The organism is Gemmatimonadales bacterium (assembly GCA_036265815.1).
Lineage (GTDB): Bacteria > Gemmatimonadota > Gemmatimonadetes > Gemmatimonadales > GWC2-71-9 > CAVVWJ01.
Genome location: DATAOI010000027.1, coordinates 55257 through 112927, shown reverse-complemented (window position 1 = coordinate 112927; position 57671 = coordinate 55257). Strand labels below are relative to the sequence as shown.

Below are 57671 nucleotides of genomic sequence, written 5' to 3'. Positions count from 1 at the left end.
CGCGGAGGCGCCACCAGGTACGCATCGGTGATCCACAGCCGATTGATGCTGCCGGCGGCGAGCAGCTCGATCACCCGGTACGCCCGCTCCCGGCCCGGCTCGCCGCCGATGACCCGAACCTCCGCGTCGCCCTGCGGTGCCACCCGCCCGGCCACGTCCTCGTCGGGCAGGCGGCCGCCGGCCACCTGCCAGGTGACCGCGAACGCCTGATCCAACACCGCGGAGGCCGGCCCGGCGATCTCGACCGCCGTGTCCCGCCAGGGTTTCCCTCCAGCGACCTCCTCCCCGGTCCATTCGCACCCGATGCAGAGGCCGCCGATCACCGACCGGGCGCCATCGGCGACGACCAGCTTCCGATGGTTGCGCGAGAGGTTGGGGACCAGGTCGATGGCCTGCAGGGGCCGGAACGCCCGGACCTCGACGCCGGCCTGGCGCAGCGAGCGCCAATACTTGCGGGAGGTGCCGATCGATCCCAGCCCGTCATAGAGCACGCGCACGTGGATGCCTTCGCGGGCGCGTGTGGCGAGGAGCTCCGCGAAGCGCCAGCCGGCGGCGTCGCTCCGGATGATGTAGTTCTCGAAGTGGACCCAGCGAGTGGCCCCGCGGATGACGTCCAGCATGGCCTCGTAGGCATCGGGGCCATCGATCAGAAGCCGCACGTCGTTGCCGGGCACGGGACGGCCGCCGGCCGCCCGATTGATTGCGCACGCGACCGATTGCTCCGGGCTCCCGGCCGCGCCTCCGGTCATGCGCCTCCAAGTCCGAGCGAGCGCTCCTGCGGACGGAGCGCGGCGAGCACGAAGCCGATGTGCTCGTCCAGCGGCACCCCCAGCTCGGCGGCGCCCTGCAGCACGTCCTCCCGGCTCACGCCCCGGGCGAACGCCTTGTCCTTGAGCTTCTTCTTGACACTGGAGACCTCCAGGTCCTGCAGGCTGCGGGACGGGCGCACCAGCGCGCAGGCGACCAGGAAGCCGCACAGCTCGTCCACCGCGAAGAGCGCCCGCGCCAGGGGCGTATCGCGGGCGACACCGGTGTAGTTGGCGTGTCCCAAGATGGCGCGCTGCATCGGCTCCGGGAGCCCCATCGCGGCCAGCCGCCGCACCCCTTCTGCAGGGTGCTCCTCCGTGGCCGAGTGCGCCGCGTTGGGGAAGCGCTCGTAGTCGTAGTCGTGGAGCAGTCCAACGAGACCCCACGCCTCGGGGTCCTCTCCCGCGCGCTCCGCCATTGCCCGCATGGCGATCTCGACCGCGTACATGTGCTTCCGCAGCGCGTCGGAGGCGGTGTACTCGTACATGAGGGCGAGGGCGCGTTCACGATCGAGGGACATGAAGACTCCGAAGGCCGTCAGGACTGCTGAGCGTATCCGGCGGTGAGCGGAACCCGGCTGGCGATCTCGTCGTCGAGCGTGATCTCGAAGGCGTACGGTCCCGGCCGTGGCAGGGGCACGTCGAAGACCAGCACGGCTCCGGCCTCGACATCCACCACACCGGCCGGCGGCTCGCCGAACTGCACCGTGCCCTCGCCCCCCAGCAGCTCCGTCCCGGCCTCGTCCACGAAGCGGATCCGGATGGTGTGGATTCCGATCTCGGTCCGCCGCCCCCGCACCCGAAGGACCAGATGAGTGCGGGGGCAGACCGACGGGAAGTTGGTCAGCCAGACGTGCTGAAAGATGCCCAGGACGCTGAGCTTGCCCTGCTGATCGATGAGGGCATAGTCGGCGACGATGGCGAAGTCGAGGTGCAGGTCAGACGACCCGGATCGAGGTGATCACGTCGTTCTGCTTGATGCTGTTGACGACGTCCATGCCTTGGCGAACCTGGCCGAACACGGTGTGCACCCGATCCAGGTGGGGCTGCGGAGAATGGCAGATGAAGAACTGGCTGCCACCGGTATCCTTGCCGGCATGGGCCATGGCGAGCGTGCCGGCCACGTGCTTGTGGGTGTTCAGGTGCGTCTCACACTTGATCTTGTAGCCCGGACCGCCGGTGCCGACGCGAGGATTGTTGGGATCTTTGGAGTAGGGGTCACCACCCTGGATCATGAAGTTGGGGATCACCCGGTGAAACCGGGTGCCGTCGTAGAACTCGCTGTTGGCGAGCTTCTCGAAGTTGGCCACGGTGTCGGGTGTCTCGGCGTCGAAGAGATCGGCGACGATGGTGCCCTTGCTGGTCTCGATCGTTGCGGTCTTGGCCACGGAATCCTCGTATTCCTGAAGGTGTGCCGAAATCTAATACCCGGAGAGCTCAGTCCCGCGCCGCCGTCGGACGGAGCGCCCGGAGCACGGCTTGCCAGGCGTCGAGGTCTTCCGCCGGTGGGCCGCAGGTCATGCCCGTGCAGCCATAGGCCCGCGGGGACTTCGCCGAGCTCACCATTCCCGCGAGCGCCGCCGGAAGCGTCCGGCTCGTCGCGTCCGCCGGGATGATCCACTGGACGATTCGACGGGGGAGAAACCCCGCGAGTGCCTCGCGGTGCATCCGGGCGGCGGTGGGGTCGTCCCGCTCGCCGACGATCACCAGATGGGTCACCGGATGGAGCTGCCAGTCGACCGCCAGGAGGTAGGCCGCCGCATGCAGTCCCAGCTCCGCGGCGCGTCCGGCGAACGCCCGAACCAACGCCTCTCCCCGCTCGCGCCATCGTGGCGCGGTGGTAATCTCGAATAGCCGGGCGCATACGATGCCTGCCACGCCGTTGGGCGAAGGCGTCGGCGTGTCCTGGACCGGCTTCGCTCGAGCGGGCAAGAGGCCGGGCTCGGTTCCTCGGCCTCGCGCCGTGTCGAAGAAACCGCCGCCCTCCAGGTCCCAATAGTCGGTCCAGACCCGGTCCATGAGCCGCTCGGCCCAGTTGAGCCAGGGAGCGTCGCCGGTGATCTCGTAGGCATCGAGCGCCGCCGCCGCTGTCTGTACCTGATCATCAAGCAACCCACTGACACCCCCGGGCGTATGGGTCAGTGCATCGGGGCCCGCTCCGTCCTCGGGCATCACGACCGCGGCTTCCCGCCGGATGAGCTTGAGGGTAGCCAGGGCGTGACGCCGAGCCCACTCGTCACCCAGCACGGCGTTGGCCCGCAGCATCGCCGAGGCCATCATCGCGTTCCAGCTGGTATAACGGGTGTGATCGACGAACGGCGCGGGCCGGCGCTCCCGCGCCGCCCGAAGCTTGTCCCCGGCCGACCGGAGCAGTCCGCCGACTTCGGCTTCGCCTCGCCGTATCCGAACGGCGAGCGCGCCGACGGTGCTGGCTACGAAGAGGACGTTCTTCGCCGGATCGTGCTGCATCTCTCCGGCTGTGCCGATGTCGTAGTAGGCTGCCGCAACTTCCAGCTCGTCCGGCTCGAGCACGGCGGCCGCCTCGTCGCGGGTCCAGGTGAAGTAGTCGCCGTCGTCTTCCAGGCCGACGTCGGCGTCCTGGCTGGCAGCGTATCCGCCGGCGGGACTCGAGGCCACTTCACGGACCCAGCGTACGATGCCTCGCGCGGTTTCGGCGTACTCCTCGGTCCCGAAGAGCGCATACGCGTCGAGGTAGACCTTGAGCAGCTCGGAGTTGTCGTACGCCATCTTCTCGAAGTGGGGCACGATCCACTCGGCATCCACGCTGTAGCGGTGGAACCCTCCACCTAGCTGGTCGTACACCCCGCCTCGCGCCATTCCCCGGAGGGTGCGGTCGATCATGGTGCGCTCCGGCTCGGTCGGATGGTCGCTCCAGCGATGCAGCAGCAGCGTCACCGCTCCCGGATGGGGAAACTTGGGCTCGCGCCCGAATCCACCGTGCACCGGATCGAACACCTTCCCCATCTGCTCGACGGCCTGGTCGAGCACCTGGGATGAGGGGTCTCCCGGGGCTCCTTCGTCGAGGTCGGCATCGAGGGCCCGGCGGATCGCATCTGCCTGCGCCTGCACCTGGTGCCGGCGGTTCCGGTACGCCTCGAGCACGCTCTGGAGGACCGCGCGGAACCCGGGGCGGCCGTACTTCCCGTCTGGCGGAAAGTAGGTGCCTCCGTAAAACACCTCACCGGACGGCGTGAGGAAGGCCGTCAATGGCCAGCCGCCCTGCCGAGTGAGCGCCTGGACGGCGCGCTGATACCGCGCATCCACATCGGGCCGCTCGTCCCGATCGACCTTGACACAGACGAAGTTCTGGTTCAGGAACTCGGCCAGCGCGGGGTCCTCGTACGACTCGCCATCCATGACGTGACACCAGTGGCACCAGACCGCTCCGATGTCGAGCAGCACCGGCCGGTCCGCATTGGCTGCCGTGGAGAACGCCTCCTCTCCCCAGGGGTACCATTGAATCGGCTGATGGGCGGCGGACTTGAGATAGGCTGAGGCAGATTCAGCCAGACGGTTGCTGGTCATGCCGGAAAGCTATCCCGCTCGTCCGGGACACGTCGGTGACGCCCGGCCGGAAACGGCCGGCCGGAAAGGAAAAGGGCGCAGGTGAGTGCGCCCTTGACGTGCGGACCGCACCGTCGATGACGGTCAGGTTCCAGTCTTTTTGTGGCTCAACGAGTAGACATATGCCGCGACCGCCTTCACCTCGTCATCAGTGATGGTCGAGCCACCTCGCGGCGGCATCACGATGCCGCTCTTGGACTGCTCCTTGGGAACCCCGGTCGTGACCTGCTTCACGATTGCATCGTAGGAGCCGTCGCTGTGGAGCCACTCGGCATCGGTGAGGTTGGGCCCGACCGTGCCCTCCGCGTTCGCGCCGTGGCAGGCGTAACAGTTTCCCTTGCCGTGGAAGATGCTGTCGCCCTGCGTGATCATGGCGGGTGTCACGCCGGCCGGAGCCTGCGCGACAGCGGGAGGGGCGCTCAGCGCCACCAGAGACGCGAGCAGCAGACCGAGGCGAGTCCGAATGTCCATCTATGGCTCCTCTAGCAGGGGGCGACGGCGCCGATCGAAGGTTCTTCCTGGAGAATAAGGCCCGCGAGAGGCGGGTCAAGGCGGCGGCAGAGCAAACGGCGGACCGGACCTGATTAGGAGAGCGAAGGTGTTGGCTGGATTGCGCTTAGCGAGCAGTGTGCGACGGTCGAAAGGGACGGCCCGACCTCAGTTCGTCCCCTCCGCTGGAGGGATGGTGGCCTCTGCGCCGAGGCGCAACGGGGCCGATCGGAAGATCGCCGCATCATAAGCGCTGCGAGGATTCCACAGCACCCACGAGGAGATCCCCAGCTCCTCCGCCGCCCGGATCTGTTCCCGCACGTGGGCCGGCGTGTAGTGCGGCTGTCCTAGCGTGAAGGCCTGCAGGTACGGACGGATCTCCGCCGTCTTCCCCAGGGGCCGGGAGCGCTTGAGCGCGTCCTGCATGGCCCGGCGAATCACCAGGTACGGCTCGCTGTTCGGATGTTTGATGCTGTAGTAGCCCCCGAAGTAGTGGCTGGGGTAGACCATCGGAAGCACCACGTCGGCCGTGGTGACCAGGTCTTCCCACATCTGACCGATTCCCATGTCGGTCGGCGCGCTGGTGGTGAGGCCGAACACGTCGATGGTGAAGGGCACGCCGAGCGAGCGGGTGCGGTCGCGCAGCAGCCGGAGATTTCGAGTCACGCCCTCCCGCTTGGTCTCGCCCGGATGCCGGCCGGGAAAGAGGGCCTGCGCCAGCCGGCTCTCCGGCTCATCCGGGAAGCGGACGTAATCGTACTGGACCTCGGCAAAGCCAAGCCGGACCGCTTCCGCCGCCAGCTGGGATGCGTAGACCCAGACCGAGTCGTTGAAGGCATCGACCCAGGCAAAGTCGAGCCGGTCGCGCCAGAGCCCTCCGTTGACGTGCTTGACCGACCACTCCGGCTTCTTGGCCGCGAGGAGCGGGTCTTTGGCCACCACGATCCGGGCGATGGGATAGATCCCGTGCTCCTGCATGACCCGGAGGCGCTCCTGGATGTCCCGGGCGCGCCGCTGGGTATTGGCCCCGATCTCGATCGCGGTGGGAACCTCGGAGCGGTAGGTGAGGTACCCGGTGTCGTCCTTGACGTCCACCACGAAGGCGTTGACCTCGGTCCGGTCCGCCAGGCGCACCAGATCGTAGAAACGCTTCCCGCCGAACGCCCACGCATTCACGTAGACGGCGTGGATGGCCGTGGGCGGGCGGGTGAGTGGTGGCGCGGGCCAGTAGCTCGGAATCTCGACCGTCGGAACGGCAAACAGGGAGTCGGGTGCGGGCGGCGCCGGCGGGAGCTCGTCGCCCCAGCCAGGCTGCTGCGCGGAAAGCGATGCAATGTGCAGGGTGATCGCGAGAATGGCGCACGCGACTGGACGGATCATCGGACCCAAATCGTTGTGGGGAAACGGACTTAGGCGCCCACCTGGGCGCCTGTCCGCATCCGCCACGCAAATCAGGGGCCTGGAGGAACCTGCTTGATCTCCACTCGGCGGTTGGCCGCGAGGCCGCGCGGCGTGGTGTCCGGAGTCAGTGGTACGCTGGCACCGTATCCTCTCGCCAGCATCTGTTGATAGGGAACTCCCTTGACCACCAGGTAATCCCGCACCGCCTCGGCCTGGAGCGAGGTGAGCCGCAGGGCCTCGGCCGGCGACCCCGACCTGCTGTCGGTGTGGGCCCCGATCTCGATGCGGACCGACTTGTCGGCCAGAAGCAAGGTGGCCACCGAGTCGAGCGCCTGATACGAGCCCGGCTGCAACCGCGCGGTGCCCGGATCGAAGCCCACACCGGGCAACACGCCGGCGAGGATCGCGCCGCCGGCACCTCGGCTCGGCCCTGCCCTCGGCTGGGCCTGTCGTGGCGGCTGGGCCTGAGGTTGGCCCTGCGCCGGGGCAGCCGCACGGGCCGGTGGCGAAGGGGCCGGAGCGGGTGCGGCGGATGGGTTCGGCGGGGCCGCCTTGGCGGGCGCCTGGTTCGGGGCGCAACCGGCGGTATTCACCGCGGCTCCGGCCGGCGACCTGGGGCACTGATCGAGCCCGTCGAGGACGCCGTCGCCGTCCTCGTCCCCCGGGCAGCCCAGCGCATCTACTGTAGCCCCGCGGGGAGTATCGGAGCAGCGATCCAGCCCGTCGGGGATGGCATCTCCGTCACTGTCCTTGGGACAGCCGCGAGGATCGACCAGCACGCCGGCCGGCGTTGCCGGACAGCGGTCGAGGCCGTCGGGGATGTTGTCGCCGTCGGTATCGTGGGTGCAGCCGCTCGCGTCCACCGATGCGCCGGCCACGGTGTTGGCGCAGCGGTCGACCCCGTCGGGCACGCCGTCGCTATCGGAGTCGCTGGGGCAGCCGCGACCGTCCACCTGGGCCCCGGCGGGTGTATCCGGGCACCGATCCCGATTATTGAGAATCCCGTCTCCATCGCTGTCGGGCACCGGCTTGCTCCCCAGCATGTAGCTGAGCCCGAGATTGATGCCCACGTTGGAGAAGCTGATCGGCGGCAGATTGCCGATCGAGTCGCTCTTGTTACGGGTGAGGAGTCCCTCGGTGCGGATCAGGAGCGCCGGCGTCAGCGCGGCCCGGAAGCCCACACCGGCCGCCAGGGCTCCACTGCCGCCGCAGGGAGGCTCGAGGGGGCCACTCGACACTCCCGGGCAGTCGCTACCATACCTGGTGGTGCCGCCGCCCAGCTTGAGATAGACCGAGCTGGATGACCCGATGAGGACGTTGTAGAGCAGGGACGCGGTGAAGTTCTTGACGCTCACCCCCACATCGGCCGCCTTGGTGTGGGGCGACGCGAAGCCGCCTTCCACCTCCGCCGAAAAGTTGAGCGGCAGCCAGAGGCCGAGTCGTCCGACACCACCCGGGGCCCCTCCCAGATCGGTGGGATCGCCAAAGGACTGGTAGCCGCCGGCGGCGCCGAGCTCGACGAAATACTTTCGCTGCTGGGCGGCCGCGGGAGTGCCGCACGGGAAGAGCAAGGCCAGGCACAGGAGAATTCGGAGCCCGGTCGTCACGCTCCCCACGGGGAGTGGGTAGGTTCGCATGGATCATATAGATACGGTATCGAATCAGGCCTGACAAGGCGCCGCGTCACCGGCCCCCCCGTCCCCTTGGCAGCGGCCCACGGGACCGCTACGATTCGCGGCGGCTTCCGCTGCGCTCCCCTTGGAGGAACCGAGATGCAGGTCACGATCGAGTTCTGCGTCGTCTGAAACTATCAGCCGCGAGCCGTCGGTCTGATGGCTGAGCTGAAAGAGCGTTTTCCCGATGCCGACATCCGCCTGATCCAGTCCTCCGGCGGCGTGTTCGAGGTCACGGTGGACGACGATCTCATCTTTTCCAAGAAGGCACTCCGCCGCCATGCGGAACCGGGAGAGATCATGGCCCTGATCGGCCGCTCCCGCTGACATGCGCATTGCGATCTCCACCGGCGGCGGCGATGCCCCCGGACTCAATGCGGTCATTCGGGCGGTCGTACTGTCGGCGCACTACCGGGGATGGCAGTGCTACGGCATTCAGCGAGGCTACGAGGGCCTGCTTTCTTTCACCGGCGTGGTCCCGCTTGGCCCCGCCGAGGTGCGCGGGCTGACCCATCTCGGCGGCACCATTCTCGGCACCAGCAACCGAGGCAATCCATTCCGCTACATCACCCGGATCGACGACGGGCAGGAGCACGAGGTGGATCGCTCGGAGGATCTAGTAGGGGCCTTCCAGGCGAGCGGCTTCGACGCGCTGGTCTCGATCGGCGGGGATGGCAGCCTGCAGATCTCGCACGACCTCTGGCGCAAGGGGCTCCCGGTGGTCTGTGTCCCCAAGACGATCGACAACGACGTGAGCGGGACCCAGCGCACCTTCGGGTTCGATACCGCCGTCAGCACCGCCACCGAAGCCATCGACAAGCTGCACTCCACCGCGGAGAGCCACGATCGAGTGATGGTGGTCGAGCTGATGGGCCGCTATGCGGGCTGGATCGCGCTCTACAGCGGTCTGTCGGGCAGTGCGGACGTCATCCTGCTTCCCGAGATCCCCTTCGACATCGAGAAGGTCTGCGAAAAGATCCGCAGCCGCGAGGCAGCGGGCCGGCACTTCAGCATCGTGGTGGTCGCCGAGGGCGCGCGACCGAAGGACGGCACGGTGGAGCTGGTCGAGCGGCGGGGGGTGGGGACGGTGGACCGGCTCGGCGGGATCGCCGGCAAGGTTGCCCGCACCATCGAGCATCACACCGGGAAGGAAACCCGGACGCTGGTGCTGGGGCACCTGCAGCGAGGTGGCTCCCCCACCACGTACGATCGGCTGCTGGCGCTGCGGTTCGGCGCCGCCGCGGTCCGGGCGATCGCCGATGGGGCCTTCGGCATCATGGTCGGTCTCAACGGGCCGGACATCACCCGGATCGCGCTGGAGAATGTGGTAGGCCGCGCCAAGAACGTGCCGTTGGACAGCGACACGGTGCGGACCGCGCGGGAGATGGGGATCAGCCTGGGTGACTGAGCTCCGCTACCCCGAGACGCGCAGGCAGGACCAGACGGACGTGCTGCACGGTGAAGCGCTCGCGGACCCCTACCGCTGGCTGGAGGACAGCGAGGCGCCCGAGGTGGTGGCCTGGACCGAGCGGCAGAACGCGCTCACCGAGCGCTACCTCGCCGGCTTCCCCGGCCGGGTGCGGATCCGCGAACGGCTGGATGCCTTGCTCGCCATCGGGGCGATCAGCGTTCCTACCCCGGCCCGCGGGCGCTACTTCTATCAGCGGCGCGATGGCCGCCAGAACCAGCCGGTGCTCTACGTGCGTGACGGGGTGAACGGCGCCGATCGGGTGGCGGTCGACCCCAACGCGCATGATGCGGCCGGCACCACGGCCCTCGACTGGTACTATCCCAGCGACGACGGGCGCCTGCTGGCGTACGGACTCTCCCAGAACGGCAGCGAGCAGAGCGTCCTCCATCTGCTCGATGTGGACACCGGCGAGACCCTCCCCGAGCGGATCCCGCGCACCCGGGCCGCGGACCTCGCGTGGCTGCCGGACAGCAGCGGGTTCTACTATACCCGCTACCCCGCGCCGGGCGAGGTGCCGGAGGGTGAGGAGCCCTATCACCGCTCGGTGTTCTTTCATCGACTCGGATCCGATTTCGCCGCCGACCCTCTCGAGTTCCGTCCCGCGCAAAAGGAGTACTGGCCGGGAGTCAGCCTCTCGCCGGACGGCCGCTGGCTGGTGATCGGGGTGGCGCGGACGTTCGATCAGACGGACCTCTACCTCCGCGATCGGGTCAGCGGCGGACCCCTGCGACCGGTGGTCGAGGATCTTCCGGCCTCTTTCGAAGGCCAGGTGGCCCACGGGCGGCTGTTCCTGCGCACCAATCTCGACGCCCCGACCTACCGGCTCTATGTCGTGGACCCTGGGCGCGCCGAGCGGGCGCACTGGCGCGAGCTGGTGGCCCCGCGCGCGGACGCCGTGCTCGACGGGATGCGAGTGGCAGGTGACCGGCTGGCGTTGAGCTATCTGGAGCGGGCCTCCTCGCGACTCCGCCTGGCCGATCTCGAGGGTCGCATCGTGAGCGAGGTGGCGCTCCCTGCGCTCGGCAGCCTCTTCGGCATCGGCGCGGAGTGGGACGGCCGGGAGATCTTTTACGGCTACTCGTCCTACACCATACCGCCGAGCATCTACCGCATCGACCTCGACACCGGGGCACAGACGCTCTGGCGGCGAGTGGAGGCCGAGGTCGATCCCGAGCGGTTCGAGGTCCGCCAGGTGAGCGTCACCTCCAGGGACGGCACCCAGGTGACCATGTTCCTGGTGCACCGGACGGGCGTGGTGCGAGACGGGAACAACCCGGTGTACCTGAGCGGCTACGGCGGATTCAACATCAGCATGACACCGGCGTTCTCCCGCTCGCTGCTCCTCTGGCTCGAGCGCGGCGGGATCGTGGCCATTCCCAACATCCGCGGCGGAGGCGAGTATGGTGAGGCGTGGCATCAGGGGGGCATGCTCGGCAAGAAGCAGAACAGCTTCGACGACTTCATCGCGGCGGCGGAGTGGCTGATCGCGGAGCGCTACACCAGTCCGGCCCGGCTGGCCGCCGCGGGCGGGTCCAACGGCGGACTGCTGATGGGCGCGGTGCTCACCCAGCGTCCCGAGCTGTTCCGGGCGATCGTGGTGCAGGTCCCGCTGCTCGACATGCTCCGGTACCATCGGTTCCTGATCGCCCGGCTGTGGATTCCGGAATACGGCTCCGCGGATGATCCGGAGCAGTACGCCTGGCTGCGGGCCTACTCGCCATACCACCACGTCCAGGACGGGACCAACTACCCCGCCGTGCTGCTCGCCACCGCCGAAAGCGACAGCCGGGTGGACCCGATGCACGCCCGCAAGATGGCGGCCCGGCTGCAGGCGGCCACTGCCTCGCGACACCCCGTGCTCCTGCGACTGGAGTCCCGGGCCGGTCACGGGGCGGGCAAGCCTTTGTCCAAGGTGCTGGACGAGGTGACCGACACCTGGGCGTTTGTGTTTTCGGAGCTGGGGGTGGAGGTTTAAGGGGTCCACCAATCGAGGAGCATGCGCCGATGGCCTACGGTACCCGTCCTCCCGTCGACAGCTCCAATGCCGCGCGGTGGCTCGCGGTCCTCCGCATTGCCGTCGGACTCTACTTCGCCAAGGCGATGGTCACCAAGATGACCATCGTGCTCGCGGGCGGCTTTCTACCGGTTCCGGCGGTGCAGGACCGGTGGATCGGGGTGATGCCGAAGATCGTCAGCAAGCAGGCCTCGGAAAATCCGATCCTTTTCTACAAGCATTTTCTGGAAGGGACGGTCCTGACCCACAGCGACCTTTTCGCCCATCTCACGGCGTGGGGAGAGACGGTGGCCGGCATCGGCTTGACGCTCGGGCTCTGTACCGGCATCGCCTCGCTGGTGGGCCTGCTGCTGGTCGTCAACTACGGCCTGGCCACCCAGTGGATGTCGTCGGGACAGCAGGGATTCCATATGCTCCTGACGGCGTTGATGGTGGCGTTCTTCTTCTCCCGCGCCGGGCGCACCTGGGGGCTCGACGGCTGGATCGCCGCGAGTCATCCCAGGTCGATCTTCAGCCGGCGACCGCTGTCCTGAGCACACTTCAACGCTCGATCGTCGGCCGCGATCGCATGCCGCCCACCACCCCATCGGCCTCGCAGTGGGCGTCCCGGGCACTGTAGACCAGGCAGAAGACTCCGTTCGCGTGCCAGCGCTGGTACCATCGCCGCATCACCCCCCGGTCCTGAGCCGAGAAGAGCGTGGATGGCAGGCTGTCGCTGAAGAGGGCGATGTGGGTGTGAACCGTCCCGGACCACTCCGGCGGGCCGCAGCGCTCGACCGATTCCGAGGAACCGATGCCCATCGAGTCGGCCTCCTCCGCGGCCAGCGGAACGATCCGGCTGACGAACACGGTATCGTGGCGGATAGTGGAGGCCAGGCAGGCGACTCGCTCCTCCCGCGAGGCGAGGCTGGCTCGCCAGAGGGCGCCGAGGGCGCGTCCGGATTCCGGACTGAAGCGGAACGCCGGTGGCGGGGCAGGGTTGGTCTGGGGAAGGGCGATCGGGGCCAGGCAGCTCAGGAAGGATACAAGTGCCAGGGCGCCACGCATGCTGGTGTCAATACGAGGTACTGGGAAAGATGAGCCCACCGTCGGGTCCGTCGATCTCACAGTGCACCTTCTCGCTGGTATAGAGCAGACAGAAGGTCCCGGCGGCCCGCCAGCGTTGGCCCCACATCAGCATCACTCCCCGATCGGCCCCAGAGAAGCTCGAGTATGGCTGCTGATCTGCACGCATGGCGACGTGCGTGTGCACGGTGCCTTGCCAGGCCGGTGGTCCGCAGCCGGCCAGCGACGCCTCCGCCGACACGGCCAGCGAGTCGGCCAGCGCGCCATCCAGGGAGCTGACCGCGGTGATCCGCAGGGTGTCGCCGTCGATCTCACTCGCCAAGCAGGCCACCCGCTCGGCCTTGGCCGCGGCACTCTCGTCGTACAACCGATGGAGGGCGGTGCGGGCCTCCGGTGCGATCAGGAAGGCGTTCGGCGCGGGCCGTCCAGCGCCGAACGCGGCTCCGGCAATCAGAGACAGCGGCAGCCACCTCACCAGGCCGGGCTCATGAGGTCCGGCCGAGGGCCACGCCCCAGGGAACCTTGCCCACCGGAATCTTCTTGAGCACGGTCATCCGCTCGGTATCGACCACGCTCACGTCGTTGGAGGGGCCGTTGGCGGTATAGAGCTTCCGGCCATCCGGCGTGAGCGCGATGCCCCAGGGCCGCTGGCCGACCGGCAGCGAGGTGGTCATCGAATCCGCGGCCACGTCGATGACGGAGACGGTTCCTCCCCGTCCGTTGGAGACGTAGATCCGCTTTCCGTCTGGCGAGGCCACCGATCCCATGGGCTTGGACCCCTTGGGCATCGTGAGCACCTTGATCGGCTTCCGGGAGGAGACGTCCAGCACCCAGACGGTTCCGTCCACCTCGGAGGTCACGAAGGCCCTCGTCCCGTCGGGGGTGAACGCGAGCGACCTCGGTCGCTTGCCCACCTCGATGTGGCCCACCACCTTGCCGGTCCGGGTGTCGACGATGGTCACGTCATGGTCGGTCTCCCCGGTCACCCAGACGGTGCCCCCATCCGGATGGACCCGGACTCCTTCAGGCTCCCGTCCCACCTTCACCGTCGAGCGGATCTGACCGCTGGCGATATCGACGATCGAGGCAGTGCCCGCATCCTCGTTGGAGATGAAGAGGGTGCGCCCGTCCTGGCTGATGTCGAAATTCTCGGGGTCCGAGCCTCCCGGCAGGACCCGGCTGACCTTCCGGCTGGCCGCGTCCACCACTGCGATGCCGTCCTTCGACTTGTCGGCCTTGAGCTTCTCGCATTCTGCGTCGGGCATGGTAGGCGGGCACTTGGGCGAGCCGCTGAGCGCGACGAAGACCGTCCTGCCGTCCGGGCTCACCCGGACTCCACGGGGCCGGGTCCCCACGGCGATGCTGGCGACGACGCTGTCGCTGCGGGTATCGATGACGCTGAGCTCCTGGGAATCCTCGTTGGTGACGTAGGCGAGGAGGTCGCCGGTGGCTTCCGCGGGTGGCTTTGCCGCTGCCGAGTCGCCGGTGGCGGCTCGGGTGTCGCTGGTCTGCCCGCGTCCACAGGCAGAGACGAGAAGCAGGGAAAGGAGAAGGGGCCGGGTATCATTTCGCATCGAAGATCGCCTTGTCGCGGTTGCGGGCTTGGTCCAGGCCTTGGACCTTGTCCATGCCGATGGCGCCGGTGAAATCCGCCCCATAGAGATCGGCCTTGGCCAGTTTGGCGCCGGTAAGATCGGCCCGGGTGAGGTCGCTCTGGACCAGCTCGGCGTTGCGGAGATCCGCGTTCGGCAGCCGGGCATTGGCCAGGTTCGCGTGGGAGAAATCAGCCTTGAAGAGATTGGCGCCCGAGAGGTCCGCGCCGGACAGATCGGCGCTGACGAACGTCGCCCGCATGACACCCATCGACTGGTTACCCGGATCGGCCCCGGCATTGGCCTTCACCAGCTTGGCTCCCGCGAGCTTGGCGCCCCGGAGATAGCCGATGATTCTGCTGCCTGAGAGATTGGCACCGCTCAGATCGGCGGCCTCGATGATGGTGGCGAACAGGCTGGCACCTTCCAGGTTGGCCCGCTGAAAGCCGGCTCGCCGGAGTACAGTGCCGTCCAGGTTGGCATGGGAGAGGTCGGCCCCGGTGAGGACCGCATCGGTCAAATCGCAGCTGAAAAGGTTGGCGCGAATCAGCTTGCTGTTCACCAGCCGGGCACCTGTGAGGCTGGCGCGCTTGAAATCGATGCCGGTGAGATCGAGGCCGCTGAGGTCGGTATTGGCGAGGTCGGGGGCCGTGCCCTGGGCGGCACCGGACAGTCTGGCCTTGACCTGCTCCAGGGTGAGCCGCACCGCGGGGCTGTCGGCTGGCTCGCGCCGGGTGGCCGCTTCGGTCGTGCCCGGCAGGGCGAACCCAAGGAGGGCAGCCGTGGCCAATCTCCGGAAGCCTGCTCGGCCGGTCACGGCGTTGCCTACCCCTCGCGCTTCACGGCCGGGCGTCCCGGGGCCATCTTGGCGTCGCTTCGCGCCTTGACGTAGCCATAGATCTTCTCGATCGTCGGCAGCTCCATGCCCAGGGCGCACCACGAGGGCATCCCTTTCGCCGGCCGGCCGGCGCAGACCGTCTGGATGAATAGCTCTTTGGTGGGAATCGGGCCATCGGGCTTGAGCGATACGATCAGGTGCGGCGCGAAGGAGGTGCCCAGCGCGTCCTCTCCGTGACACCGGGCGCAATTGAGATTGAACTGTTTCCAGCCGTCGTAGATGTCCTGGGAAACGGTGTCTCGTGGGGCCTGGTGCCACTGGTCGCGCAGTTCCTGGGCGGCGGCCCGGCGGGGAAGGGCAAAGATGCCCAGCATGACGGCCGAACCCAGGAGCAGTTGGTGGAGCACTGTGGAGATGGACGTACGCATGCGCGGCCGGATCCTTTCGTGCGAACCAGGGTCGCAACGCATCGCCGGTCGCTGGGCAGCCGCGGCCGGCGGGTGAAGGGGAGCGAGGAGCTGTCGGATATCTCTCTTACTACCAAATATGCCCGAGCGCAACGGATGGGACCGAAACGCAACCGGCGTGCCGGGATCGTTCAGCGCCGACCAGCCACCCGGGTGGAATCGGCCGGTGCCGCGGGGGTGGAACCGGTGACCTTCTCGCCTTCCTTTTCTTCCGGAATGGGGAAGAGCGGGACGTTGTATTGCTTGAGCAGGGCCTGAATCTCGGGCGCCTTCCGATCGAGCAACGTTTGGAGACTGTCACGCAATTCCTTGTCGCGCCGGCGGACGGCGAGTCCGATACTGTACCGGAACGGGGTGTCGCTCAGCGAGTCGCGTTCGGGCAGCGGATTCAGCACCAGGGGCACCGGTGAGGACTTGGCGTAGTACCCGGCGAGCGGGCCCCAGGCGATAGCGATATCCACGGCCTTGCCGGCCACCGCCTTGACGATGTCCTCCGGCCGATTCTGGTCATCGAAGAAGGTGCTGAAGCCGGTGAGGTTACCGACCACCCCGTAGCGGGCCAGCGCCATGGCCGGCGGGGAGTTCTCGGCGTCCGAGGTGTAGATGTTGACCCCGATCTTGAGCTTCTTGAGACGGGGGTCGGCCAGCGATTTGACGTCCTCCAGGCCGCTCCCCTGCCGGGCCACGAAGACGTAGGCCGAACGGAAGTAGGGCTTGGTCGAACCCGCCACATCCATGCCGGCCGGGGCCTCCATCGCCACGTCACAGTACATCCCGTTGAGAATCCGGAAATATCCCCGCCGGGTGGGGTACCAGACGTATCGCAGCTCTGACTTCCATTCCTGGGCGATCATGCTGGCGAGCTTGTTCTCGAAGCCCTCGCCCTTGTCGTTGGAGGAGGGCATGTTGTCGGGATCGGCACAGACCCGGAGCAGGCCGGGCTGAAGCGGCGACGGGCGCTGCGCGCTCGCCGGCACGGCCAGCAGGAGCGCCGCGACACCCAGTGCGCCGCTCGAAAGGCTTCTCATGTATGGCTGCATCGCTTACCTGCCATCGATGGGGGCGGTCCGGCCGGGAGGGTTCTCCGACCGTTCTCACCCATGAACAACAACGGCGGCGAAGCCAGTAGCCCCCGACGCCGCGCTCATGCTTTAATCTACCCCCCTCCAGACGGGAGGGTATCCCCTCGGGACGAAAACGAGGGCGGGACCGCAGCCTGTGCCGCGATCCCGCCCTGTGTCCTATCCTCCGGGCCGCAGCGACCGGAGGGTTGCCCCTCCGGCCACTGTAGAACCGGTTCCTACTTGGGCATCGACGGGTTCTTCAGGCCGAAGACGGTCAGCACGCCGCCCTGGGTCGAGAAGTTGCCCGCGTCACCGAAGGCGCCGAGCGCGCCGAGACCGGCGGTCGGATCTTCGGCACCGATACCGGCGGCGACGCCGATGCCGGCCCAGCCGCCGATACCAGAGTACACGGCGACGTTCTGCTGCCCGTCAGGAGCGGTGTAGGTCATCGGGTTGCCGATGATGCCCGACGGGGTCTTGAACTGCCAGAGGACCTTACCCGACTTGGCATCGACAGCCTTGAGCCAGCCTTCCATGGTGCCGTAGAAGACGAGCCCGCCAGCCGTGGCGAGTGCCCCGCCGTAGGCCGCGAGGTTCTCCTTGATCTCCCAGTTGACCTTGCCCTTCATCGGATCCCAGGAGATGAACCGGCCGCGATGGCCGCCGGGGCCCGGGAACATCCGCACGATCGCGCCGACGTACGGCTGACCGGCGGTGTACTTCACTTCCACACCCTCGTAGTCCATGCAGATGTGATTCGTCGGGACGTAGAACATCCCGGTGATCGGCGAGTACGCCGAGGGCTGCTGATCCTTGAAGCCGATGGCGGCCGGGCAGATGCCCTCGCCGTTCTTCTTCGAGGAGGTGCCATACTTCGGATCTTTGACGGGAACGCCGGTCTCGACCACGCCCTCGACCGGGGTGCCGGTGCCGCCGTTCTTGGCCCAGTTGATCGGCCCAAAGGCGTTGGCCACGAGGACCTTGCCGTTGGTACGATCGACGGTGTAGCCGATGCCGTTCCGGTCAAAGTGCGCCAGCAGCTTCTTGCCGCCGCTCTCGAACAGGACGTTCTCGTTCACGCCGTCGTAATCCCACTCATCGTGGGGGGTCATCTGATAGGCCCACTTCGCGTGCCCGTTATCCGGGTTGCGTGCGAAGATGGTCATCGACCACTTGTTGTCGCCCGGCCGCTGGTCGGGATTCCACGTGCCCGGGTTGCCGACGCTGTAGTAGAAGTTGTCGAGCTCGGGGTCGTAGGAGTACCAGCCCCACGTGGTCCCGCCGCCCCGCTTCCACTCATCGCCCTGCCAGGTCGAGACGCCGAGATCCTTGCCCTTGTGCGACGGATAGTTCGCGTTCGCGTCGCCGTCGAGCAGGACTTCGTTGTCCGGGCCCGTGCTGTACGCGGTCCACTGGTGGGCGCCGCTGTTGGCATCGAAGGCCGACACCCGGCCGCGGACGCCGAACTCACCACCCGAGATCCCCGCGATGACGATTTCCTTGCCCGACTTGGTCTTGATGTAGATCGGGGCGTTGGTCATCGTGGCGCCCTGCTTGTACCCGTTGGCCTCGACGCCGGCGTTGGAGTGGTCGGGGTGCTTGGCCTTCCACAGCTCCTTGCCGGACTTCGCGTCGAGCGCGATCAGCTCACCCTGCAGCGCCTCGATGTAGATCTTGCCGCTCGGGCTGTAGGCCAACCCACGGTTCACCAGATCGCAACAGGCGATTGGAATCGCGTCGGGTGACTGGTTCGGCACGTACTTCCAGATCTGCGGCGCCCCGGCCTTGGACAGGTCGAGCGCGAACACGATGTTGGGGAAGGACGTGTTGACGTACATCACGTTGCCGACGACGAGCGGATTGCCTTCGTGGCCGCGCAGCGTGCCGGTCGAGAAGGACCAGATCGGCCGCAGCTCGCCCACGTTCGACGTCGTGATCTGCTTGAGCGGACTGAAACGCTGCAAGCTGTAATCACGACCGGTCATCTGCCATTCGCCCTCGGGTGCGTTCAGGGTCCATGCCCCCGTTCGCGCCGCTTGGGCGTTGGCGGACACGGCGACGGCTAGGCTCAGCCCCGCCGCCATCCCGCCCGACAGCACCTTCTGCGTAAAACGGTTCATAACTGACCTCAGGATGAAGGGTGGTTCTACTGCTCTACTGCATTCGGGTGTCGCGTGCTGCGAATGCCGGAAGTCCAAGCGATCGCGCGGCGGCCGGGGGACCCCGCTCGCCGGTCGATCCGAAGCCTCCAGCCGCGTGGGAGCGCCGGAGCCTGCTGCTGCACGAGACGGAGATTTGGGTGTGGCTGACGCGGGGAAGCTGGAGACGCGAGGGATGCCGCGGAGAAGCATCGTGCCGGTACCGACGCCAGCACGTGGTCTGGTGCCACATCGGCCCTACGCCGCGGGCACCGCGCGGAATCGCGCTGTCCGAAGAGGGATTGGAAGTGGAGCCTACGGTGGATGCGAACGGGGACAATCCCATCTCACCCCTCAGCGTCGTCGCTGAACCGCGTTGTGTGTCAGTAAGGACTGCAGTTGGGGGGCGGCCAATCAGCGATGCTGCCGCCATCTGTGTTCCGGTTCCGTTGCCGCCAGAGCGCCTTCGGAAACCGGCCAAGTCGCCGAATACGGGAGGCTTAGAGGGGCAACTATACATCGTGCAAAATGAACTGTCAATCAGGGAATCCGGCCGCCTCCGCCCGCCAGACCCGGGCACCGGTCCCCGCGAATCCGCCCTCGAAAACCTGCCCGGCCGTCCCGACCAGTCCGCGGGCTCTCCGGGCCAGCGACGTCGCCGCCTCTTCGCCCTCCACCAGACCGTAGACCGCCGGCCCCCAGGAGCTCTGACCCACCCCCGCTGCGCCCCACTCGGCCATGCGTTCCACCAGCGTGGCCGTCGGGCCGGGAGCGAAGATGCCACCCTGCTGCGGCGCGAACCACGCCCCGGTGATCCGCTGTACCTCCGTCAGGGCAGAGCCGAAGCTGGGCAGGTCCGCCTCGACCAACGCGGGAAGGAGCTGCATCAGGACCAGATGCGCCACCCGCTCGACGTGACTGTCCGGCGGTGGTGGCAGCCGATCGAACGCCGCAGCTTCCGCCTCTCCGCTCAACCCGGGAGCGCCCCGGGGCACCGCGATGACGCAGCGCCACCGCTCCGGAACCGCGAACCGGGCGAGCAACGGCGCGATCTCGCTCGAGCCGGCCCGCCGTCCGCCCTCCACGATGAAGCCCCCCAGCGCGAATGTCCAGATGCCGATCGCCGAGCGCCGCCCCCGGGACACCGCCCGGGCCAGTTCCAACGGACCAGCCTCCAGCCCCGCGAGCTCCGCCAGGGCTCGGGCCACGGCCAGCCCCAGCTGCGTTCCCGACCCCAATCCGCTGTGCGCCGGGATGGTGCGGTGAACCAGCACCCGGGCGCCGGTGGCCAGCCGGTGATACTCCAGAAATCGGCGGGCGAACTGCTCCACCCGCTCCCGGTCGGGCCCTTCCACCCGAAGCTCAGCGGCCGGCGCGGCCTCCAGCAGCACCGAGGGAGTCGGCACTCCGGCGCCGAGCCCGCCGAAGCGCCGGCCCAGGCTGCCGCGAAGGTCCAGCACGCCAAAGTGGAGGCGCGCGCCCGCTTCCACCAGCACGCTATTTCGACTGGACATAGTCGGTCAGAAACCCCATCGCCTCCCGCTCCCGCGGTCCCGCGGTCTTGTCGACGACCACCTGCAGGCGAGCGTATTCCTCGTGGATCTGCTCCATCGGGATCAGGTGGGTCCGGGTGGCCAGGATGGCCGCCTCCAGCACCGCGTGGCGTGCCCGGTTGAATCCGATGAACTCCCGGGAGTGGCCGCGGTGTACCACCCGGCCCTCGATGCGGGAGCGAGGCGGGGTGTCGTCGATCGCGGCCACCTCGATCTCCCGCCAGGAGCACGCAGCCTCCAGTACCGCGCCGCGCACCACTGTGGCGGGGACCCAGGGGAACTGGGGGCTCGAGATGGCGCCCTGGGCGAACAGCATGACATCGTCGGTCAGGTTGATCACCGCCGCGCGCGAGTCGTGGAGGTTTCGAAAGGTGGTGGTCTCCAGGAACGGCTTGAGGACGATGATCTTCTCGCCCCATTCGACCCCCATCGGAGCGAAGTTGATCGACCCGTCCGCGGCCATCGATGTGACGATAGTCTCGATGATCACCGCACCAGATCCACCGGTGGCGGGTGGGAGGCGAGGGTATCCACCTGCGGGTAGGCCGGCACCAGGGCGCCATCGGCGGCCACCGGGACCGATCGTGGAGCCGCCGGAACCCCGTGGAGGAAGTGATCGAGCAACCGGTAGCCGTGCTCGGTCAGCACTGACTCGGGATGAAACTGAACGCCGAAGACCGGGAACCTGGCGTGCTGAACCGCCATGATCTCCCCATCTTCCGCCGTGGCGGTGATCTCCAGCTCGGGCGGCACGGAGGCTGGCGCGATGACCAGGGAGTGGTACCGGGTGGCCCGGAATGGGGACGGGATCCCGGTGAAGAGTCCCTTCCCGCGGTGGTGAATAGGGGAAGTCTTGCCGTGCATCGGCCGGCCGGAGCGGACGATCTCACCGCCATATGCCGCCCCGATGCACTGGTGCCCCAGGCACACGCCGAGAATGGGAACGGTGGGGCCCAGCCGGCGGACGACCTCGGTCGAGATCCCCGCTTCGGCGGGAGAGCACGGTCCCGGAGAGATGATGATGTGGGAGGGAGCCAGACCCCGGATCTCGTCCGGCGTGACCGCGTCGTGCCGGCGCACCACCGGGACCTCCCCCAGCTCGCGGACGTACCGCGCCAGGTTGTAGACGAAGGAGTCGTAATTGTCGATCAGCAGGATCATCGCGCTCGGAATCCCTGGGCCAGCGCTCCGATCAGCGCCTGGGCCTTGTCCAGCGTTTCCCGGTACTCCAGCTCGGGTTCGGAATCCGCTACGATGCCGCCGCCGGCCTGGAAGTATACCCGCCCCCGGAGAGCCAGATAGGTACGGATGACGATGCTGGTATCCATCGCTCCGGTGGTACTGAGGTAGCCGATCGAGCCGCAGTACACCCCGCGCCGAGTCGGCTCCAGCTCGGCGATGATCTCCATGGCGCGAACCTTGGGTGCACCGGTGATGGAGCCCCCCGGGAAGGCCGCCCGCAGCAGGTCGACGGCGCCGGTGCCCGGCTCCAGCTCGCCCACCACGGTAGACACCAGGTGGTGGACGGTCGGGTGGTGCTCCAGGGCGAAGAGCTCGGGAACCCGGACGGTGCCCGGCCGGCAGACTCGCGACAGATCGTTCCGCAGCAGATCCACGATCATCACGTTCTCCGCCCGGTCCTTGTCGCTCTCCGAGAGCGCGCGGCCCAGCGCGGCGTCGTGCATCGGACCGAGGCCGCGTGGACGGGTACCCTTGATCGGCCGGGTCTCGACCTGGCGGCGGTTTTCGTCCAGCCGGAGGAACCGCTCGGGGGAGGCGCTCACCACCTGGAGGTCGCCGAAGTCGAGGTACGCCGCAAAGGCGGCCGGGTTACGCCCGCGGAGTCGGCAGTAGAGGTCGAACGCCGGCTCGGTGAGCGGCGCTTCGAATCGCTGGGATAGATTGGCCTGGAAGATGTCGCCCGCGATGATGTATTCCCGCACCCGGGTGACGGCGTCGAGATAACCCCGGTGAGTGAAGGTAGAGCGAAGGCCGATGTTCTCGGCCTCGTCGACACCCACCACCGGATAGGCTGGGGCGGGTGGGCAGTCTGGACCGGGGGCGGAGGGCCTTTCCGGGCTGGCTGCAGGAGTAGCGGGGACGGCCAGGCGAGCCTGTACCATCGAGAGGCGCTCGCGGGCCCGCCGCTCCCGTCTGGGGCCGGTCTCGGGAATCCCGGTCGAAATCACCCACGCCGTATCCAGCCGGTGATCCCACGCTATGACCCAGTCATACAAGCCCAGCACCACGTCGGATATGGCGAGGTCGTCGAAGCGGGCGCCCGGAAGTCGCTCGAGCACTCCGCCGTAGTCGTACCCGACGTACCCCGCGGCTCCTCCCTGGAAAGGCGGGAGACCCGAGACCGGCTCCGCGGCGAAGGCCTCCAGGAGTTCCTCCACCGCCAGGAGCGGGTCGCCGGGCGCGCTGCTCCACTCGCCGCGGCCGTCCCCCATCGAGGTGACGGCGCCCTTTCCCCGGACGACCCGCCAGGGATCCGCGGTGAGAAAGGAGTAACGGCCGAGCTGATGCACCTCGCCGGCGGCGGTCCCGGCAGTAGCTCTGGCCGTGGCGCTGTCGAGGAAGAGCAGGTATGGCAGGTCCAGGAATCGCGCCGCGATCTCCGCCGGGTCACCCGCGGGTCCCAGGTTCTCCACCAGCGGGCCGACGTTCATGAGCCTTCCGCGCGCCGCGGCGCCGCTTCATCCACCCGGCGGCGGTGCTGGGTGAGCTTCACGTGCTCCGAGCGAACATCGTCCGGCGGCGTGAGATACCCCCAGGCGAGAGCCCCCTCCTGCCGGTAGGTCTTCCCCAGCGTAATGGCGAGCTTGGCCTTCATCAGTTCCCGGCCCAGATAGAAGGCGTGACTCGCCTCGTCCACTCCGAGCTGTCCGAAGATCTCCTGAATGTCGGTGCCGCGCACGAAGATCTGGCTGTTGAACACGGTGATCGTCGAGCGGTCGGTGAAGATGCGGAAGTTGGCGTCCCTCACCGCCGCATGGAGCTGCCGGAGTTCCTCCTCTCCATACTCCAGGATCACCGGGTCCTTCACCGTAAGCAGCCGGTCGTCGATTCCCTTGGGCAGGGTGCGATGCTGCACCGCGTGATGCATGAGCCGGCGCGCGACGTCGATCTCGCGAACGGCCCCCCGCGCCCAGGGAATTACCTCGGTGGTGAGGACCGCGCTGACCCCGATCTCCTCGCAGATGGCCAGCAGCAACGCGTGCACCCCGGTCGTGTCGGCGCTGGTGAGCTCGGTGATGTTGCCCACTCCCATCAACTGGCCCGCCGCCGGATAGCGCCGGTGAACCTCCGCGTACCGCTCCAGCGAGGCCATGAAGCCGAACCCGATCGGCTCGATCACCGGATCGATGAGGTAAGGCACACCCCAGCGCTCCAGCGCCTGGATGCTGCGATCGAGGGTCTCCAGCCCTTCACCGGAGTCGGGGATGACCACCACCCGCGCTCCGCCCAGCTCGCGCGCCACCTCGAGGTTGGACCCGTTCACGCTCAGCACCAGCTCGGCCCCGGCCTCGACCGCGGTCCGGATCTCGGTCGGGTCGAAGCTGTCCACACTGACCCTGATTCCCGCCGCGCGGAGCTCGCGGACGATGTCGCCCAGCCAGGGAAAGGGGACTCCGGGCGTACAGCCGACGTCGATCAGGTCGGCGCCGCTGGTATGGAAGTACTCGGCGGCCGCCCGAACCGCATCGCGGGAGAGCCGCGGCGCGTTGTTGATCTCGGCCAGGATCTCGATGGTATAGGCACCGTAATCGAGCGCCGCCCCGGCCTGCCCGAAGTACCGTGGAATCTCCCGCAGATCCTTGGGACCCTTCTCGACCCGGACGCCGAACCGGTCGCTCAGGATCGAGGTTTCCCCCTCACAGAGCCCCGGAATGAGGACCAGCTCGGTGCCGGCAGGCACCTCCAGAAAGCGGGCGATCCACGGCGTGGTCATCAACGCCGCCACCGTAATCTTGAGCACCGCCACCGCGGCTTCGAACGGCGGGTGCATCTCCTCGAGGACGCGCCGGAGCGCCGGCTCGGCGAGCCTGCCGGTGACGAAGAGGACCTTGGCCGGGCTTACCGTGGATCCCCCGGCCGGACCCACTTGTTGGGCGTACCCTCCAGCGCACCACCCTGTGGCCGCCAGAGCACGTGCTCCTCGATCTTCCGGGCGAGCTCGAAGTCCTTGTCGGTGATCCCGCCGGCCGCATGGTTCTGCAGCTTCACGGTGAGACGACCCCAGGTCACCGTGAGGTCCGGATGGTGATACGCCGCCTCGGCCAGGTACCCGACGGCGTTGACCAGCATCAGCGTGGTTGGCCAGCCATCGGTCTTGTACACCCGGCGGATCCATCCATCCTCGTAGTACCAGCCGGGCAGCGCCTTGAGCCGCTCGGCGATCTCGGAATCGTTGTAGGTTCGTTCCTTGGTGGCTGGCATCTCGGTCTCCTTAGTGTGTTTCCGGTTCTACATGACCACGCCGCCGTTCACCATGATCATCTGGCCGGTCATGAAGGCGGACGCGTCCGAGGCGAGGAAGACGGCGGCTCCGGCAAGGTCATCCGGCACGCCCCACCGTGCCAGTGGAGTCCTGGCCACCACCTCGGCTCGGAAGCCCTCGTCGGCATCCTGCCCGAACGCGGTCTCGATGAAGCCTGGCGCCAGGATGTTCACCCGGATCTCCGGAGCGATCTCGCGGGCGAGCGACTTGCTGAAGCTCATGATGCCGCCTTTGGCGGCAGAATAGAGGATAGGGTTCTCTCCGGCCATGCCGAGGCAGACGTGATCCCAGGACATGTTGATTATGGTGCCGCCGCCGCCCTGAGCCCGCATCAGATCGACCGCGGCCCAGGAGGCGAGCACTGTACCGCGCAGGTCGACCGCCAGCAGCAGGTCCAGCTTCTCCAGCCGGGAGCGCCGGCCACCCTGACCGGTGAGAATGTCGGCACCGGCGTTGTTGATCCACGCGTCCACCCGGGGGAAGCGCCGGCGCAGCTCGCCAGCGAGCGCGGTGACCTCCGTCTCGACACTGACGTCGACCCGGAATACCTCGGCCCGGCGGCCAAGGCTGCGGATCTCCGCCGCCGTCTCCTCGCCGCCGGCCGCGTTGCTCCGGTAGGTTATGGCCACGTCGGCGCCGGCCCGCGCGCACCCCAGGGCGATGGCTCGGCCGATTCCACTCGACGCGCCGGTCACGAGCACGATCTTCCGGTCCAGCATCGCCCGCCTCCCCTGGCAGGTGGGCCCGCAGTAACTTCTTAAATCCTAACATATCAGAGCCTTAGCATCTCACAAGGGAGCACGGATGCAGTTGCTGGTGAGCGTGCGATCGGCAGCGGAAGTGGGGGCCGCCCTCGCCGGCGGGGCCGATATCATCGATGCCAAGGAGCCGTCCCGCGGCTCGCTCGGTCCAGTCGATCGATCGGTTCTGCGGGAGATCGAGCGCAGGGTCCCGCCCGCCGTGCCGTTCAGCATGGCACTGGGCGATGTCGAGAACGGAGTCGACGCGGCGGGCGAGATCGGCGGACTGGACTTGAGATCCAGGCCGTCGGGAGTCTTCGTGAAACTGGGGCACGCCCGGCCGCCCGCGATCGAAGCTGAGACCTCCTTACGCGCCGCGATCCTCGCGGCGAGGACGGCCCTTTCGCCGTTCAAGGTGGTGCTGGTTGCCTACGCGGACCGTGGCGCGACGGCTGGTCTGGTCCCCCGGGAGGTAGTGAGGCTCGCCGCCCGGATCCAGGCCCACGGTGTCCTGCTCGACACCTGGAGCAAGGATGGCGGTGATCTCTTTGCCTTCATGACACCGGGTCAAGTGAAGGCCTGGGTCGAGGCGGCGCGCACGGCTGGACTGATGCCCGCCGTCGCGGGGTCCCTCCGGGCCGAGAGCCTCGGGTCGATCCGCGAGATCGATCCTGATGTCGTCGGAGTACGCGGGGCCGCCTGCACCGGCGGGCGCGAGGGTACGATCGACCTGGAGAAAGTTCGCACGCTTCGCCGGACGCTTGACGCGCTGCAGCCTCATCCGGTGAGGTGAGGGCGTCGCGGGCGAAACGCCAGAGCGATGCAGCCCCGACCGCCGCTCGAGACGGTATAACTCTCCGTCAGGTAAGCGCTTCATGGTGGCCGGCAGAGGGCATGAGTATTGCTCGCTCGACGGTTGTTCGGGGTCGGCATCCCATTACCCGGTCTCGAGTTGGCCGCCCTTCCGCTCTCCCGTCGCCAGGACATCCGCGTGACGCTCCGCTCGACGCCCCTGCAGAGCAGGTTCGGCCGCCGACTGCTCCTGTTGTTCGTCGGCTGTGCCGTCGTGCCGATCGCGGTGGTGGCCGGAGTGTCCTATCGCCACGTCACCCAGCAGCTCCGCACCCAGAGCGAAAGCCGCCTCCGCCAGAGCAACAAGGCCCTGGGGCTTGCCATCTTCGAGCGCCTCCTGCTGCTGGACGCCACCCTGAAGAGCATTCCCCCGCGCGCCCTTCAGCCAGCCGGGGCCAGCCAGCGTGGCGGGCCGCCTGAGGCGCCCGTCCAGCCCAGTCGCGCCACACGGGGCAACCGTCCGCAAGGCTTTGGTAAGGAGGGACGGCTGGCGCTGGGAGGAGTGGTCATCGATCGCGCCGGGACCAGCAAGCGGCCATCGCCGGATCGCTGGGATCGGGAGGCCAGCCGGACACTCAGCGCCGGCGTGGACCTGCTGGCCCGCCGGCGGTTCGTTGCGCTGGAGTTCGTGCCGGAAGACACCGCCGGCCGGGTGTCGGTCTTCGGACGGCTGGACCACGTTCCGGCGCTCACTCCTGCGAACCAGAGCGACCTCTCGCTCGGGCTCCCGCTGATCCTCGGCGAGCAGCGGGATGGCCTGCCCACGCGGATCTATCTGATCCGCCGGGTTCAGCGTCGAGGCAACCTGCGCGGGCTGCTGGTCGGCGAGATCAGTCCCCAGTTCCTCTGGGGTACCCTCGATCAGAACATGCCGTCACCGGCGACCCTGATCTCCGTGACCGATGAGTCGGGCCACCTGCTCTTCGCGTCGTCCACGGCATCCCAGGTCTCCAGCGACGAGCTGATGTCCCAGGTCGAGCCCGGGGTGAGCGAGGCGGCCGCGACCAGAACCGATCAACCTCCGTTCGTATCGGCGGCCTCGCCGATCCTGCTCGACGAAGCGTTTGCCGCGCCGGTCTGGACGCTGGTGCTGAGCCAGACGCGAGACGAAGTGCTGGGGCCGATGGTGGAGTTCACCAAGATGTTTCTCGGCGTGGTGCTGGTCTCCAGCCTCACGGTACTGCTGCTCAGTCTGAGTCAGATCCGGCGGAGCCTCATGCCGCTTGCCGAGCTGCAGCAGGGCACCCGGCGCATCGCCCAGCGGGACTTCGCCAGCCGGGTCAGCGTCTCCAGCCGGGACGAGTTCGAGGAGCTCGCCACCTCCTTCAACGCCATGGCCAGCCAATTGGGCCGCCAGTTCCAGGCGCTGTCGACCGCGGCCGAAATCGACCGCGCGGTGCTCTCGGCCACCAATACGGCGGAGATCGTGGATACGCTGCTCGTCCGGGTACGCGACGTCTTTCCCTGCAGCCTGGCGAGCGTGACGCTGATCGCTTCCAACGGATCGAGCTCCCTGACCAGCGTGGTTCACGATTACCGGGACGACACCCGCCGATACGCCCGGGTCCATCTCCGCTCCGCCGACGTACAGGACCTGCTCGACGGCCCCGAGCTCCAGCTGCTGGACCCGAGTGAGGTCGGCGCACCCTCCTATCTCGAGCCGCTCCTGGCACTGGAGCCCAACGCGGTGGTCGTCCTGCCGCTCCGCTTTCAGCATCAACTCATGGGGATCATCGCACTGGGCGACTCCGTCTCGAGCGGCCGGGGCGAGGACGACCGGGTCCAAGTCCGCCGGTTGGCGGACCAGGTGGCGATCGCACTGGTCAATGCCCAGATGCTGGAGCAGGTGCGGTCGCTGGCGTATTACGACAGCCTGACCGGGCTGCCCAACCGATTGTCCTACAAGGAGCGTCTGTCCCGCGCCCTGGAGGACGCGCACCGGAGTGGCCGCCAGGTGGCGGCGTTTTTCATCGACCTGGATCACTTCAGCCGGGTCAACGACAGTCTTGGCCACGAAGCCGGTGACCAGCTGCTCCAGCAGGTGGCGCTCCGGCTCCGAGGCTCCTGCCGCGAGCGGGAGGACGAGGTGGGGCCCGCCAGCCACACGCTTACCCCGGACGTCGCCCGGCTGGGTGGCGATGAGTTCACCGTTCTCATGCCTGGTCTCAGCGATCCCGAGGATGCCGCCAAGCTCGCCCGGCGGATCCTCTCCAGTCTGGCGCATCCGGTCCGGGTGGGCGACCGGGAGATCTTCGTCAACGCGAGCATCGGCATCGCGTTCTATCCCCAGGACGCCGAGGACCTCGAGACCCTGCTCATGCACGCCGACGCCGCGATGTACCAGGCCAAGGAGCAGGGTGGAGGCAGCTATCAGACGTACTCCCGGTCGATGAACGCCAGCGCGCTGCAGCGCCTGACGCTGGAGAACTCGCTCCGCCGCGCACTCGACCGGGAAGAGTTCGAGCTGCACTATCAGCCGATCGTCGACGCCCGGACCGGGGCCACGGTCGGTACCGAGGCGCTGGTGCGCTGGCGCCATCCGGACCTCGGCCTGCTGTTGCCTTCGGAGTTCATCGCGCTGGCGGAGGAGAACGGGATGATCGTGCCGCTGGGCGAGTGGGTGCTGCGGCGCGCCTGTCTCGACAACCGCGCGTGGCAGGCCCGGGGGTTGCCGCCGATCCGGGTGAACGTGAATCTCTCGAGTCGTCAGATCAAACGCAGTCTCATCGAGGCCGTCGGGCGGGTCCTCCAGGAATCCGCGCTGGATTCGCGCTATCTCGGGCTGGAGCTGACCGAGAGCGTCCTGGTGAATCATCAGAAGGAGGGCACCGACACGCTGCACGCGCTCCGGGCGATGGGTCTGCACCTGTCGGTCGACGACTTCGGCACCGGGTACTCGTCCTTCAGCTACCTGAAGCGCTTTCCCCTGGATACCCTCAAGATCGACCGCTGCTTCATCCGCGAGATCACCAGCCATCCGGACGATGCCGCCATCACCATCGCAATGATCGCGATGGGGCACGCGCTCGGGCTCAAGGTCGTGGCGGAGGGAGTCGAGACCGACGCGCAGAGTCTGCTACTGCGTCGGCAGGGGTGTGACGCAATGCAGGGGTATCTCTTCGGCCGCCCGGTGACGTTCGACCAGTTGACTGAGTTCCTCGCCGGGAACCGTCCCACCACGCGTACCATCCCGCGACGCACCCGGGTTCCCGAGTCCAAGGCCGGCTGACCCATCAGCGGGTCGCAGCGAGGAGTTGGGCCAGCTCGCCGATTCGATTCCAGGGCAGAAGCGTGCAGGGAAGACCGGCAGGCAGCACGGATCGGAAGCACGGATCCACCACCTTGGCACCCTCCACCGCTCCGGGTTTTACCAGGACCAGTCGCGAGGCATCGAGCGCCCCCGCGACGAACGCCGCCACGCTGTCGCTGGTGGCCTCCCATGCGTGCGGCAGGACGTCGGCGGCTCGCATCCACCGCGAGGGGGCGAGCACGGCGACGCCGGCCCTTCCGATGGCCTCCTCGATGGCTCCCGGGTCCTCCAGCATGGCCGCCCCTGCGATCCGCTCGGTCAGTACGTGCGCGTACTGATCCATCGCCAGGATCGACATCCAATGAGCGGCATCGGCGGACAGGCCGTAGGAGGTGTCGAACGCGCGCACCTGGTCGGCGAACGGCCCGCCGCCCGGCACCACCACAATGCGGTTGCCCTCTGCCAGCTGCGACACGGTGCGGCACACCAGGTCGAGCGCGCCGGGAACGGCGCTGAGTCCGCCTCCGACCTTGATCACCGTCAGCGCCCTCATCTGGGCAGGCTTGCCAGCTCGTCGGACAGCAGCCATGCCACGGCCAGAGCGGGCGCGGTGCGTGCCGCGGGGCCGAGCCGGTCGGACAACGGCATGACACGGAGACCGGCTCTCGAGGCGGCCTCTGCCGCGATGAAGTCGCCGAGGCCGGTCACGACCGCGGTGCTCACCCGCGGCCAGCGCTGCCGGACACGCTCCAGCGCCGCTGCCACCAGCTCCACCTGCGCTTCCGCCAGCGCTCGGGCGATCTCATCGATCGCAGCCTCGTCCAGCATCTCCCGGTCGCCGCAGACGACTCGGGCCAGCCGCTCCCCCGCGAACTCCCGGGTGGCCGGCCGGCCGTCCGGGCTCGGAACGGTGTAGTCGTCCGGAGCGAGGCGCCCCAGCCAGAGATGTACGTCTCCGATCAGCGCGAACCCCTCCGCCGAGACTGCGGCGCGGCCACCCCACAGCGGTACGTCTCGCGCCAGCGCCTCGGTCGGCGTACGGAGCGCGCCGGTGTAGACCAGCTCGCCACTCGAGAGCCTCGCCGGATCGGTCCGTCCCACGGCCTCGACCCGGCCTCCCACGATGGGGATGAGGTCGGTGGACGTGGTGCCGATGTCGATCAGGATCGCATCCGGAACCAGCCGACCCACCAGCCTGGCCGTGGCGGCCCAGTTCGAGGCGGCGACCTCGAGCGGTCGATTCCGCGCCTCCCCGGCACCGATGAAGCGTCCGCCGACAGTGTAGACCTGCAGCGGCTGGCCCGGCAGCGCGGTCGCCAGCGAATCCAGGATGAACTCGACTCCGTCGCGCTTGGTCCGGAACAGCTGCGAGAGCTCAGCGGTCATGGTGACGGCGTGGGGACTCCCCTCGGGGCACTCCAGGTCGCGCGCCAGCCGCAGGAGTGTGGGCACCAGGGCGTCAGGTTCGTGCCATAGCTCGTAGGGTGCGGAGACGGCCCGGAACTCCGGGCTCTCTCCGGCGCGGGGGTCTACCCGCGCGGCCTTGGTGTTCACCCCGCCGATATCCCACCCGATGACGGTCGTGGCGTCGCGTCTGGCCATCCGACTCCCGGCTCCGGTACTATGCTGAATGGAGATCATTCCCGTGATCGACTTGTCCGGCGGCGTCGCGGTCCATGCCAGGGCGGGGGACCGCGCGACCTATCAGCCGGTCCGGTCCGTCCTGCTCCCCGACGGCGCCGGCGATCCCATCGCTCTCATCCGCGCCTTTCGCGAGCAACTCGGCGCGGGAAGCTGTTATCTCGCCGATCTGGATGCCATTGCCGGTGGCGCGGTTCAGAGCGCCGCCATTCGCCACATGGCCGAGCCGGAGGGGGCGGCCGGTCCACTGCTGGTGGACGCGGGAACTGATTCACCGGACCGCGCCCTGGAGCTCCTCTCCTATGGCGCCAGCGTCGTCGTCGTGGGCCTCGAGACGCTCCGCGACTTTGCTGGCCTCGTTGAGGTCATCGATGCTGTCGGGACTTCCCGGGTCGTCTTCAGCCTCGATCTGCGCATGGGCGGACCCCTCGTTCACTCACGCTTCGAACCCAGGGACGGTCCGATGACTGATGCTCTGAGCCTCGCCGCCCAGGCGATAGAGGCCGGGGCCACCTGCCTGCTGGTGCTGGATCTCGGGCGAGTCGGGACGGGACGGGGTTTGGATCTGGAGCTACTCGAGAAGCTACGGCGCCGCTTCCCTCACGTTCGGCTGCTCGCCGGCGGTGGCGTAGGGAACCCCCGCGATCTCGAGCGGATGCGCGATGCGGGGTGTGATGGCGCCCTGGTGGCCAGCGCGCTCCACGACGGAACCGTTACTGCCGACACCTTCGGTATGTTCGCCGCGGAGATGCGGGAGGCCAGCGACAGGGAGTCTGGCGCTTCCCGCCGCGAAACGCCTGAGGCGGTGAACCGGATAGGTGAGTCTCGTCAGTCCGACGCGAGATTCTCGCGGTAGGTCGCCGACTGCCCGTAGTTCTCCTCAACCTCGAACTCCAGCAGCGTCAGATGGCCGTACCCGCTCCGGGTCAGCTCCTCACGCACCCGCGACCCGAGGTACTGTGCCAGCATTTCCGCCGTGCTGTTCTTGATGGGGAGCAGGGCACAGTCGCTCTTGGGGAAGACATACGTTGGCTCCCCGAAGTAGTCCACCGCGAGCCGGCCCCCCTCGTCCCGAAAGGCCAACTTGGGGTTCTCGGTCGGCAGCAGCACCTTGTGGTCGATCTCGTCGACCAGCTGCCGGGTGATCTGCTTGAGGACGCTGAAATCCAGGACCAGGTTGCACTCGGTATCCACGCTGCCTTCGACCGCCACGCCGACCCGGTAGTTGTGTCCATGCAGCGACTCGCACTGGTGGCCCCGGAACGTGATGAAGTGCGCCGAGGCGAAGACCAGGTAGTCCTTGCTGACTTGTACGCGGAAAGTGCTCTGCACGACGTTCTCCTCAGCGGTCCCAACCGCCTTCAAGTATAACGACGAAGAGCGCGGCACAGGTGAGATCCGCCGTAGTGCCGGGATTCCGGCTGTTGGTCGGATCTCGAAGCTCGGCGTCCAGTCTGGCGAGTGCCTCCCGGCCGGCGGCCTGTCTCACTCCGCCCGTGGCCGTGACCTGGCGGGCGCGCCGGGAAACGGCCGCGGCTGCGTCGGCGCCTAGCTTCCGGGCGATGTGCGTGTCCGGTCCGGTCCCAAGCAGAGCCAGGAATGCCTCGACCGTCGCATCGCTCCAGGCCAGCCCGTCCGCGCGGGCGGCGCGAAGTGCCGGAGCGCCGACCTCGAAGGTGGTGGCGAAGTCGGTGACGTATTCCCGGGCGACCGCATCTCGCTCCGCTGCCAGGGCCATCGCCTGGCGCAGCGTCACAGTCGGTGCTGCGGCTACATCCTCCACGTCGGCACGCCCGAGCCCGCCCGGCCGGGCCAGTCGGATGGCGGCGTAGACCGCGGCGGCATCGTCTACGGTGGTCTCCGACAGCACCCCACGCACCCGGTCACGCAGGGTGCCACCAGGACGGACCGCCGCGCGGGCCAACGGCGCCAGCAGCAGGATGATCCCCAGATTGGTATTCGCCCGCGCCCAGCGAGCGGTGGCCTCGGCGGCCGCCTGGATGACCTCGCCGAGGGGCCGGCTCCCGGCCGTGCTCAGCGCCGGGCCGATGGCCACGGCACTCGCCAGAAAGTCCTCATACCGCGTATCGCGAAAATGCCGCTCAGGCGCGACGTTGCCCGGTTTCGGAGCGCTGGCCTCGAGCAGGCAGGCGAGCTGGGCCGCCGCCGCCACGTCCGCCGGACTGCTCAGGCCCTGCATCCGGTGAGCTGATCGACGATGGCTCCCGCGACGTCCAGCCCCGTGGCCTCCTGCAGCCCTTCCCAGCCGGGAATGCCGTTGACCTCCAGCACGTGGAGCGTGCCATCTCGCGCCGGCAGAAGGTCGACCCCGGCGTACTCCGCGCCCACCGCGGCGGCGGCCCGGACGGCGAGGCTGGCCCAGTCCCCGGGCAGCTCGAGCGCGCGGGCGCTGCCGCCGCGGGCCAGGTTGGTTCGCCACCCTTCCGACCGCCGCTCGATCGCTCCGAGCACTCGCCCGCCCAGCACAAACGCACGGATGTCACGGCCCTCGTGCTCGATGGCCCGCTGCAGGTAGAACACGCCGCGGATCTGTTCGACGGTCTTGAAGACCCGAAAGGCCATGTCTTCGTCGCTCACCCGTACCATGCCGAGTCCCATCGAGCCGAACAGCGGCTTCAGGATGACGTCGCCCATGGCGCGGAAGGCGGCGAACGCTTCGTCCACGCTCTCACAGACGATCGTCTCCGGCGTGGGGATGCCGCATTGTTCGAGCAGTGCCGAGGTCCAGAATTTGTCGACCGTCCGCTCGATCGCTCGCGGGGAGTTCATGAGCCGGACGCCGCGGTCCTCCAACCGATGCAGCGCGTCCACCCGGTAGATGATCTGTTCCAGCGATCCGGAAGGGATGATGCGGGCGAGTACCGCGTCGGCGTGGTCGAGCTCGGCCGTACCGCTTCGGAGACCGGCCTGGCGCCCGATGGTCGCGACCAGGCCCTCGTAGGGCACGATGGCCCCGGTGTGCCCGCGCGCCTGGAGCGCGCGGGTCAGTTCACGGGTGTGCCACCCTTCACGGGCGGCGAGGACGACGAGATGCAGGCTACTGTTGCTCGCCGATGAGGCCGGTGAGGCCGTTGGTCACGAAGTTCTTGAAGTCATCGCCCACTTTCTTGAAGCCAGGCGTAGCGGTGCCCTTCTTGAGCTCGTCCATCGAGTTGAAGCAGAGCTCCGCCTGCCGGTACTTGGCCGGAGCGGAGCCGTCGAGGTTCGAGACGAACCTGGTGAGGTCGGCCCGCACGAAGCCGATCTCCTTCTGTACCGCGCCCACCAGCGGCAGGTGGGTGGCCGCATAGTACTTCTCGAACGCCGCGGTGTCCTTGGGCGTGTTGTAGATGACGGTGACCAGGGCGGGGCAGGCGGCCGTCCCCTTGTCGCCCGTTTCCACCGCCACCATGCCGACCAGACCGTGGGTGTCGAAGTTCTTGAAATCGTCGCCCACTTTCTTGAAGGCCGGGGTGGCCGTGCCCTTCTTGAGGTCCTCCAGCGAATTGAAGTAGAGCTCGGCCTGGCGATAGAACGCCGGCTTCTTCCCGTCCAGCGCGCTGATGAACCTGGTCAGCTCCGCCCTGGTGAAGCCGATCTCCTGCTGGCCCGCGCTCACCAGCGGCAGGTGGGTCTCCCGATAGTACTTCTCGAACGCCGCGGTGTCCTTGGGGGTCTGGTACAGCACCGTCACGATTGCCTGGGGCCCGGTCGGCGCCGGGGCGGGCGCGGCCGCCGCGGTGGTGTCGGCCGCGGGAGTCTCCGCCGCTTTGTCGGCGGGCTTGCTGCACGCCGTGAGGGCCATCGCGGGAACCAGCCACCAACTGGGAAACCGTCGCATCGGAAGCTCCTGGGTCAGCGTGGATTGTCCGGATCAGCTGGGGTAGCACGAGGCCGTGAGCACCTCGGCGTTGAGCTGTCCGGCGTGGAATGTCCGCCCGGTTTCGGCGCTGGTGAGCCAGACCTCCGCCGGGCTGAACAGCAGGGGGTCGATCTTGTAGAAATCGCCTTGGTAGCGCTGAAAGATGTCGTAGAACGCGGTGCCGTAGTCCCGGGACGAGGAGGCCGGCACCTTGGGCGCGAGCTCCGCCAGCTCGGCGTCGCCCGCGCGAACGAGGTACCGCGCCTGACCCCCGTAGAGGATGCAGTCGTTGGTGCGACCGATGGCGCGAAGGTCGTTCTTTGCCACCGGTGGAATCGGCGCCGTGCCCATGGCGCTCACCATCCGAGTCACGTCGAAGCCGAGCGTCTCCATCTTGTGCAGGCCTGTCTCCAGGATTCGAGCCGAGATCTGCACCCCGCCGGCGATACTCGCCGTGGGCGCGATGACGAAGGTGAGCTGGGATGGCTGAAGGTGCGCCTTCTGCGCCACCCAGGCGGCCACCGCATCGGTGGGGAGCGTTCGGCCCTCCAGCACCAGCACGCCGCGGGTGGCCTCCTCCGCGTAGGCCAGCTTCTCGAACAGCTCGCGCTCCACCCGGGCGTGCGCCCGGAGCGGCCCGGATCCCATGGCGAAGAACTTCTCCACCGAGATAGCCCAGCCGGCGTACTGCGAGGCCATGCAGGAGACGGCGGGATGGTCGGTCCAGACAGTGACCCCCGCCCAGGCCTGGCCGCCGATCTGCAGCGGAGTGTACGCCACGTTACCCAGGCCCCCCATGCAGATCTCCGCCAGCGCCAGCCCGGCGTCGTAGCCGCCGTCGGCCTCTACGCCGGCGTCGATCACCCGGGCGCCCCCCGGGAGCGTGGTGGCCTTCACCCGGAGCGTCGAGGCGTGCTCCTCCATCCCGTCGGCGATCTCCGCGGCCAGGTCGTTCATCCGCAGTGTGGTCATTCCGCTGTCCATGAGTGTGGTCATTCCGGAGTCCATGCGAGAATTTCTCCCTTGCCCAGGTCGGCCAGATCGCCGCTGTACCGCCGGTAGAAGCCCATGAGGTGTCGGTCCTCCACAGGAAGGCCATGGCGGGACTGCAGGTGGGTGAAGGTGACCCGAAGGTGCACCGGCTGGTAGGTGCAGGCGTACCGGTACGTGGGCGGCACGGTCACGGAGCCGAGCGCCACCAGCGAACCCCGCTTGGACCAGAGGCCAGCCGCCGCGCCGATGCCGCCGAAGACGATGACGGTGCCCGCGATCATGCCCGCCCCCGCGTGACTCCCAGCGCTCCCCGCGATCACGACGAGCCCCCGGCGCATCCGCGCGCCCGCCTGCGGGCCGGCGGACCCTCGCACGATGAGCTCGCCCCCGGTCATGCCCAGACCGGCCTCGCGTCCGAGATTGCCTTCGACGATCACCTCGCCCTCCGACAGTCGCGCGCCGAGCCGGTCGGCCTCGGCCAGGTCGCCCTCGAACCGGATCCGGCCCTGGGGCTCGCCCCCGAGGTCGAACAGGTCTCCCACCGTGAGCGCTCCATGACCCTCTACGGCAACCGGACGCCGGGCCAGTTCGGCCGCCCCGAGCGTTGCCCAAGGGGTGGACAGGACATCTCCCAGGTCGGCACGTGCCGGGAGCGGGGCACGAAGCCGGGCACGCAGCCCGTCGCTCACGCCGGCGCCTCGGCGGCCATGATCTTCCGCAGGTGGAAGTGGTGCGGGCCCAGCTTCCCGCCGTAGTTCCCGGCCGTGATGGAGACGACGCCCTCTTGGCATGCGGCGTCGATCCCCACCCGCATGGCTCCGGCGATGGCATCGGCGTCGGTGCCGTTGATGACGATCTCGAGCACCGAGTTGACCCCGTCGGGCAGGGCGGACGCGGTCACCGCGCGCAAGGTGGGGCAGAATGCGTCGTTGGTCGAAGCGATCATGCTCTTGATTCGCCGGGATCCCACCTTGCTCCCGCTGCGGACGACGCCGCCGGGAAAAGGCAGGATCACCCCGGTCCGGGAGGACATGACATCGGCCGCGGCTTCCGCCGCAGCCAGGGCCGCGTCGGCGCCCCGCGCCAGGATCAGGAAGTTTCCCCCGCCGACCCCCTTCTGCATGCCGAACTTCTCTTGAACCAGGAACTCGCCCTCCATTACCGGGATCCGCCAGAATCGCTCGCCGGCGATGACCTTGCTCGCCTGAAAGCCATCACCGAAGAAGCGGAGCGCCGAGCCGACGCCGACACGGTCGGGCACGCCGGGGAGGCCGTCGTAACAGGCGGTGGTGGGACAGGTGAGCACCGTCTGCCCGATGCGCTCGATCAGGCGCTTGCCCATGTCATCCTTGCCCATGGTCATGAAGAGGATGCTGACGCCGGGCCGCCCGTCCGGCGTGTCTCCGCTGCCCAGCAGCCGCTCGATCCCCGCCTCGCACTTGCAGCCGATCACCGACGTGGCGAAGCCGGTGAGCTTGAGCGCGGCCTCGCGGGCCCAGCGTTCGTTCCGGGCGGTGATGATGATTCGCGCCACCCGCATGGTGAACGCTTCCGCGAAGGTGTCCTCGATGAAGACGCCGCGGAGGTTCATGAGGTCGCCCTCATCCGACCGGCACCGGATCGCCGGGCAGGTTCTGCACCGGGTAGTTGGCGAAACAGACCGAAGAGAAGGCGTCGAAGTGGCGCTTGAGGCCGGGTAGCACGGCCGGGTCGTAGCCCGGGGCCACCCGCAGCCGGCGGCCCCGAAGGGCACGGCGGAGCTGTCCCTCCTCCACGATCAAAGCGCCCTGCTTAAGCACATAGCGCGGTGTCGCGAACATCTTGGCCAGATCAGTTTCCCGGCTGTAGATCGTCACGTCCGCGTCCGCGCCGGGTCCGAGGTGGCCCTTCCGAGTCAGCCCCAGCAGCCGCGCGGGTCCCGCACGAGTGATGATGGCGATCTCGTTCAGGCTGTATTCCCGCGCCAGTCCGTCGGCCAGGGCACTTCCCGCGAGCAGTCTCGGATTCGCCAGCTTGAGCCGCTCGTCCCGGACCGAGCGGTCCATCAGCAGCTGGATGAGAGCGGGGTACGAGAGAAAGGAGCCGCCGTTCGGGTGATCGGTAGACAGCACCACCCGCCAGGGGTCCTGGCTCAACAGGAACAACTCGAGCCCGATCGCCCACTGCAGCGCGGAGACGGCCGCCTTGTCCTTGTAGGTGAGCGGCACGATGCCGCATCCGGTCTCCAGCTCGATGTCGATGTTGGTCCACCGCCGCCCGCTGCTCTTGTGAAGCAGGTATTCCACCGGCGCGTCCGCCGTGATCGTCATGGCGGGCCCGAACATCACCTGGCCCACGTCGGTGCTCACCTCCGGGTGGGCGTTGACGTACTCGATCACCTTGGAGGCCGCCGAGCTCCACGGCTGGCCGTTGCCGCCGCCGTAACAGTGGAACTGGAGATGGGTGAAGTGCGCCCGTCGGCCGGCCAGGGCCTCCATGCTCGCGAGCGTGGTCGCGGCGTTCCCCGCCACGCCCAGGTTGTTGGCATGGATGTGCACGGGGTGCGGGAGCCGGAGGGCGTTAGCCGCATCGGCGAGCGTCTCCAGAATCGAACGCGGCGTCACCTTGCGCCCGCCGATCGCGTCGTCCAGCCCCGTGACGTTCCGCTGGCCGCCCTTCCAGGCCTCCACCCCGCCCGGGTTCACGATCTTGACCGCGTAGCCGCCGGTGGACTGGAGCAGCCAGGCCGCGTAGTCTCGGGCCCGGTCCCGCTCTCCCGCCTCGATCTGACGGAGCAGATACTCGTCGTTGCCCATCAGGACGAAGATCCCGCCGTCCACACAAGGCGTGTCGTCCAGCTCCGCATGGCTGTGCCGCGCCGTGAGCGGGGCAACCGCGGCGTCGAACGCCGTCGTGTAGCCCAGGCCGGCGTAGCGGTAGCCGGTGGTAAATGTGCTCGGCACCGTCCCACCGGTCCCTGAGCGCGCGGGCGTCTCGCCATCCAGCAGCTCGGGGGCGAGCGCCGGATTGGCGGCGTGCTCGTCGGGGATCAGCCGGCGCGCGTGATTGCAGCTGGAGCTGGCAAAATGGGAATGGATGTCCACCCCGCCAGGCATCACCACCATGCCGTTCGCATCCAGGGTCGGGGCACCCTGCGGGAGGCGCTCCACGATGCGTCCATCTTCGATGCAGACGTCGCGCACCTCGCCATCGACGCCGTTCGCCGGGTCGTGTACCGATCCACCGGTGATACGGAGCGCGTCGCGGCTGCTCATGTGGACCGCTCACGGAGTCGCTGGTGCACGACGGTAAGCAGCGCCTCCAGCGTTCCCGCCGCGGATCGGCGGCCGGATAGCGGCGGCCGCAACGGAAGCGGCATCTCGTCCATCCGATAGGCGATTCCCGCCTCGTGGATGCCGGCCACACCCGTGTCGATGGCCACCCGGGCGGTGAACGGGGCCTCGCTGGCACGCGGCCCGATCACCACGGTCGGCACTCGTCCGAGCGTGGCCGATGCGTCCGCCCCGAGCCCGGCGGTGTTTCCGGCGATGAGCACCGCGGTAACGCCGGCGCCGGCACTCGCCAGACCCCGTGTCGACGGCGTGTACCGGGGAAATCCGGCCGCGAAGTCGACGGCGAGCGGGTACCCTGTTTGCCAGGTCAGGACCGACTCGGCCCCCGAGCGGTTCCCCCCGGCGCGAAGGCTGCTGAGCGCGGCACGGGTGGGTCCGTTGAGCGCCTGGACCAGCGCGATGAGCCCCTCCGCTCGAAAGGGGTCGGGCGTGAGGCGGCTGGGCTCCGCTTCGTGCACCAGTACGGCGTAGCGCGCCGAGAGCAGCTCGCCGGCCGCCCGGGCGGCCCCTTGCAAGGCCGGAGGCAGCGGGTCCAGAGCGTTGCCGAGCACGGTTGCCCGCATGACTGAGAGCGCGCCGATCTCGTCCGCGGGATCGAGCGTCACCTCCAGCTCCGCCCCGGCGGGACCGCGCGCCTCGCCGACATGGACCGAGATCACTTTGCGCCCACGCCGCCCGCCGGGCACGTGGCTGCCTTCGGGATCGAGCGCGTAGCGCGAGAGATACCGGGGATATCGAGTCGTGGGGTCGACCCCCCAGAAGAGGAGCACGTCGGCCCGGTTACGGATCTCTCCCAACGTCGCGGTGGCGCGGCCCCGTCGCTGTGCGGCAAGCAGGCCCGCGGCCGCCGGTTCCGAAGTGGCACTGTCCACCCTGGCCCTGAGCAAATCCGCGAGGGCCAGCGCGGTCCGCTGGGCCTGCGTGCTCAGCTCGGGAGCGAGATAGACCAGGACGCGTCCGGCCGAGTGGGTGAGCAGAGCGGCGGCCTCCGTGAGCGCATCGCTGAGCTCGGCGGCGGCGCCGTCGCGCAGCACCCTCTCCGGAACCGAGCCGTCGCCGAACCACGTGCGAGCCACCGGGCACTCGGGCGTGACCGCGACGATACGCCCATCGCTGACCTGGACGTTCACATCATCGCAGACACAGCCACAGCCGAGGCAGGTCACCGGTTCGACCTTCGCACGTGACGCCGTCACGCGGCACCTCGCGCGCGGCTCTCGATCGTTCGATAGATGCGCTCGGCGCCGGCCTTGAGGCGCTGAACGCAGGCATCTGAGTCCGCCCCGCCGGCAAAGATGGTGCAGATCGGATGGCCTGCCCGTATGCGCTCGCCGGGCTGGGGCACGTCCGCTACATCGCCGCCGGCCGTCCAGCGCAGAGTGTCGCCCACGATCACGTCACGTCGGGCGAAGACGATCGCCTTGGCGGCCACTGCCCGCAGCGCGGGCAGCCCGGCAGGCAGCGTCCCCTCGCAGGCGGCGCGATGCAGCTCGAAGAGGGAGAGGCCGTTGGCACGCTCCACCAGCTCCATCGAGGCGGAATACCGGGGATTCACCTCGATGGGGTACGGCACGCCGTCCCTGGCGATGAAGTCGACGCCGTTGAGCCCCACCAGCCCGAACTGCTCCGTTACCGCTTGCGCCAACGCCCCTGCTGCACCGAGCAGGTCATTCTGCCGCTCGAACACCGGCTGGCGTGTGCCGGCCAGAAGACTGCCACAGTAGCGAAAGCCCTGCGCCCCGAACGCCGGCTCGCCCACCAGCTGGCGCGAGAGGCCAAGCGGTAAGGCGCGGCCACCATCGGCCAGGAACACGATGGACCCGGCGGGTCCGGGGATCCGCTCCTGGAGATACGATCGCCTTGGCACTCCCGCTCCGGCGCGCCATGGGACGGTCCCGTGTCCCCCACCCGACCGGCGCGGCTTCACCAGCCATCGGCGGCCGAGCCGTCGATCGGCCGGAGGGCTGGCCCGGGTCTCGGGGACCGCAAACCCTCCAGCTCGAAGGCTCCGCGACAGGCTGATCGGGTTGCGGACTTGGCGGAGCACGGCGGGCGGGTTTCCCAGCAGGCGCCGGCCTATGGCCAGCGAGGCGACGGCGTCGGGGTAGTTCTCCAAGCTGGAAGTGTAGGTCGCAAGTGAGGCCGTGACGCTCCGCCCCGATTCCACGGCCTCGATCGGGCTGAAGCGGCCCGCTCCCGTGCCGGCGGCGAGCACCTCGGCCACCGCACGCAGATCCAGGTCCCCGAAGGCGTCCACCGCCGTCACCCGGTAACCCGCTCGCGCGGCGGAAGCGGCCAGCGCGCGCGTCGATACACCGACGATCAGCAGATGCTCCCGCCGCTCCGGCATCTTAGGCGAGACCGAGCCGCCGGCGCGCGTGGTCCGGATCGATGACGTAGAGGTGATCCAGCACGGTTCCCATCGCCTCCCGAATCCTCAGTCGCTCCACCAGCGCCTGGTGCGCGCCACCGGCCAGCCCGTCCGCAATGAGCGCGGCGCCCTGGGCCCCCTGCTTGGCCACTTGGGCGAATCCGTGCAGCAGCCGGACCGGCCCGATTCCCGCGACGCCTTCTTCGAGCCGGGCGCGGATGGCGGGGTCCGCGGCCATGCGCCCGGAGATCAGAATCTCGTCGGCCTCCGGCGTCGACACCCGAAGTTGATGCACCGCCTTGATCGCGCCTTCCACGTACGCCTGAAGGGCCTGCTCCTGATCGGCGGGGCCGCGCTCCAGCACCGAGGTCACGCCGCCACGGAAGAGCGCGGCTTTGGTCACCTCGCCGGCCAGGAATGCCACCTCCCCATCCCATGCACCTGGCGCCTGCCATCCGATCGGTCCGGCCGTTCCGCCCAAGCCATCCACGACTCTGCCTGCTTGGACCGAAACTCCGGCCGTGAAGGCACCTCCCATTTCCAGGAGGATGAGGGAGACCTGGTCTACCTGTCGGTCCCGGCGGACCGCCTGGTCCTGAATGGCGAGCGCCGCGGCGCAAAGCTTGTCGGCCGTCCCGAGGTCCACCCGGTTGAGCTTGCGGTGACGGGGAACGGTGTCGAGGTGAATGACACCGGGCCCCAAAACGACCGGCAGCCCCGAGCTACCGAGAATGCGTACCAGGTTGCGCAGCCCGCCGATCCCACCGGGATCCTCCGGCGCCGCCAGGAACGCCAGCCGCAGCTCCTCCTCGGTAGCTTCGGCAGCGCGGCGAAGCGGGAGACCGTAGCCCGATGGCCCCAGGACCAGGTCCAGCGGACCCGCCGCCACCAGACGCTCGAGCAATCGCCGGGGCTCGGCCAGCGCCTCCGCGGTGGGCCAGGTCGCATCCAGGATCAGCCGACCGTCCTCCAGGCCGCACAGGTCGAGGCTCACCGTTCCCGGATCGACCCCGACGACGCGCGGCATCGGTCAGCGCTTCTGCATGCTCAGCCCCCGAGCGACATCCGCAATCGCCTCGGCATCCAGAACCAGGTCGTTGCGCTCGAACAGCCGGACGATACAGGCCTTGTGCAGCTTGGTCTTGAAGTTTCCCACCCCGAAGGCGCCGAACACGGTGATGCCCTCCCGTTCGATTCCCTCGTCGTTCACCTCCACGCCTTCGATGCCGAGTGGCGGCACCGCGTTGAGGTCGACTGCCACCTCGAGCCCCGACCGGCGGGCCCAGGCTGCTTTGGGGACCATGGTGACGCCCGCGGGGCCCGAGTTGAGCAGGATATGGGCGCCGTCCAGCACCTCGGCCGCATGCGAGGCGTCGGCCATGGTGACCGCCTCCACCGGAACATCGAACCGCTCGCCGATGGAGCGGCGGGCCCGTTCGCCCTGTTCCGGCTTGCGCGACGTGATCACCACCTCGGCGCCTCCCTTGGCGAGGAGTCCGGCAGCGCGCTGTCCTACCGGACCGGTGCCCGCGATGATGACGACGCGCTTGCCCCGCACCTCGCCCACCGTCTCCTCGATCTTCACCACTGCCGCCACCGCCGTGGTGTTGGATCCATTGGAGTCGAGCATGATCGACACCTTGAAGTCGCCGAACAGCGAGTCCTGGGCGATGGCCAGCAGCTGTTCGCCGGCAGACATGTTGCTGCCGCCGATCCAGACCGCCGTGTTGTGCAGGTCCTTGGGACCTCGGGTGAAGATGCAGCCATGAATGAGGTCGCGGACGTCACCTTCGGTGACGCCTCCGTAGCTCATGACGGCGTCCGCACCCGCGTCGTAGGCCACCACCTGGTCGAAGACGCTCGGCAAGCGGGAGCTGTCGAGCTGCAGCAGGAGCTTGCGCATCGGCCGAAGTTTCTCCCGTGAGGGGCGTCAAGGGTCCAGGAAAAGACGAGGGGCGCCCCCAACGCGGGCCGCCCCTCGCTGATCCACGATACAGCGGGACTGTACGATCAGCCCTCAGCGCCGCTGGCGAACGGATGACGGGCAGCCTTGTACTTCTGCAGGACCTCGTCCACCGACGGCTTGTTCTGCAGTGCCCGGGCGATCGACTCCTTGGTGGCGGTGTAGTTGAAGGAGTAGATCTTCTTGTCGTCTTCCGCCTGCCAGTGGATGAACACGCCCACCAGGACGCAGTAATCGCTGGCCTGCTGCTTCGAGATGACTCCTTCGTTGACCGAGTCCATCACCGCGCGCGCGACCGCGGCCTGCGCCGGACCGAACATCTGCACCGCCTGCTTGGCGCCCTTGATGGTCACCTTGTTGAAGAGCAGCGTATCGGGTTTGGCCGGGAGGTTCGGGGTCACTACGGCGAGCAGGTGATTGAAGCCGTCCGTGTTGGTGGAGAGCGCGTTCACGAAGGCGGCGCCAGCCGGCCCGGCCTTCGACCCGATGATGAGATCGATGTGGGCGATCTCGTTGCCGTCACCAACGAGCGATTCACCGATAAAGAAATCCGCGGCCATACCTGCCTCCATGTGCGATTTGGTGAGGAACGAGAGGATTTCGCGAAGCATACGCTGCTCGATGTGACGAAGAGTGAGCCGGCACCGGAGCGACGTGGAAGAGAGCGAAGCCACGCGGTCCCGCAACGTACGCGGGTAGCTCTTCTGGGCAACGCAGGTCCTGCGTAGAGGCCAATAGTATGGACCCCGCCGATTTCGGTGTCAAGGAGCAGGTTGCCGCTCCGTTGGCGGGCCGAACGGCTTGCCGGCAAATTTTGTTCGGGTTATATTCGGGAGTGCTCAGCCGAGATCTAAGCTCATTATGAACAGGCAGTTAACGCGACGCAAAGCGGCCCTCCCCCATCCGACGCCCCGGGAGCGGCGAAGTCCTGCCGCCCGCTTCTTTCCTTTTCTTAAGCGCCTCAGGGCATCCGGCCGCAGCAACATGTACGGCGCCATTCCCTATCTCATGCGCGCCTTCGCGCTCGACCGGGAGACCGCGTTTCACGTCGTCTGCGAGTGGGAGGATGCCCAGGCGGCGGAGCGCGCCGAGGCCGCAGCGCCAGCGCTGGGCCGGTGACCTGAACCGGATGGCAGGCGTCCCTAAGCAGGACGCGTTGGGCTCGGCGATCTGGTGCCGAACCAATTCTCCCAACGACTTACGCGCTGGCATGAGGCTCGCATTTCGGGCGGCGGCAGGCAACCCGCTCCCAACCGAGGCCTTTATGAGAACCAGCATCGCCGCCGGCTCGCTGCTCACCGCCCTCCTTCTCGCGGGGCCGGCCAACGCCCAGCAGGTCCAGGCAGACATCGTTCTCCGAACTGGTCCGGTCGCAAGTCGCGTGTTCATCGGCAATGGCTATTCGACCTATGGCCGCCAGCCGGTCGTCTACCGGCGCGTGCCGGTCCGCCGCGTGGTCGTCGCGCCGCGAGTCATCGTAGTCGAGCGCGTCCGGCATCACCGATATGGACACTGGAGCCGGTTCGGCTATCGCCCGGTGACGCTCTACTACATCGATGGACGCTACTTCGATCGGAGTCTCGATCGCCCCGGACTGCGGCCGGTGGTGGTGTACGAGCGCGGCGGCCGCTACTACCGCGAGTCCAGGATGGACGACCGGTATGATGGCGACCGTTACGACCGGGACCATGACCGCCAGCACGACCGTCACGACTGGGACGACTGACCTGTCCATGCGCCGATCCGGCGCCCGATCTCCCAGATCCAGGCCCGTTCCAGCAGCAGATATCCCCGCACCCCGCGGGGATATTTGTGCTATCGGCCTCTGTGTGCCGGATCACAGCGGCGGCGAGGCCCGGCACATAGATGACTGCAGGAGGACTTGCCCCGAGAGCAGGAGTTGCTCCGAGGCATTCACGGATATGCTGGAGCTATGAACCTATCTCGCGCCGGCTGCAGGGCTGTGACCTGGCTTCTCGCCGGCGTTCTTGCCTCGTCAGCCACGCCCTCCGCGCAAGCCCAGTACTTCGGCCGCAACAAGGTCCAGTACGAAAGCTTCGACTTCAAGGTGCTGCGGACCGCGCACTTCGACATCTACTTCTATCCCTCGGAGCGAGACGCCGCCTCGGTCGCGGGACGCATGGCCGAGCGCTGGTACACCCGCCTGAGCACCGTTTTCCATCATCCGCTCCGGGGCCGCCAGCCGCTGATACTCTACGCCACCCAGTCGCAGTTCCAGCAGACCAACGTGGTGGAGGGACTGGGTGAGGGTACCGGCGGGGTCACCGAGGGGCTTCGCCGGAGGATCGTGCTTCCCACCGGGGGCACCCTCGACGACCTGAATCATGTGATCGGCCACGAGCTGGTCCACGCGTTCCAATACGACATCACCGGCTCGGGCAATCCCAACGCGCGCGGCCGGCAGCCCGCCGCCACCGAGCTCCCCCTCTGGTTCATCGAGGGGATGGCCGAGTATCTCTCGCTCGGGCCTTCCGCGCCGCTGACGGCGATGTGGATGCGGGGCGGGGTTCAGGACAGTGTGAAGGACAGCCTGCCCTCGTATCGCCAGCTCGACGATCCGCGCTACTTCCCCTATCGCTACGGACAGGCGCTGCTGGCGTATGTCGGCGGGGAATGGGGAGACGAGCGGATCGGCGATCTGCTCCAGCAGGCCGGACGGATGCGCAACATCGATCAGGCGATCCGAGGCGTCCTCAACCTCACGCCCGATCAGCTCGTGGCTCGCTGGCACGAAGCGACCCACGCCGCCTACGATCCGCTGGAGGCCACGACCCAGGCGCCGGGGACGTACGGCCCCCGCCTGATCGGGGTCCGCGAAGAGGCGGGACAGTACAATGTGTCGCCGTCGGTCAGCCCGGACGGCAAGCAGATGATGTTCTTCTCCGACCGAGGACTCTTCTCCATCGATCTCTACCTGGCCAATGCCGAGACCGGCAAGGTGGAGCGGCAGATCACCCGGACCGCGCTCGATCCCCACCTGCAGAGCCTGCAGTTCATCCAGTCGGCGGGAAGCTGGTCTGCCGACGGGAGTCGTTTCGTGTTTGCGGGGCTCTCCGCCGGCCGGCCGGTGCTGGATCTCTATGATGTGGCGCGGGGCAGGATCGAGCGTGAGGTGCGCCTGCCCCAGTTGGGGGAGATCCTCAACCCCAGCCTCTCTCCCGACGGGCGGGCGGTCGTCTTCTCGGGGCTCTCCGGCGGTCTCACGGACCTGTTCATCTATGATCTGCAGGACAACAAGCTGACTCGCCTCACCACCGATCAGTTCGCGGAGCTGCAGCCGGCCTGGTCGCCGGACGGAAAGACCATCGCGTTCGCGACCGACCGATTCACCACCAAGCTGGACGACCTGGCCATCGGACCGTATGGGCTCGCCCTGATCGACCCCTCGACCGGACACATCACCGCGGTCCCCGGCTTCGAAGGCGCGAAGCACCTGGACCCGCACTGGTCGCCGGACGGGGGCAGCCTCTACTTCATCTCCGATCCCGACGGCGTGAGCAACATCTACCGGGTTCGTCTGGCCGACGGAGAGCTCCGCCGGATCACCGATCTGTTTACGGGGGCGAGCGGGATCACCGAGACCAGCCCCGCCATGTCCGTGGCGCAACGCACTGGTCGGCTGGTCTACAGCGTGTTTCGGACCAATGGCTACGAGGTGTACGCGATCGACAGCGCGGCGGTACTCGCGGGCGCCGCCATGACACGGCCGCCGCAGCGGAACGCGCAGGTGCTCCCGCCGCAGGACCGATCGAAGTCGCTGGTGCAACGGGTCCTGAGCGACCCGACCACTGGCCTCCCCGCGAGCGCCGAGGAGTTTGCCACCCAGCCGTACCATCCGGCGCTCGCGCTCACCTACGTCGGCCAGCCCAGCCTGGGCGTCGGCACCAGCGAGTTCGGCACTTACATCGGCGGCGGGGCGGCGCTGTACTTCAGTGACATGCTGGGAAACCACAACCTCGCCACCGCGCTCCAGGTGAATGGCGGACTCAAGGACGTGACCGCGCTGGTGGCGTACCAGAACATGAGCCACCGGATCAACTGGGCGGCGGTTGTCGACCAGGTCCCCTATACCACTGGAGCGTTCGCCAGCGGGACCACCACCCTGAACGGGGAGCCGGTGTTCGTGGAGCAGGAGCTCCGCCTTCGACAGACCAACCGGGACATCCAGGGGCTCGTGTCCTATCCCTTCAACGAGGTGCAGCGCCTGGATTTCTCGGCCGGCTACAGCAACATCTCGTTCGACCAGGAGCTCCGCACCATCGGCTTCGGGCTCAACGGGGACAAGATTCTGGACCAGAAGGAAGATCTGCCGGCCGGCAGCGCGCTCAATCTGGGCATGGCCAGCCTGGCGCTGGTCTACGACAACTCGTTCTTCGGGGCCACCGGCCCCATCCTCGGGCAGCGTTACCGGCTGGAGCTGAGCCCGACGGTCGGATCGATCGATTATCTCGGCGTGCTGGCGGACTATCGCCACTACTTCATGCCCGCGCGTCCATTTACGATCGCCGGGAGGATTCTGCACTACGGACGGTACGGCTCGGGCGGGGAGGACCCCCGGCTCCAGCCGCTCTTCCTCGGGTACAGCGGTCTGGTCCACGGCTACCAACTGGGCTCCTTCGACGCCTCCGAGTGTCATCCTCCGGCCGACCAGCCCAACGCCTGCCCGGCGTTCGACCAGCTGCTCGGCAGCAGAATGGTGGTGGGCAATCTCGAGCTCCGGTTCCCGCTGCTGGGTGTGCTGGGTGTCGGTTCGGGCTACTACGGCGCGCTTCCACTCGATTTCACGCTCTTCGGTGACGGCGGCCTGGCCTGGGATACCAACAACGAGCCGAGTCTGACCGGCGGCGATCGAAAGGCCGTCTTCAGTGCCGGGGCTGGGCTTCGCTTCAATCTCTTCGGCTTCGCCGTGATCGAAGCCGACCTGGTCCACCCGTTCCAGCGGCCCGATAAGCATTGGGTCTGGGAGTTCAACTTCCAACCGGGATTTTGATGCACGGTGGTAGCTATCTTCCGCCATGCATCCCGCCCGCGACCATCATCTCCCGCCTGATCCCGACGCCTTTCGACACGCCCCCCATCCGACCGGGCGGGTCATCGTCATAGCGCCCACCCGGGCCGCCTGCGAGACCATCGAGCTGGCCCTCGGTCTGCGCCTCGACACCCTCATGGAGCGCGAGCACGGCCAGGAGATGCGCGAGCTCGCCGGGTCGAGCCAGGGGTTCGGGATCGTCGCGGGCACCGGCACCGGCAAGACGCTGGGCATCCGGCCCATCGCCGAAGCGATCCTGGGCGAGCCGCTCAAGGTCGGCGTGGTCAACCGGGAGCGCGAGGCCACACCGGAGACGCCCACCTGGAACGTGGTCATCGTTACCACCGGCATCGCGCGTCGCTGGTTCCAGGACGATCTCATCACCGGGCGCGATACCATCATCGCCGACGAGATCCACCAGACCTCGGCCGAACTGGAGCTGTGCCTCGCGCTGGGCAAGCGTGCCGGATGCCGCTTCATCTGGCTCAGTGCCACCGTCGACCCCGCGTTCTACGCCCGGTATCTGGAGAGCGCCGAGGTGCTGGTGACCGAGGCATTCGACCCGGCGCGCCGGGCCAACGTGCAGGTACTGCCGCAGACGCCGGACGAGTTCCTCAACGAGCGCTACATCAGGCACGTGATCAAGGAGCGGCGGGGCGTGGCCGTGTTCGTCCCGACCCGGGCGGAGGTGGAGCGGCTGGCCCAGGGACTGGGCGAGCAATGGAAGCGCCTCACCACAGCGTTCTATCACGGGGGCGAGCCGATTCGAGTGATCCGCCCGTTTCTGGAAGGAGAGGTGGAACGGCCGTTCCTGCTGGCGATGACCGCCGCGGGGCAGTCGGCATTGAACGTCCGGGGGCTCGACACGGTCGTCATCTACGACGCGCGCTACGGCAACGTGGTGGAGCGGGGTCGCAATGTGCTGCACCGGCTCTATCTGGGATCCAACGAGATCCTCCAGATGGCCGGCCGGGTGCACGGCCGGGTGCCGAACGGCGAGGTCGTCATCCTCAGTGACCGGGACCTCGTCTTCGAGCAGCTCCGGCCGACGCCACCCGAGTTCCAGCTGGCGGGAGACGCCGAGCGGGTGGCGATCACCTGCGCCGCCTTGGGCGTGGATGCGGCGGACCTCGACCTCCCGGTCCCGCTGGACCGCACCAGTTACCGCCGCGCGCTCGGCATGCTCACGAGCAGAGGCCTGGTCGAGGAAGGCCGCCTCACCCCGTACGGTCGGGAAGTGGAGGCGCTGCCGGTGGAGCGCGCCTGGGGCGAGCTCCTGGTGCATGCGGATGAAGCGCTAGTGCCGATCGTGGCCGTGTGCTCCAACATCGACTCGCTGCACCGGATGACCCGGGAAGAACGCGACCTGCACGGCGTCGTCGTGAGCGGCAGCGACCATCTCACGGCGTACAATCTGTACGCGGAAGCCGTCAACCAGCACGGATACGTGGGCCTGGTGTATGGCCTGCCCCGGCACCTGTTCGAGGACGGGCTGGCCGAGTGGGCCGAGCGCCGTGGCGTGCTGGTGAAGGCGATCGAGGACACGGCGCTTGGTGTCGCGTCGGTCTACCGCTCCCTGGAGCAGCCGCTGCCCAAGCAGTTGCCGTACGCCTCCAAGGAGCTCAGAAAGCTGTGGGCCGATCTGCTCGCCCGGATCATGCCGTTCGATCTGGTGATCGACGAGCACACCGCCGACGGCCAGGAGGCTCGCGTCTCCAAGACCTCGGTGGCGGGAAGCTGGGGCGCTGTCGCCGGTAATCTGCGATTCTTTGCCGACCGGTTCGGCATTCCGCGCGCGGGGATCGAGGGCACTACCCTCTCCTACGATCTGGTCAGGCAGTACGCCTCGCTCGGCCCGCCAAAGGTGGTCCTGAGGGGGCCGCGCAAACACCAGGGACTCTCGTTGGAGCGGCGGCGAACGTATTTCGGCTTTCAGCTGGACACCGAGGTGGAGCCGGTCACCGGTGAGGTTCCCGAGGCGCTTCGTGCCGTGGCGAGAGACGCGCTCACTGAGGCGCTCCTGACGGGCGAGACGACCCATCCGGACCAGCAGCGTCTCCGCCGAGCAGTCGACGAGCTGAACGAGCTCTGGCGCAGATCGGGTGGCGCCCTCTCGTCGATCGCTCCCAGCGCCCTGCGCCAGCGGGTCCGGGCCCAGCTCGACTCCGTCGACAGTTGGGAGCAGTTCCTGCGCACCCGCGTCGCGCTGGATCCCTCCGCGCTGGTCGAGAGCGACGTGCGCGCGCGCCTGGAGGCGATGCCATCAAGCATCCGCCTCCGCGGCGATGCGGCGCCGCTCGACTACGAGGTGGTCGACGGGGAAGGAATCGCCCGGGTCCGCCTGCGCGAGGGCCAGGCGAGGCGGCTCCGCGCCGACGAGATCCCACCGCTGGACCGGCCACTCCGCTTCGCGATTCAAAGAGGCGGGCACGCGCCGCTCCTGGCAGACTCGCTTCCCGCTCTCCTGGAGCTCCTCCGGCGCGGGCCGAAGGCGGAACGGAACGAGGACGAGCGCGCCGGCCGGGGTCCGCGGGGCTCCCCCCGGCGCCGCCCAAGTCCGAAACGACGGCGCTAGCTACCCCGCAGCGCGCCAGCGACGCTCCACTGTGCACCCCTGCGGCTGGTGTGCGTCTAGAAGAGAGCAGGGTTCCTCATCCCCGCCGTCGCCCGAGCGGCTCGGTTTCCGGACCCCAAAATGAGTTCAAGGTATGGCGGGACAGTGGATTAGGACGTAGCGACCGACCAATCCGGTCGCGTCCCCCTCTGAAACCCGCCGTTCTATGCGACCGTAATTCGAGCTATGCCAGATACATTGCCGCTCAACTCGCTACCCTCGGTCTTCTCTCCGCTTGCCAAAGCCCTCCTCGACGGGTTTAGCGAAGGCGTGATCGTCTTCGATGTCGACGGTCGGCTGCTCTATGCCAACCAGCCCGCCCGGGAGGCGCTCACCGGAATGGACCTGGCCGAGAACGCGCCTGATCTCCAGCCCCGGCTGGCGGCACTGGGCGGGCGACTCCGGCCACTTCGGGTCGGCGGTCTGGAGCTGGGCGAGGCGATGTTCATTCCCGGCGTGGAGGGGCCCACCACGTTGGCGGCCCGGGAAAAGGAGGCTATCGTCAAGACGCTGGACGCGAACAACTGGAAGCTCGCCGAGACGGCCAGGCATCTGGGCATCAGCCGGACCACTCTCTGGCGTCGACTCAAGGCATACGGGCTCCATCGAGACGGCCGGAGCAAATGGGCGCAAACATCCTGAGCCTTTGCCTGTCACTCGCCGTCTCCCAGTCCCCCCCTCCCGATACTACCTCTCCCAACACCACAGCCCCCGTCCAGCGGCTCGCGGAGCGTCCCAGGGCGCGCGGCCGGACGGGAGATTCGCTGCTGACCGATACCCTGAGCGACGAGCGGGCGCACGGGATTGCCTACGAGCGCCTGGCTGACGTGCTGCGCTACGACCGGGTTCAAGGCCTCTCGCTCGGGATCGGGTACCAGGTCCGAGTTCCCGGCCTTCGCTTCACTGGTCTCTATGGCACGATCCGCTACGGGCTGAGCGATGACCGGGTCACCGGGCGGCTCACGCTCCTCCGCGACGCTCCTGGCGGGGGCCGGGTAGCCGTGAGCGGATACCGTGAGATCGGAGACCTCGATCCGTTCGCGCAAGGGCACGGGATAGGGAACACACTCAACGCGCTGTTCGCCGCGCACGACAATGGCGACTACTCTCTGGTCCAGGGAGGCTCGCTGGGCTTCGAGACACCGCTCGCCCTCGGGCTCGATTTCGATCTTGGCCTCAGGGTGGAGCGGGAGACGAGCGTGGGTCGGACAGCCAGATCGGCGGTGAACGATTTCCTGGGCGGCTCGGGCCTCTTCCCGCCCAATCCGGCTGTCGACCAGGGGACCTTCGGCAGCGCCTGGGGCCGCGTCACCGGGACCGGAGCGATTCGCTGGAGTGTCGCCGCGGACGTGATCGGGGGCGAGGGACGCTCGACCGGGCGGCTCTACGGCGAGCTGCGCCACGCGGTGGGCGGACGCCGGGGCGTGACCCTGGGAGTGAAGGCCGGCGTCGCGACTCAGCCGACGATCACGCAGTCGCTCTTCCGGCTGGGCGGCCTCGCCACAGTGCGGGGCTTCGATTATGGCGAGCGACGGGGTTCCGCTTTCTGGTCGGCACAGCTCGACATCGCGCCGTTGAAGGGCCGGTTCCGGCCGGTGGCATTCCTGGATGCGGGCCAGGCCGCGAGCGCAGGCGACCTCTTCTCCACCCGCGCGCTGGTCGGCGGCGGAGTGGGGCTGTCGCTCTTCAACGGGGCGCTTCGCTTCGACCTGAGTCATCCAATCTCCCCCGACACCCATCGCAAGGTCCGGTTCGATCTGGTCCTCCGGGCACCGCGATGAGCCGCGACCGGGTCGGCCTGGTGGCCGCCGCGCTGGGGCTCGCGACCCTCCTCGGCTGCGGCCGACAGCCGATGGCCCAGGGGCCTCGGATCACGGTGCGATGGACCGGCTCCGACTCCGGAAGGGTCGACGCGCCCGCGACCGCCGAGTGGTGCGACACGCTGGGGTTGCTGGAGATCCGGGGGATCAGAGGGGACACCGGGATTGGGGTCGCGATTTATCCCAAGGGCGCGCCTGGGCCGGGGCGCTACCGTGTGTTGCGCCCGGAGGTGGCAGATACGTCTCCGCCCGCGGCGGCGGTGGCGCTCCGTTGGTTCGCGCAGACCTCGATCCGGGGATTCAAGGCGGAGAGTGGAGCGGTGGTGCTGGAGCGGTCGCCGGAGGGGAGGTATTCCGGCCACCTGGAGGCGTTCGCCCTCTCGGTGACCGACTACGCCCGGCTCACGGTCCAGGGCACGTTCCGGGATCTGACGCCGCGTCCAGCGAGCAGTGGATGCGCGCCCCGGCCGACGCACCCCGATACCAGCGCGGGTATACATTAGAGCCATGGAGAGCACCTACTTCCGCCGGGGCTTCGGCCTCAAGTCCGAGATCGAGGTCCAGCTCACCGCGGACTACCACAGCGCCGTGGTGGAGGCCCTGCGCCGGCGGCAGTACCGGCTGGAAGTCGGCCCGCTGACCTTCCGGCTGGCGCGGGAGTTCGGCTTCTGCTACGGGGTGGACCGGGCGGTGGACTACGCCTACGAGGCCCGCCTCAAGTTTCCCGACCGGACGCTGTACCTGATCGGCGAGATCATCCACAATCCGCATGTCAACCAAAAGCTGCATGACATGGGGGTGAACTTCCTGGCCCGCGGCGAGGCCGGCGAGTTCGACTTCTCTTCCATCGGTGCGGAGGACGTGGTGATCCTGCCGGCCTTCGGCGTGACCATCGCCGACTTCGAGCGGCTCCGCCAGATCGGGTGCGTCCTGGTGGACACCACCTGCGGCTCGGTGCTCAATGTCTGGAAGCGGGTGGACAGCTACGCCCGGGACGGCTTCACCGCCATCATCCATGGCAAGCACTATCACGAGGAGACCAAGGCCACGGCCAGCCAGGTGATGCGGTATCCCGGGGGCCGGTATCTCGTGGTGCTCAACATGGAGGAAGCGCGGATCGTCTGCGAGTTCATCGAGCACGGGGGCGACGCCGACGCGCTGGCCGACCGCTTCGCGCGGAGCGTTTCCCCTGGCTTTGATTTCGCGCGCGACCTGATTCGGGTGGGGATCGCCAACCAGACGACGATGCTGTCGGGGGAATCGCTGGCGATCGCGGCGGAGATCCGCCAGAGCATCGAACGACGCTACGGCGCCGCCGCACTCGCCGAGCATTTCCGTTCGTTCGACACTATCTGCTCGGCGACGCAGGAGCGGCAGGACGCCGTGGTGGCGCTGCTGGAGGAGCCGCTCGATGTGATGCTGGTGGTCGGCGGGTACAACTCGAGCAATACCTGTCACCTCGCGGCGTTGGTGCAGTCGAAGGGGGTCCGCACCTTTCACATCGAGGACGCCGCCTGCGTCGACACCGCCAGCGGTACGATCCGGCACCAGCCGATCGGCACCAAGCGCGAGGAGCAGGCGGACGACTGGCTTTCCGGGGGACGGATCATCGGGGTGACCGCCGGAGCCTCGACGCCCAACAACAAGATCGGGGAGACGATCGCCCGGGTCTGCGAGCTCGCGGGGGTGGTGGAGCAGCTCCGCTCGGTGACCGCCTGACGGTCGCTCCGATGACCTTGCTCGATCTCAGCCACACCATCGAACATGGCATGGTGACCTACCCGGGGCTGCCCGGGCCGATCATCTGCGACTACCTGAGCCGGACAGACTCGCACGGCCGCTATGCGGAGGGCGTCGAGTTCCAGATCGGCAAGATCGAGATGGTGGCCAACACCGGTACCTACATCGACGCGCCGTTTCATCGCTATGCGGGGGGCAAGGACATCGCCGGCCTCCGGTTGGACTCCCTGGCCAATCTCGAGGCCGTGCTCATTCAGGGGCCGGCCGACGGATCCCGCGCGGTCGACTGGACCGCGTTCGATGGGCGGGAGATCCGGGGCAAGGCGGTGCTGGTGCGAACCGGCTGGGATGCCCGGTGGGGCACGCCGGGCTATCTGGCCAACAACCCGTTTCTCACCGCAGCGGCGGCGGAGTACCTGGTGGGCCAGGGTGCGGCGCTGGTGGGCATCGACTCGCTCAATATCGACGACATCGGTGACCAGGCGCGGCCGGTCCACTCCACCCTGCTGGGGGCCGAGATTCCCATCGTCGAGCATCTCTGCAAGCTGGGGGCGCTGCCGGACCGCGGCTTTCAGTTCTCGGCTGTGCCGCCCAAGGTCGCAGGGTTCGGGAGCTGGCCGGTGCGGGCGTTCGCGGTGGTCTGAGGACAGGGCGGCGCTGGAGTCAGCCTTCCGGCGCTCCTTCCTTGTCCACCGTCCCCTCCGTCCGTTCGAGCGGCAAATCGGCCCAGGACACCGGATCCTCGATCGGCTCGAGGTGGGTGTCCACGCTGCTGTTGGGCACCGCGGCGCGGACCTCTTCCTCGATCTCCTCCAGCAGATCGTGCCCTCGCTGCACGCTCCACTGACCCGGCACCAGGATGTGGAAGGCGATGAACCGCCGGGCTCCGGCCTGGCGGGTGCGGAGCGCGTGGTAGCGAACGCCTTCGGCCGAGCGGGCCTCGAGGATGGCGGTGATCTTGCCGCGAATGTCCTCCGGCAGACCGGTGTCGAGCAGCCCCATCATCGAGCGACGCAAGAGCGACACGCCCAGCCGCATCACGTTCACCGCGACCAGGATCGCCACCACCGCGTCGAGCCGGTGCCAGCCGGTGAGCGCCGCCGCGCCCACGCCCACCACCACGCCCATCGAGGTCCAGACGTCCGCGATCAGATGATGGGCGTCGGCCTCGAGCGTGATCGACTGATACCGCCGCCCCGCCCGGAACAGCACCCGCGCCACGCCAAAATTGATGATCGTGGCGAAAGTGGAGATTGCGAGTCCCAGGCCGGGCGTCTCGATCGGCCGCGGGGAGAGCAGACGCTCGTACGCGGCGACCACGATGCTGGCGGAGGCCAGCAGGATGAGGGCCCCCTCGAAGGCCGAGGAGAAATATTCCGCCTTGGTGTGGCCGTAGGCGTGATCCTCGTCGGCCGGCCGGGCCGCCACCGAGAGCGCGAAGAGCGCCACCACCGCAGCCACCAGGTTGACCAGCGACTCCAGCGCGTCGGACAGGAGACCCACTGAACCGGTGACAAGATACGCGCCGCCTTTGAGAGCGATGGTCAGCAGGGCCGCCACTACCGAGAGGGCGGCGTAGCGCACCAACCTGGGTTGCTGGATCACCTGGCCGGCTCCGGCAGCAGTCTCGCCACCTCGGCGATGGTGAGTGGCGCGCTCCCTTCGGCCCGGTTGTTCACCAGGAGGTAGGCCGGGATTCGGGTCCGGACCGCGGTCTCCACCAGCCGAGCCAGGTCGCGCCTGAGGGGCGGGTAGGGCTCCCGGATGCGATCGTAGGGCGCAAAGACATCCACCGCCTCGTCGTAGCTCCGACCGGGCCGGAGCAGCGCCCGGGCGATCAGGAAGGGGCCCGACACCGAGCCTGGAAGGTCGAGTTGATCGCCGATCGAGGGCATCCGGGTCCAGGAGTTGAAGACATGGGCAACGCCGTGCTCCCGCAGGACGGCGAAGTACATCGGAGTCAGAAACTCCTCGTTCCGGACCTCTACCGCAAACATGGCGTCCCGCGGTAGAGCATCGAAAAACTCGTCGAGCCGAGCGGCGAATGCCTCGGGGGTGAGCCCGCCGGGGCCGCGGCCGATAGCCTGGAACTCGAAGACGAAGGGGCCCATGTGATCGGCGAAGTGCTGCCGGTAGGGCTGGTGGACCGCCTCGAGAAATACCTCGGGATTCAGGAAATCGGGATTGAGCTGCCCTGCCCGGGCCTTGTCCTGCGCCTTGCTGAAGGTGTGGACGGTGACCTGGTTCCAGACCTTGCTCACACAGGGGAAGCCGGCCGGCAGATGCTCGTTGTAGGCCTCGAACGTCGCCTCCAACGGCGGCGCGTAGAAGCTGGAGTCGATTCCGACCGTGCGGAAGAGGGGGAAGGCGGCGTACTCGCTGAGCATGCGGGCGGAGGCGCCGCGCGTCTCGTACTCCCGGTGGTACACCAGATTTCGCCAGCCGGGGTAATTCCAGGAGGAGGCCCCGAACCGGACATCGGCCGGGATCCGGAACGCCAGCGCCCGAAGCTCGTCGGACAGGGAGCGGGCGGGGTCCGCCGCGGACATCGTCTCCTCATCGGTCAACGGGGGACGATCCTGAGCACGGTGCCGTTGCCGCTCAGCACGTAGAGCTCGCCCGCCTGGTCCTCACCGAAGCTCAGCACCGGCCCCCCGGGAGCCAGCGTGGGCCATTGCGCCTGATCGACCGCCTGACCATCCTCGATCCGGAAGCTCCGGACCCACCCGCCGCAGTAGTCGCCATAGAAATAATGTCCCTGCAGTGCGGGAATGGCAGCGCCC

56 protein-coding genes (2 of these 56 cut by a window edge) are annotated in these 57671 nt (G+C 68.1%); 16 read left to right on the top strand and 40 right to left on the bottom strand.

From position 1 onward, the window contains the following. The 8 genes from VHR41_05380 to VHR41_05345 form a co-directional block, all read right to left on the bottom strand. Positions 1-749: the 5' portion of a phospholipase D-like domain-containing protein gene (locus VHR41_05380; protein ID HEX3233605.1), read on the bottom strand. It extends 652 nt beyond the left edge of the window; the window shows 749 of its 1401 coding nt (coding positions 1-749); it begins with the start codon at positions 747-749; the stop codon falls past the left edge of the window. Continuing rightward, on the bottom strand, positions 746-1327 hold the full coding sequence (locus VHR41_05375; protein HEX3233604.1) for an HD domain-containing protein: 582 nt from the start codon (positions 1325-1327) through the stop codon (positions 746-748). Before VHR41_05375 ends, VHR41_05380 begins: the two co-directional genes overlap by 4 nt. A 17-nt stretch (positions 1328-1344) precedes the next feature. Then, positions 1345-1605, bottom strand: coding sequence for a hypothetical protein (locus tag VHR41_05370; GenBank protein HEX3233603.1), 261 nt, complete (start codon positions 1603-1605; stop codon positions 1345-1347). Between the two features lie 139 nt (positions 1606-1744). Continuing rightward, positions 1745-2194: a peptidylprolyl isomerase gene (locus VHR41_05365; GenBank protein ID HEX3233602.1), complete on the bottom strand. Its 450-nt coding sequence runs from the start codon at positions 2192-2194 to the stop codon at positions 1745-1747. A 49-nt stretch (positions 2195-2243) separates the two neighbouring features. Beyond that, positions 2244-4352, bottom strand: coding sequence for a thioredoxin domain-containing protein (locus VHR41_05360; protein HEX3233601.1), 2109 nt, complete (start codon positions 4350-4352; stop codon positions 2244-2246). A 123-nt stretch (positions 4353-4475) separates the two neighbouring features. Next, positions 4476-4862 (bottom strand): c-type cytochrome, encoded by a 387-nt coding sequence (locus tag VHR41_05355; GenBank protein ID HEX3233600.1) that lies wholly within the window; start codon positions 4860-4862, stop codon positions 4476-4478. 186 nt (positions 4863-5048) lie between these two features. Continuing rightward, complete coding sequence (locus tag VHR41_05350; protein HEX3233599.1) at positions 5049-6260, bottom strand: putative glycoside hydrolase; 1212 nt, start codon at positions 6258-6260, stop codon at positions 5049-5051. Positions 6261-6331: 71 nt separating this feature from the next. Further along, positions 6332-7918, bottom strand: coding sequence for an OmpA family protein (locus tag VHR41_05345; GenBank protein HEX3233598.1), 1587 nt, complete (start codon positions 7916-7918; stop codon positions 6332-6334). 135 nt (positions 7919-8053) lie between these two features. Between VHR41_05345 and VHR41_05340 the strand changes: the two genes are divergently transcribed. Genes VHR41_05340 through VHR41_05325 form a run of 4 tightly spaced genes read left to right on the top strand, consistent with a single transcriptional unit; the run spans position 8054 to position 11972 of the window. Further along, on the top strand, positions 8054-8281 hold the full coding sequence (locus VHR41_05340; GenBank protein HEX3233597.1) for a SelT/SelW/SelH family (seleno)protein: 228 nt from the start codon (positions 8054-8056) through the stop codon (positions 8279-8281). 1 nt (position 8282) lies between these two features. Then, positions 8283-9362, top strand: coding sequence for an ATP-dependent 6-phosphofructokinase (locus VHR41_05335; protein HEX3233596.1), 1080 nt, complete (start codon positions 8283-8285; stop codon positions 9360-9362). Then, the gene (locus tag VHR41_05330; protein HEX3233595.1) at positions 9355-11400 is read left to right on the top strand and encodes a prolyl oligopeptidase family serine peptidase; all 2046 of its coding nucleotides are present in this window, start codon (positions 9355-9357) and stop codon (positions 11398-11400) included. The genes VHR41_05335 and VHR41_05330 overlap by 8 nt, the downstream gene beginning before the upstream one ends. A gap of 29 nt (positions 11401-11429) precedes the next feature. Continuing rightward, on the top strand, positions 11430-11972 hold the full coding sequence (locus tag VHR41_05325) for a TQO small subunit DoxD (GenBank protein ID HEX3233594.1): 543 nt from the start codon (positions 11430-11432) through the stop codon (positions 11970-11972). A 7-nt stretch (positions 11973-11979) separates the two neighbouring features. Here VHR41_05325 and VHR41_05320 read toward each other — a convergent pair whose 3' ends face one another. The 14 genes from VHR41_05320 to VHR41_05255 all read right to left on the bottom strand — a co-directional run bounded on the left by VHR41_05320 (position 11980) and on the right by VHR41_05255 (position 25379). Then, complete coding sequence (locus VHR41_05320; protein ID HEX3233593.1) at positions 11980-12486, bottom strand: hypothetical protein; 507 nt, start codon at positions 12484-12486, stop codon at positions 11980-11982. Between the two features lie 7 nt (positions 12487-12493). After that, a complete protein-coding gene (locus VHR41_05315) occupies positions 12494-12979 on the bottom strand; it encodes a hypothetical protein (protein HEX3233592.1) in 486 nt (161 codons plus the stop codon). Positions 12980-12989: 10 nt separating this feature from the next. After that, the gene (locus VHR41_05310; GenBank protein ID HEX3233591.1) at positions 12990-14078 is read right to left on the bottom strand and encodes a beta-propeller fold lactonase family protein; all 1089 of its coding nucleotides are present in this window, start codon (positions 14076-14078) and stop codon (positions 12990-12992) included. Continuing rightward, a complete protein-coding gene (locus VHR41_05305; GenBank protein ID HEX3233590.1) occupies positions 14068-14913 on the bottom strand; it encodes a pentapeptide repeat-containing protein in 846 nt (281 codons plus the stop codon). The genes VHR41_05310 and VHR41_05305 overlap by 11 nt, the downstream gene beginning before the upstream one ends. An 8-nt stretch (positions 14914-14921) precedes the next feature. Further along, positions 14922-15362 carry a c-type cytochrome gene (locus VHR41_05300; protein HEX3233589.1) on the bottom strand — a complete coding sequence of 147 codons (441 nt, stop codon included), beginning with the start codon at positions 15360-15362 and terminating at the stop codon, positions 14922-14924. A gap of 170 nt (positions 15363-15532) precedes the next feature. Next, the gene (locus tag VHR41_05295; GenBank protein ID HEX3233588.1) at positions 15533-16429 is read right to left on the bottom strand and encodes a quinoprotein dehydrogenase-associated putative ABC transporter substrate-binding protein; all 897 of its coding nucleotides are present in this window, start codon (positions 16427-16429) and stop codon (positions 15533-15535) included. Between the two features lie 272 nt (positions 16430-16701). Further along, complete coding sequence (locus tag VHR41_05290) at positions 16702-18549, bottom strand: PQQ-dependent dehydrogenase, methanol/ethanol family (GenBank protein ID HEX3233587.1); 1848 nt, start codon at positions 18547-18549, stop codon at positions 16702-16704. A gap of 590 nt (positions 18550-19139) precedes the next feature. Beyond that, a complete protein-coding gene (locus VHR41_05285; GenBank protein ID HEX3233586.1) occupies positions 19140-20117 on the bottom strand; it encodes a beta-ribofuranosylaminobenzene 5'-phosphate synthase family protein in 978 nt (325 codons plus the stop codon). Further along, a complete protein-coding gene (locus VHR41_05280) occupies positions 20101-20646 on the bottom strand; it encodes a DUF447 domain-containing protein (GenBank protein HEX3233585.1) in 546 nt (181 codons plus the stop codon). Before VHR41_05280 ends, VHR41_05285 begins: the two co-directional genes overlap by 17 nt. Next, a complete protein-coding gene (locus VHR41_05275; GenBank protein HEX3233584.1) occupies positions 20643-21317 on the bottom strand; it encodes an aminodeoxychorismate/anthranilate synthase component II in 675 nt (224 codons plus the stop codon). Before VHR41_05275 ends, VHR41_05280 begins: the two co-directional genes overlap by 4 nt. Beyond that, positions 21314-22828, bottom strand: coding sequence for an aminodeoxychorismate synthase component I (pabB, locus tag VHR41_05270; GenBank protein ID HEX3233583.1), 1515 nt, complete (start codon positions 22826-22828; stop codon positions 21314-21316). Before pabB ends, VHR41_05275 begins: the two co-directional genes overlap by 4 nt. Further along, positions 22825-24264, bottom strand: a complete 1440-nt coding sequence (locus VHR41_05265) for a DUF6513 domain-containing protein (protein HEX3233582.1) — start codon at positions 24262-24264, stop codon at positions 22825-22827. The genes pabB and VHR41_05265 overlap by 4 nt, the downstream gene beginning before the upstream one ends. Further along, positions 24237-24599: a 4a-hydroxytetrahydrobiopterin dehydratase gene (locus VHR41_05260; GenBank protein HEX3233581.1), complete on the bottom strand. Its 363-nt coding sequence runs from the start codon at positions 24597-24599 to the stop codon at positions 24237-24239. Before VHR41_05260 ends, VHR41_05265 begins: the two co-directional genes overlap by 28 nt. Positions 24600-24626: 27 nt before the next feature. Beyond that, complete coding sequence (locus tag VHR41_05255) at positions 24627-25379, bottom strand: SDR family oxidoreductase (protein ID HEX3233580.1); 753 nt, start codon at positions 25377-25379, stop codon at positions 24627-24629. Between the two features lie 97 nt (positions 25380-25476). On the opposite strand from VHR41_05255, the gene VHR41_05250 reads away from it, so the two are divergent. Then, positions 25477-26193, top strand: a complete 717-nt coding sequence (locus VHR41_05250) for a (5-formylfuran-3-yl)methyl phosphate synthase (protein HEX3233579.1) — start codon at positions 25477-25479, stop codon at positions 26191-26193. 198 nt (positions 26194-26391) lie between these two features. After that, entirely contained in the window at positions 26392-29481 is a 3090-nt protein-coding gene (locus tag VHR41_05245) for an EAL domain-containing protein (GenBank protein ID HEX3233578.1), read from the top strand. 4 nt (positions 29482-29485) lie between these two features. On the opposite strand, the gene VHR41_05240 is transcribed toward VHR41_05245, so the two are convergent. Then, entirely contained in the window at positions 29486-30055 is a 570-nt protein-coding gene (locus VHR41_05240) for a hypothetical protein (GenBank protein HEX3233577.1), read from the bottom strand. Continuing rightward, the gene (locus tag VHR41_05235; GenBank protein ID HEX3233576.1) at positions 30052-31104 is read right to left on the bottom strand and encodes a hydantoinase/oxoprolinase family protein; all 1053 of its coding nucleotides are present in this window, start codon (positions 31102-31104) and stop codon (positions 30052-30054) included. Before VHR41_05235 ends, VHR41_05240 begins: the two co-directional genes overlap by 4 nt. A 43-nt stretch (positions 31105-31147) precedes the next feature. On the opposite strand from VHR41_05235, the gene VHR41_05230 reads away from it, so the two are divergent. Then, positions 31148-31999 (top strand): HisA/HisF-related TIM barrel protein, encoded by an 852-nt coding sequence (locus VHR41_05230; protein ID HEX3233575.1) that lies wholly within the window; start codon positions 31148-31150, stop codon positions 31997-31999. Here the strand turns inward: VHR41_05230 and VHR41_05225 are convergent. The 13 genes from VHR41_05225 to fae all read right to left on the bottom strand — a co-directional run bounded on the left by VHR41_05225 (position 31972) and on the right by fae (position 44275). Beyond that, a complete protein-coding gene (locus VHR41_05225) occupies positions 31972-32475 on the bottom strand; it encodes a 6-carboxytetrahydropterin synthase (GenBank protein HEX3233574.1) in 504 nt (167 codons plus the stop codon). The genes VHR41_05230 and VHR41_05225 overlap by 28 nt on opposite strands. 10 nt (positions 32476-32485) lie before the next feature. Then, on the bottom strand, positions 32486-33343 hold the full coding sequence (locus VHR41_05220) for a triphosphoribosyl-dephospho-CoA synthase (protein ID HEX3233573.1): 858 nt from the start codon (positions 33341-33343) through the stop codon (positions 32486-32488). After that, positions 33331-34200, bottom strand: a complete 870-nt coding sequence (locus VHR41_05215; GenBank protein HEX3233572.1) for a RimK family alpha-L-glutamate ligase — start codon at positions 34198-34200, stop codon at positions 33331-33333. Before VHR41_05215 ends, VHR41_05220 begins: the two co-directional genes overlap by 13 nt. A gap of 1 nt (position 34201) precedes the next feature. Further along, positions 34202-34984: an EthD family reductase gene (locus tag VHR41_05210; protein HEX3233571.1), complete on the bottom strand. Its 783-nt coding sequence runs from the start codon at positions 34982-34984 to the stop codon at positions 34202-34204. Between the two features lie 33 nt (positions 34985-35017). Beyond that, entirely contained in the window at positions 35018-36001 is a 984-nt protein-coding gene (mch, locus tag VHR41_05205; protein ID HEX3233570.1) for a methenyltetrahydromethanopterin cyclohydrolase, read from the bottom strand. After that, on the bottom strand, positions 35998-36687 hold the full coding sequence (locus VHR41_05200) for a hypothetical protein (protein ID HEX3233569.1): 690 nt from the start codon (positions 36685-36687) through the stop codon (positions 35998-36000). The genes mch and VHR41_05200 overlap by 4 nt, the downstream gene beginning before the upstream one ends. Next, positions 36684-37589, bottom strand: coding sequence for a formylmethanofuran--tetrahydromethanopterin N-formyltransferase (gene fhcD, locus VHR41_05195; GenBank protein ID HEX3233568.1), 906 nt, complete (start codon positions 37587-37589; stop codon positions 36684-36686). Before fhcD ends, VHR41_05200 begins: the two co-directional genes overlap by 4 nt. 10 nt (positions 37590-37599) lie before the next feature. Further along, the gene (locus tag VHR41_05190) at positions 37600-39252 is read right to left on the bottom strand and encodes a formylmethanofuran dehydrogenase subunit A (protein ID HEX3233567.1); all 1653 of its coding nucleotides are present in this window, start codon (positions 39250-39252) and stop codon (positions 37600-37602) included. After that, entirely contained in the window at positions 39249-40526 is a 1278-nt protein-coding gene (locus tag VHR41_05185; protein HEX3233566.1) for a hypothetical protein, read from the bottom strand. The genes VHR41_05190 and VHR41_05185 overlap by 4 nt, the downstream gene beginning before the upstream one ends. Continuing rightward, entirely contained in the window at positions 40523-41680 is a 1158-nt protein-coding gene (locus VHR41_05180; GenBank protein HEX3233565.1) for an ATP-grasp domain-containing protein, read from the bottom strand. The genes VHR41_05185 and VHR41_05180 overlap by 4 nt, the downstream gene beginning before the upstream one ends. 1 nt (position 41681) lies before the next feature. Continuing rightward, positions 41682-42728, bottom strand: coding sequence for a DUF1464 family protein (locus VHR41_05175; GenBank protein ID HEX3233564.1), 1047 nt, complete (start codon positions 42726-42728; stop codon positions 41682-41684). A gap of 3 nt (positions 42729-42731) precedes the next feature. Beyond that, the gene (locus VHR41_05170; GenBank protein ID HEX3233563.1) at positions 42732-43604 is read right to left on the bottom strand and encodes an NADP-dependent methylenetetrahydromethanopterin/methylenetetrahydrofolate dehydrogenase; all 873 of its coding nucleotides are present in this window, start codon (positions 43602-43604) and stop codon (positions 42732-42734) included. A gap of 107 nt (positions 43605-43711) precedes the next feature. Then, a complete protein-coding gene (gene fae / locus VHR41_05165; GenBank protein HEX3233562.1) occupies positions 43712-44275 on the bottom strand; it encodes a formaldehyde-activating enzyme in 564 nt (187 codons plus the stop codon). A 373-nt stretch (positions 44276-44648) separates the two neighbouring features. On the opposite strand from fae, the gene VHR41_05160 reads away from it, so the two are divergent. From VHR41_05160 to VHR41_05120, 9 genes are all read left to right on the top strand, one after another. Next, positions 44649-44783: a hypothetical protein gene (locus tag VHR41_05160; protein HEX3233561.1), complete on the top strand. Its 135-nt coding sequence runs from the start codon at positions 44649-44651 to the stop codon at positions 44781-44783. 145 nt (positions 44784-44928) lie between these two features. Continuing rightward, positions 44929-45390 carry a hypothetical protein gene (locus VHR41_05155; protein ID HEX3233560.1) on the top strand — a complete coding sequence of 154 codons (462 nt, stop codon included), beginning with the start codon at positions 44929-44931 and terminating at the stop codon, positions 45388-45390. 237 nt (positions 45391-45627) lie between these two features. Beyond that, positions 45628-48675, top strand: a complete 3048-nt coding sequence (locus VHR41_05150) for a BamA/TamA family outer membrane protein (protein HEX3233559.1) — start codon at positions 45628-45630, stop codon at positions 48673-48675. A gap of 25 nt (positions 48676-48700) precedes the next feature. Beyond that, positions 48701-51289: a DEAD/DEAH box helicase gene (locus VHR41_05145; GenBank protein HEX3233558.1), complete on the top strand. Its 2589-nt coding sequence runs from the start codon at positions 48701-48703 to the stop codon at positions 51287-51289. A 225-nt stretch (positions 51290-51514) separates the two neighbouring features. Beyond that, positions 51515-51970: a helix-turn-helix domain-containing protein gene (locus VHR41_05140; GenBank protein ID HEX3233557.1), complete on the top strand. Its 456-nt coding sequence runs from the start codon at positions 51515-51517 to the stop codon at positions 51968-51970. Further along, positions 51952-53109, top strand: coding sequence for a hypothetical protein (locus tag VHR41_05135; protein HEX3233556.1), 1158 nt, complete (start codon positions 51952-51954; stop codon positions 53107-53109). Before VHR41_05140 ends, VHR41_05135 begins: the two co-directional genes overlap by 19 nt. Further along, positions 53106-53651, top strand: a complete 546-nt coding sequence (locus VHR41_05130; protein HEX3233555.1) for a hypothetical protein — start codon at positions 53106-53108, stop codon at positions 53649-53651. The genes VHR41_05135 and VHR41_05130 overlap by 4 nt, the downstream gene beginning before the upstream one ends. A gap of 4 nt (positions 53652-53655) precedes the next feature. Next, entirely contained in the window at positions 53656-54867 is a 1212-nt protein-coding gene (locus tag VHR41_05125) for a 4-hydroxy-3-methylbut-2-enyl diphosphate reductase (GenBank protein ID HEX3233554.1), read from the top strand. An 11-nt stretch (positions 54868-54878) separates the two neighbouring features. Further along, the gene (locus tag VHR41_05120; GenBank protein ID HEX3233553.1) at positions 54879-55532 is read left to right on the top strand and encodes a cyclase family protein; all 654 of its coding nucleotides are present in this window, start codon (positions 54879-54881) and stop codon (positions 55530-55532) included. A 19-nt stretch (positions 55533-55551) separates the two neighbouring features. Here the strand turns inward: VHR41_05120 and VHR41_05115 are convergent, their stop codons facing one another. The 3 genes in view from VHR41_05115 to VHR41_05105 are tightly spaced (at most 14 nt apart) and all read right to left on the bottom strand, a layout consistent with a single transcriptional unit that may run on beyond the window. Further along, entirely contained in the window at positions 55552-56493 is a 942-nt protein-coding gene (locus tag VHR41_05115; GenBank protein HEX3233552.1) for a cation diffusion facilitator family transporter, read from the bottom strand. Then, on the bottom strand, positions 56490-57437 hold the full coding sequence (locus VHR41_05110; GenBank protein HEX3233551.1) for a DUF72 domain-containing protein: 948 nt from the start codon (positions 57435-57437) through the stop codon (positions 56490-56492). The genes VHR41_05115 and VHR41_05110 overlap by 4 nt, the downstream gene beginning before the upstream one ends. Before the next feature lie 14 nt (positions 57438-57451). Further along, positions 57452-57671 carry the 3' end of a PQQ-dependent sugar dehydrogenase gene (locus VHR41_05105; GenBank protein ID HEX3233550.1) on the bottom strand. It continues 959 nt past the right edge of the window, so 220 of the gene's 1179 nt are visible here — the last part of the coding sequence; its start codon lies beyond the right edge, outside the window; its stop codon occupies positions 57452-57454.

Bases quoted from the DNA above. Each gene is read 5' to 3' on its own strand.
- VHR41_05375 (HEX3233604.1), bottom strand. From the start codon at position 1,327: ATGTCCCTCGATCGTGAACGCGCCCTCGCCCTCATGTACGAGTACACC.
- VHR41_05360 (HEX3233601.1), bottom strand. From the start codon at position 4,352: ATGACCAGCAACCGTCTGGCTGAATCTGCCTCAGCCTATCTCAAGTCC.
- VHR41_05355 (HEX3233600.1), bottom strand. From the start codon at position 4,862: ATGGACATTCGGACTCGCCTCGGTCTGCTGCTCGCGTCTCTGGTGGCG.
- VHR41_05350 (HEX3233599.1), bottom strand. From the start codon at position 6,260: ATGATCCGTCCAGTCGCGTGCGCCATTCTCGCGATCACCCTGCACATT.
- VHR41_05345 (HEX3233598.1), bottom strand. From the start codon at position 7,918: ATGCGAACCTACCCACTCCCCGTGGGGAGCGTGACGACCGGGCTCCGA.
- VHR41_05335 (HEX3233596.1), top strand. From the start codon at position 8,283: ATGCGCATTGCGATCTCCACCGGCGGCGGCGATGCCCCCGGACTCAAT.
- VHR41_05325 (HEX3233594.1), top strand. From the start codon at position 11,430: ATGGCCTACGGTACCCGTCCTCCCGTCGACAGCTCCAATGCCGCGCGG.
- VHR41_05320 (HEX3233593.1), bottom strand. From the start codon at position 12,486: ATGCGTGGCGCCCTGGCACTTGTATCCTTCCTGAGCTGCCTGGCCCCG.
- VHR41_05310 (HEX3233591.1), bottom strand. From the start codon at position 14,078: ATGCGAAATGATACCCGGCCCCTTCTCCTTTCCCTGCTTCTCGTCTCT.
- VHR41_05300 (HEX3233589.1), bottom strand. From the start codon at position 15,362: ATGCGTACGTCCATCTCCACAGTGCTCCACCAACTGCTCCTGGGTTCG.
- VHR41_05295 (HEX3233588.1), bottom strand. From the start codon at position 16,429: ATGAGAAGCCTTTCGAGCGGCGCACTGGGTGTCGCGGCGCTCCTGCTG.
- VHR41_05290 (HEX3233587.1), bottom strand. From the start codon at position 18,549: ATGGCGGCGGGGCTGAGCCTAGCCGTCGCCGTGTCCGCCAACGCCCAA.
- VHR41_05285 (HEX3233586.1), bottom strand. From the start codon at position 20,117: ATGTCCAGTCGAAATAGCGTGCTGGTGGAAGCGGGCGCGCGCCTCCAC.
- VHR41_05275 (HEX3233584.1), bottom strand. From the start codon at position 21,317: ATGATCCTGCTGATCGACAATTACGACTCCTTCGTCTACAACCTGGCG.
- pabB (HEX3233583.1), bottom strand. From the start codon at position 22,828: ATGAACGTCGGCCCGCTGGTGGAGAACCTGGGACCCGCGGGTGACCCG.
- VHR41_05260 (HEX3233581.1), bottom strand. From the start codon at position 24,599: ATGCCAGCCACCAAGGAACGAACCTACAACGATTCCGAGATCGCCGAG.
- VHR41_05255 (HEX3233580.1), bottom strand. From the start codon at position 25,379: ATGCTGGACCGGAAGATCGTGCTCGTGACCGGCGCGTCGAGTGGAATC.
- VHR41_05240 (HEX3233577.1), bottom strand. From the start codon at position 30,055: ATGAGGGCGCTGACGGTGATCAAGGTCGGAGGCGGACTCAGCGCCGTT.
- VHR41_05235 (HEX3233576.1), bottom strand. From the start codon at position 31,104: ATGGCCAGACGCGACGCCACGACCGTCATCGGGTGGGATATCGGCGGG.
- VHR41_05220 (HEX3233573.1), bottom strand. From the start codon at position 33,343: ATGCAGGGCCTGAGCAGTCCGGCGGACGTGGCGGCGGCGGCCCAGCTC.
- VHR41_05210 (HEX3233571.1), bottom strand. From the start codon at position 34,984: ATGCGACGGTTTCCCAGTTGGTGGCTGGTTCCCGCGATGGCCCTCACG.
- mch (HEX3233570.1), bottom strand. From the start codon at position 36,001: ATGACCACACTCATGGACAGCGGAATGACCACACTGCGGATGAACGAC.
- fhcD (HEX3233568.1), bottom strand. From the start codon at position 37,589: ATGAACCTCCGCGGCGTCTTCATCGAGGACACCTTCGCGGAAGCGTTC.
- VHR41_05190 (HEX3233567.1), bottom strand. From the start codon at position 39,252: ATGAGCAGCCGCGACGCGCTCCGTATCACCGGTGGATCGGTACACGAC.
- VHR41_05180 (HEX3233565.1), bottom strand. From the start codon at position 41,680: ATGCCGGAGCGGCGGGAGCATCTGCTGATCGTCGGTGTATCGACGCGC.
- VHR41_05175 (HEX3233564.1), bottom strand. From the start codon at position 42,728: ATGCCGCGCGTCGTCGGGGTCGATCCGGGAACGGTGAGCCTCGACCTG.
- VHR41_05170 (HEX3233563.1), bottom strand. From the start codon at position 43,604: ATGCGCAAGCTCCTGCTGCAGCTCGACAGCTCCCGCTTGCCGAGCGTC.
- fae (HEX3233562.1), bottom strand. From the start codon at position 44,275: ATGCTTCGCGAAATCCTCTCGTTCCTCACCAAATCGCACATGGAGGCA.
- VHR41_05160 (HEX3233561.1), top strand. From the start codon at position 44,649: ATGTACGGCGCCATTCCCTATCTCATGCGCGCCTTCGCGCTCGACCGG.
- VHR41_05155 (HEX3233560.1), top strand. From the start codon at position 44,929: ATGAGAACCAGCATCGCCGCCGGCTCGCTGCTCACCGCCCTCCTTCTC.
- VHR41_05145 (HEX3233558.1), top strand. From the start codon at position 48,701: ATGCATCCCGCCCGCGACCATCATCTCCCGCCTGATCCCGACGCCTTT.
- VHR41_05140 (HEX3233557.1), top strand. From the start codon at position 51,515: ATGCCAGATACATTGCCGCTCAACTCGCTACCCTCGGTCTTCTCTCCG.
- VHR41_05135 (HEX3233556.1), top strand. From the start codon at position 51,952: ATGGGCGCAAACATCCTGAGCCTTTGCCTGTCACTCGCCGTCTCCCAG.
- VHR41_05130 (HEX3233555.1), top strand. From the start codon at position 53,106: ATGAGCCGCGACCGGGTCGGCCTGGTGGCCGCCGCGCTGGGGCTCGCG.
- VHR41_05125 (HEX3233554.1), top strand. From the start codon at position 53,656: ATGGAGAGCACCTACTTCCGCCGGGGCTTCGGCCTCAAGTCCGAGATC.
- VHR41_05120 (HEX3233553.1), top strand. From the start codon at position 54,879: ATGACCTTGCTCGATCTCAGCCACACCATCGAACATGGCATGGTGACC.
- VHR41_05110 (HEX3233551.1), bottom strand. From the start codon at position 57,437: ATGTCCGCGGCGGACCCCGCCCGCTCCCTGTCCGACGAGCTTCGGGCG.